Source organism: Hymenobacter sp. BRD128 (assembly GCF_013256625.1).
Lineage (GTDB): Bacteria > Bacteroidota > Bacteroidia > Cytophagales > Hymenobacteraceae > Hymenobacter.
In genome coordinates this window covers 3,991,335-4,047,669 of the sequence record NZ_CP053908.1, presented here as the reverse complement: position 1 = coordinate 4,047,669, position 56,335 = coordinate 3,991,335, and the positions used below count along the sequence as shown (strand labels likewise).

50 protein-coding genes and 1 pseudogene (2 of these 51 only partly in view) are annotated in these 56,335 nt (G+C 62.8%); 31 read left to right on the top strand and 20 right to left on the bottom strand.

What is annotated here, in order from left to right; genetic code table 11:
• The 3 genes in view from GKZ68_RS17970 to GKZ68_RS17960 are tightly spaced (each overlapping or abutting the next) and all read right to left on the bottom strand, a layout consistent with a single transcriptional unit that may run on beyond the window.
• Positions 1-402, bottom strand: the 5' end (the start) of a protein-coding gene (locus tag GKZ68_RS17970) for a hypothetical protein (protein ID WP_173117212.1). 1,446 nt of this gene lie to the left of the window's left edge; only the first 402 of its 1,848 coding nucleotides appear in the window; the start codon lies at positions 400-402; its stop codon lies off the left edge, out of view.
• Positions 386-2,128, bottom strand: coding sequence for a hypothetical protein (locus GKZ68_RS17965; RefSeq protein WP_173117210.1), 1,743 nt, complete (start codon positions 2,126-2,128; stop codon positions 386-388). Before GKZ68_RS17965 ends, GKZ68_RS17970 begins: the two co-directional genes overlap by 17 nt.
• On the bottom strand, positions 2,129-3,061 hold the full coding sequence (locus tag GKZ68_RS17960; RefSeq protein WP_173117208.1) for a glycosyltransferase family 2 protein: 933 nt from the start codon (positions 3,059-3,061) through the stop codon (positions 2,129-2,131).
• Between the two features lie 111 nt (positions 3,062-3,172).
• Between GKZ68_RS17960 and GKZ68_RS17955 the strand changes: the two genes are divergently transcribed.
• Positions 3,173-3,898: a bifunctional 2-polyprenyl-6-hydroxyphenol methylase/3-demethylubiquinol 3-O-methyltransferase UbiG gene (locus GKZ68_RS17955; protein ID WP_173117205.1), complete on the top strand. Its 726-nt coding sequence runs from the start codon at positions 3,173-3,175 to the stop codon at positions 3,896-3,898.
• A gap of 11 nt (positions 3,899-3,909) precedes the next feature.
• Here GKZ68_RS17955 and GKZ68_RS17950 read toward each other — a convergent pair whose 3' ends face one another.
• Entirely contained in the window at positions 3,910-4,635 is a 726-nt protein-coding gene (locus GKZ68_RS17950) for a glycosyltransferase family 2 protein (RefSeq protein WP_254244060.1), read from the bottom strand.
• A 118-nt stretch (positions 4,636-4,753) separates the two neighbouring features.
• Between GKZ68_RS17950 and GKZ68_RS17945 the strand changes: the two genes are divergently transcribed.
• Complete coding sequence (locus GKZ68_RS17945; protein WP_173117200.1) at positions 4,754-5,311, top strand: hypothetical protein; 558 nt, start codon at positions 4,754-4,756, stop codon at positions 5,309-5,311.
• Positions 5,312-5,350: 39 nt separating this feature from the next.
• Positions 5,351-7,219 (top strand): hypothetical protein, encoded by a 1,869-nt coding sequence (locus GKZ68_RS17940; RefSeq protein WP_173117199.1) that lies wholly within the window; start codon positions 5,351-5,353, stop codon positions 7,217-7,219.
• 71 nt (positions 7,220-7,290) lie between these two features.
• Here the strand turns inward: GKZ68_RS17940 and GKZ68_RS17935 are convergent, their stop codons facing one another.
• Positions 7,291-9,081, bottom strand: coding sequence for a hypothetical protein (locus GKZ68_RS17935; RefSeq protein WP_173117198.1), 1,791 nt, complete (start codon positions 9,079-9,081; stop codon positions 7,291-7,293).
• Positions 9,082-9,174: 93 nt separating this feature from the next.
• On the opposite strand from GKZ68_RS17935, the gene GKZ68_RS17930 reads away from it, so the two are divergent.
• Positions 9,175-9,702, top strand: a complete 528-nt coding sequence (locus tag GKZ68_RS17930; RefSeq protein WP_173117197.1) for a 3-hydroxyanthranilate 3,4-dioxygenase — start codon at positions 9,175-9,177, stop codon at positions 9,700-9,702.
• Positions 9,703-9,957: 255 nt separating this feature from the next.
• Here the strand turns inward: GKZ68_RS17930 and GKZ68_RS17925 are convergent, their stop codons facing one another.
• Positions 9,958-10,467 carry a DUF4468 domain-containing protein gene (locus GKZ68_RS17925; protein ID WP_173117196.1) on the bottom strand — a complete coding sequence of 170 codons (510 nt, stop codon included), beginning with the start codon at positions 10,465-10,467 and terminating at the stop codon, positions 9,958-9,960.
• 435 nt (positions 10,468-10,902) lie between these two features.
• Between GKZ68_RS17925 and pafA the strand changes: the two genes are divergently transcribed.
• The 5 genes from pafA to GKZ68_RS17900 all read left to right on the top strand — a co-directional run bounded on the left by pafA (position 10,903) and on the right by GKZ68_RS17900 (position 16,537).
• The gene (gene pafA, locus GKZ68_RS17920) at positions 10,903-12,603 is read left to right on the top strand and encodes an alkaline phosphatase PafA (protein WP_173117195.1); all 1,701 of its coding nucleotides are present in this window, start codon (positions 10,903-10,905) and stop codon (positions 12,601-12,603) included.
• Between the two features lie 74 nt (positions 12,604-12,677).
• Positions 12,678-13,226, top strand: a complete 549-nt coding sequence (locus GKZ68_RS17915) for an inorganic diphosphatase (protein WP_173117194.1) — start codon at positions 12,678-12,680, stop codon at positions 13,224-13,226.
• A 179-nt stretch (positions 13,227-13,405) separates the two neighbouring features.
• Complete coding sequence (locus GKZ68_RS17910) at positions 13,406-14,266, top strand: hypothetical protein (RefSeq protein WP_173117193.1); 861 nt, start codon at positions 13,406-13,408, stop codon at positions 14,264-14,266.
• A gap of 119 nt (positions 14,267-14,385) precedes the next feature.
• Positions 14,386-15,666 (top strand): lipopolysaccharide assembly protein LapB, encoded by a 1,281-nt coding sequence (locus GKZ68_RS17905; protein ID WP_254244059.1) that lies wholly within the window; start codon positions 14,386-14,388, stop codon positions 15,664-15,666.
• A gap of 205 nt (positions 15,667-15,871) precedes the next feature.
• Positions 15,872-16,537 carry a porin family protein gene (locus tag GKZ68_RS17900; protein ID WP_173117192.1) on the top strand — a complete coding sequence of 222 codons (666 nt, stop codon included), beginning with the start codon at positions 15,872-15,874 and terminating at the stop codon, positions 16,535-16,537.
• 6 nt (positions 16,538-16,543) lie between these two features.
• Here GKZ68_RS17900 and GKZ68_RS17895 read toward each other — a convergent pair whose 3' ends face one another.
• Entirely contained in the window at positions 16,544-18,088 is a 1,545-nt protein-coding gene (locus tag GKZ68_RS17895; RefSeq protein ID WP_173117190.1) for an NAD(P)H-hydrate dehydratase, read from the bottom strand.
• 45 nt (positions 18,089-18,133) lie between these two features.
• Here GKZ68_RS17895 and GKZ68_RS17890 point away from each other — a divergent pair, with 45 nt between their 5' ends.
• Entirely contained in the window at positions 18,134-18,673 is a 540-nt protein-coding gene (locus GKZ68_RS17890) for an alpha/beta hydrolase (RefSeq protein ID WP_173117188.1), read from the top strand.
• Positions 18,674-18,763: 90 nt separating this feature from the next.
• Here GKZ68_RS17890 and GKZ68_RS17885 read toward each other — a convergent pair whose 3' ends face one another.
• On the bottom strand, positions 18,764-19,876 hold the full coding sequence (locus GKZ68_RS17885) for an NADH:flavin oxidoreductase (RefSeq protein ID WP_173117185.1): 1,113 nt from the start codon (positions 19,874-19,876) through the stop codon (positions 18,764-18,766).
• 193 nt (positions 19,877-20,069) lie between these two features.
• Here GKZ68_RS17885 and GKZ68_RS17880 point away from each other — a divergent pair, with 193 nt between their 5' ends.
• From GKZ68_RS17880 to sdaAA, 3 genes are all read left to right on the top strand, one after another.
• Complete coding sequence (locus GKZ68_RS17880) at positions 20,070-20,426, top strand: helix-turn-helix domain-containing protein (RefSeq protein WP_173117183.1); 357 nt, start codon at positions 20,070-20,072, stop codon at positions 20,424-20,426.
• Between the two features lie 67 nt (positions 20,427-20,493).
• Positions 20,494-20,955, top strand: coding sequence for a peptide-methionine (R)-S-oxide reductase MsrB (msrB, locus tag GKZ68_RS17875; RefSeq protein ID WP_173117181.1), 462 nt, complete (start codon positions 20,494-20,496; stop codon positions 20,953-20,955).
• 174 nt (positions 20,956-21,129) lie between these two features.
• Positions 21,130-22,026, top strand: coding sequence for an L-serine ammonia-lyase, iron-sulfur-dependent, subunit alpha (sdaAA, locus tag GKZ68_RS17870; RefSeq protein WP_173117179.1), 897 nt, complete (start codon positions 21,130-21,132; stop codon positions 22,024-22,026).
• 36 nt (positions 22,027-22,062) lie between these two features.
• On the opposite strand, the gene GKZ68_RS17865 is transcribed toward sdaAA, so the two are convergent.
• From GKZ68_RS17865 to ispF, 4 genes are all read right to left on the bottom strand, one after another.
• Positions 22,063-23,124 carry a hypothetical protein gene (locus tag GKZ68_RS17865; protein WP_173117177.1) on the bottom strand — a complete coding sequence of 354 codons (1,062 nt, stop codon included), beginning with the start codon at positions 23,122-23,124 and terminating at the stop codon, positions 22,063-22,065.
• Between the two features lie 34 nt (positions 23,125-23,158).
• On the bottom strand, positions 23,159-24,535 hold the full coding sequence (locus GKZ68_RS17860; protein ID WP_173117175.1) for a lactate utilization protein B: 1,377 nt from the start codon (positions 24,533-24,535) through the stop codon (positions 23,159-23,161).
• A 75-nt stretch (positions 24,536-24,610) separates the two neighbouring features.
• On the bottom strand, positions 24,611-26,281 hold the full coding sequence (locus GKZ68_RS17855) for a M28 family peptidase (RefSeq protein ID WP_173117173.1): 1,671 nt from the start codon (positions 26,279-26,281) through the stop codon (positions 24,611-24,613).
• Between the two features lie 24 nt (positions 26,282-26,305).
• Positions 26,306-26,785 (bottom strand): 2-C-methyl-D-erythritol 2,4-cyclodiphosphate synthase, encoded by a 480-nt coding sequence (ispF, locus tag GKZ68_RS17850; RefSeq protein ID WP_173117171.1) that lies wholly within the window; start codon positions 26,783-26,785, stop codon positions 26,306-26,308.
• Positions 26,786-27,100: 315 nt separating this feature from the next.
• Between ispF and GKZ68_RS17845 the strand changes: the two genes are divergently transcribed.
• The 5 genes from GKZ68_RS17845 (at position 27,101) to GKZ68_RS17825 (ending at position 34,532) form a co-directional block, all read left to right on the top strand.
• Complete coding sequence (locus tag GKZ68_RS17845; RefSeq protein WP_173117169.1) at positions 27,101-27,715, top strand: TetR/AcrR family transcriptional regulator; 615 nt, start codon at positions 27,101-27,103, stop codon at positions 27,713-27,715.
• A gap of 44 nt (positions 27,716-27,759) precedes the next feature.
• Complete coding sequence (locus GKZ68_RS17840; protein ID WP_173117167.1) at positions 27,760-29,430, top strand: TolC family protein; 1,671 nt, start codon at positions 27,760-27,762, stop codon at positions 29,428-29,430.
• Positions 29,431-29,542: 112 nt separating this feature from the next.
• Positions 29,543-30,670 (top strand): efflux RND transporter periplasmic adaptor subunit, encoded by a 1,128-nt coding sequence (locus tag GKZ68_RS17835; RefSeq protein WP_254244058.1) that lies wholly within the window; start codon positions 29,543-29,545, stop codon positions 30,668-30,670.
• 45 nt (positions 30,671-30,715) lie between these two features.
• Complete coding sequence (locus tag GKZ68_RS17830; protein ID WP_173117163.1) at positions 30,716-34,156, top strand: efflux RND transporter permease subunit; 3,441 nt, start codon at positions 30,716-30,718, stop codon at positions 34,154-34,156.
• A gap of 115 nt (positions 34,157-34,271) precedes the next feature.
• On the top strand, positions 34,272-34,532 hold the full coding sequence (locus tag GKZ68_RS17825; protein ID WP_173117161.1) for an acyl carrier protein: 261 nt from the start codon (positions 34,272-34,274) through the stop codon (positions 34,530-34,532).
• A gap of 491 nt (positions 34,533-35,023) precedes the next feature.
• Here the strand turns inward: GKZ68_RS17825 and GKZ68_RS22435 are convergent.
• Positions 35,024-35,383: pseudogene (locus GKZ68_RS22435) on the bottom strand (YkvA family protein); the annotation flags it as partial.
• Between the two features lie 164 nt (positions 35,384-35,547).
• Positions 35,548-36,246 carry a C40 family peptidase gene (locus GKZ68_RS17815; protein WP_173117159.1) on the bottom strand — a complete coding sequence of 233 codons (699 nt, stop codon included), beginning with the start codon at positions 36,244-36,246 and terminating at the stop codon, positions 35,548-35,550.
• A 322-nt stretch (positions 36,247-36,568) separates the two neighbouring features.
• Between GKZ68_RS17815 and GKZ68_RS17810 the strand changes: the two genes are divergently transcribed.
• Positions 36,569-36,910 carry a DUF4157 domain-containing protein gene (locus tag GKZ68_RS17810; protein ID WP_173117157.1) on the top strand — a complete coding sequence of 114 codons (342 nt, stop codon included), beginning with the start codon at positions 36,569-36,571 and terminating at the stop codon, positions 36,908-36,910.
• 24 nt (positions 36,911-36,934) lie between these two features.
• On the opposite strand, the gene GKZ68_RS17805 is transcribed toward GKZ68_RS17810, so the two are convergent.
• Complete coding sequence (locus GKZ68_RS17805; protein WP_173117155.1) at positions 36,935-37,666, bottom strand: SDR family NAD(P)-dependent oxidoreductase; 732 nt, start codon at positions 37,664-37,666, stop codon at positions 36,935-36,937.
• Between the two features lie 581 nt (positions 37,667-38,247).
• Here GKZ68_RS17805 and GKZ68_RS17800 point away from each other — a divergent pair.
• Both GKZ68_RS17800 and GKZ68_RS17795 read left to right on the top strand, forming a co-directional pair.
• On the top strand, positions 38,248-39,081 hold the full coding sequence (locus GKZ68_RS17800; RefSeq protein WP_173117153.1) for a hypothetical protein: 834 nt from the start codon (positions 38,248-38,250) through the stop codon (positions 39,079-39,081).
• 77 nt (positions 39,082-39,158) lie between these two features.
• Complete coding sequence (locus GKZ68_RS17795) at positions 39,159-40,508, top strand: lysophospholipid acyltransferase family protein (protein ID WP_173117151.1); 1,350 nt, start codon at positions 39,159-39,161, stop codon at positions 40,506-40,508.
• Between the two features lie 31 nt (positions 40,509-40,539).
• On the opposite strand, the gene GKZ68_RS17790 is transcribed toward GKZ68_RS17795, so the two are convergent.
• Positions 40,540-42,198 carry an FAD-dependent oxidoreductase gene (locus GKZ68_RS17790; RefSeq protein WP_173117149.1) on the bottom strand — a complete coding sequence of 553 codons (1,659 nt, stop codon included), beginning with the start codon at positions 42,196-42,198 and terminating at the stop codon, positions 40,540-40,542.
• A 6-nt stretch (positions 42,199-42,204) separates the two neighbouring features.
• Complete coding sequence (locus GKZ68_RS17785; protein WP_173117147.1) at positions 42,205-43,602, bottom strand: sensor histidine kinase; 1,398 nt, start codon at positions 43,600-43,602, stop codon at positions 42,205-42,207.
• A gap of 113 nt (positions 43,603-43,715) precedes the next feature.
• On the opposite strand from GKZ68_RS17785, the gene GKZ68_RS17780 reads away from it, so the two are divergent.
• Positions 43,716-45,014 (top strand): McrB family protein, encoded by a 1,299-nt coding sequence (locus tag GKZ68_RS17780; RefSeq protein WP_173117145.1) that lies wholly within the window; start codon positions 43,716-43,718, stop codon positions 45,012-45,014.
• A 70-nt stretch (positions 45,015-45,084) separates the two neighbouring features.
• On the top strand, positions 45,085-46,113 hold the full coding sequence (locus tag GKZ68_RS17775) for a hypothetical protein (protein WP_173117143.1): 1,029 nt from the start codon (positions 45,085-45,087) through the stop codon (positions 46,111-46,113).
• 126 nt (positions 46,114-46,239) lie between these two features.
• Here the strand turns inward: GKZ68_RS17775 and GKZ68_RS17770 are convergent, their stop codons facing one another.
• Positions 46,240-46,482, bottom strand: coding sequence for a hypothetical protein (locus GKZ68_RS17770; protein ID WP_173117141.1), 243 nt, complete (start codon positions 46,480-46,482; stop codon positions 46,240-46,242).
• Positions 46,483-46,634: 152 nt separating this feature from the next.
• Between GKZ68_RS17770 and GKZ68_RS17765 the strand changes: the two genes are divergently transcribed.
• The 7 genes from GKZ68_RS17765 to GKZ68_RS17735 all read left to right on the top strand — a co-directional run bounded on the left by GKZ68_RS17765 (position 46,635) and on the right by GKZ68_RS17735 (position 53,403).
• Complete coding sequence (locus GKZ68_RS17765) at positions 46,635-47,225, top strand: RNA polymerase sigma factor (protein WP_173117139.1); 591 nt, start codon at positions 46,635-46,637, stop codon at positions 47,223-47,225.
• A 54-nt stretch (positions 47,226-47,279) separates the two neighbouring features.
• Complete coding sequence (locus GKZ68_RS17760; RefSeq protein WP_173117137.1) at positions 47,280-48,449, top strand: S1C family serine protease; 1,170 nt, start codon at positions 47,280-47,282, stop codon at positions 48,447-48,449.
• A gap of 180 nt (positions 48,450-48,629) precedes the next feature.
• Positions 48,630-49,508: a hypothetical protein gene (locus GKZ68_RS17755; protein WP_173117135.1), complete on the top strand. Its 879-nt coding sequence runs from the start codon at positions 48,630-48,632 to the stop codon at positions 49,506-49,508.
• 115 nt (positions 49,509-49,623) lie between these two features.
• On the top strand, positions 49,624-51,180 hold the full coding sequence (locus GKZ68_RS17750) for a DUF1800 family protein (RefSeq protein WP_173117133.1): 1,557 nt from the start codon (positions 49,624-49,626) through the stop codon (positions 51,178-51,180).
• Positions 51,147-51,350: a hypothetical protein gene (locus GKZ68_RS17745; RefSeq protein ID WP_173117131.1), complete on the top strand. Its 204-nt coding sequence runs from the start codon at positions 51,147-51,149 to the stop codon at positions 51,348-51,350. Before GKZ68_RS17750 ends, GKZ68_RS17745 begins: the two co-directional genes overlap by 34 nt.
• Before the next feature lie 127 nt (positions 51,351-51,477).
• The gene (locus GKZ68_RS17740) at positions 51,478-53,004 is read left to right on the top strand and encodes a DUF1501 domain-containing protein (protein ID WP_173117129.1); all 1,527 of its coding nucleotides are present in this window, start codon (positions 51,478-51,480) and stop codon (positions 53,002-53,004) included.
• Positions 53,005-53,166: 162 nt separating this feature from the next.
• Complete coding sequence (locus GKZ68_RS17735) at positions 53,167-53,403, top strand: hypothetical protein (protein ID WP_173117127.1); 237 nt, start codon at positions 53,167-53,169, stop codon at positions 53,401-53,403.
• A gap of 81 nt (positions 53,404-53,484) precedes the next feature.
• On the opposite strand, the gene GKZ68_RS17730 is transcribed toward GKZ68_RS17735, so the two are convergent.
• On the bottom strand, positions 53,485-54,393 hold the full coding sequence (locus GKZ68_RS17730; protein WP_254244291.1) for a septal ring lytic transglycosylase RlpA family protein: 909 nt from the start codon (positions 54,391-54,393) through the stop codon (positions 53,485-53,487).
• A 410-nt stretch (positions 54,394-54,803) separates the two neighbouring features.
• Here GKZ68_RS17730 and GKZ68_RS17725 point away from each other — a divergent pair, with 410 nt between their 5' ends.
• Entirely contained in the window at positions 54,804-55,712 is a 909-nt protein-coding gene (locus GKZ68_RS17725; RefSeq protein WP_173117125.1) for a DUF72 domain-containing protein, read from the top strand.
• A 32-nt stretch (positions 55,713-55,744) separates the two neighbouring features.
• Here the strand turns inward: GKZ68_RS17725 and GKZ68_RS17720 are convergent, their stop codons facing one another.
• On the bottom strand, positions 55,745-56,335 hold the 3' portion of the coding sequence (locus tag GKZ68_RS17720; RefSeq protein WP_173117123.1) for a DUF1345 domain-containing protein. It continues 99 nt past the right edge of the window; the window shows 591 of its 690 coding nt (coding positions 100-690); the start codon falls outside the window, past its right edge — the gene reads right to left on this strand; the stop codon is at positions 55,745-55,747.

The following is a 56,335-nucleotide window of genomic DNA, read 5'->3' as shown; positions in this document are numbered from 1 at the left end:
GGGTAGCTCCGACTGCGCCCAGTAGAAGGTGCGGGCCGCCACCAGCGCGTAGAGCAGCGGCACGGCCAGCGCCACCCGCTCGTTGCGCAGCCACCGGGCGCACAGCCCGAAGATGCCCGCGTAGTACACGGCAAATGACAGCGAATAGAGGCGCAGCAGCACGCCCACCGGCGCATGCAGCCAGGTACCCAATAGCGGCAAGATTTGCGTCAGCCCCGCTACAAAGCGCCGGTTCTGAATAAAAAAATCGCCGTAACGCATGAAGAAAAACAGCTGGTACGCCAGGTCGGCGTAGGCCACCCGCTCCCGCCGATACCAGTCGGCCAAGACGGCCAGCCCCAGCAACACAAACCACCCTAGCCACATCGGCCAGCGCTTCGAAAAATTACGCGCGAGTAACATCAGGCAAAGAGCACGCGGGATAAAGGGAGAAAGCAGCCAACTTAGCAGGGAGCCGGGCCGGCCAAAGATAGACGGGCCTAAACCCGATAGTCGGGGCGCCAGCCTTCGGGCGGCATGGCCTACTTTGCGAGGTCATACACCGCATGAACCTTGCGCCCATCGACCCACTGCTGATACACCTCAAAGTAGAAATAGCGGTCGCGAAAGGCGCGGTAGCCGGGAATGCGGAAGTTGGTGAGAAAGTAATCGGCCTGCTCGGGGGTATCGACGAAGTGCAGACGGTCGCGCTGCGCGGGGGCAGCAGCCACAGGTTTAGCGGAGCGCCGCTAGGGCCGGGCGCGAACACCTTGAGGCTCGGGCGCGCATCGTGAGCCGCCACAAATTCCAGGTCGCGCCGGTAGCCCAGGCCCCAGTAATCCATCTCAAACCGGTGCTCCACGTTGGGGCCAGCCAGTGCATTAAAGTACACGTTTTCAAGCGGATGGGCGCGCACCATCTCGACCGCGACAAACCCTAAGCTCAAGGCCGTGCCGACGTAGAGCAGCTGGCGCCAGCCAGCCCAGGGCGCCCGCCACCGGGCGGCGGCCACCCACCCACGCAGGGCTAGCAGCAGGAAGGCTGGGTAAATGAAATAGAGCTGCCGCCAGCCATCGTAGAGCACCGAGTGCAACAGAATAACGGCGAGCAGCGGGCCGGCAAAAAACCCCAGAAAAAAAACATCCTGCATCCCCTGCTCATCGGCCCACAGGCGCCAGTGCTGCCGCAGCAGCTGGTAGCCCGCTAGCCCCAGCCCCAGCAGCGCGGCGGCCAGGTAGAGCACGGGCGTGGTAATACCCAGCCACACCAGCGCATAGTGCCAGGGCAAATCGGTAGCGTGAATGTCGGCGCCGTTATAGAGTACCGTGCCCGTCCACCGGAACGTGCGCATGTTGTCGAATGCTTCCAGAAAATTTTGCAGCGGCGCCGGCCAGAGGTAGGGCCAGAGCAGCAGCACCAATCCAATAAGCAGGGCACTGTAAATTAATACATTAACGATTAATTGCTTCCAGTAGACCTCCCCGCGCAGCCCGCGCCAGGCTAGCAGCCCCAGCGTGTAGAGTGGCAGCAAAATGCCCATAATCCGCACATCGATGGCCAGCGCGCAGGCTAGCGCGTGCCAGGCCGCCCGCCCCGGCGTGGGGCGCAGCAGAAAGCGCACGCCCGTGTTCATGGCAATAGCAAACAAGGCCATGAACACCGCATCCTTGTCATTATAAAACGACTCGGCAAACAGCCTCGGCGACAGCAGCAGCCACAGCGCGGCCAGCAGCCCCAGGCGCCAATCGCGAAAGCGCCGCGCCGCCAGCTGATACACGGCCACTAGGCCCCCAAAACACACCAAAAAGGTGCACAGGTGCCGAAACAGGTACTTATCGCCCGCGTCGGTAATAGCGAATAGCTGCTCCAGTAAGCTCACCGGCGTCTCAAACACGACGCCGTAGTCGCGGTCCTTATACTCAGCCAGGGGAGTGGTGAAGGGCGCAAAATCGGGGTGGCTGGCTACCCAGTCCGGGGCTAGCGGCTCGGCCAGGTGCCGGAGCGTAACCATGCCGTTGTCGCGGCTTATCTGCTCATCAATGGAGATGCCATAATCGGTAAACAGCAGCAGGCCCAGGCCTAGCACCAGCGCGAAAAAGGCCGGCATCAGCCAGCGCCGGGCCGGCGAGGTTGCGGTCAGATTTATCATTTAATCCTGGTGGTAGTGCTGCACGAAATAGAGCGGGCGGTTTTGGTTTTCGCGGTAAATGCGGAAGACGTACTCGCCCATTATGCCCAAAAAAAGCAGCTGAATAGAGCCCAGAAAATACAAGCTCAGGCCCAGCGACGACCAGCCCAGCATAGCCACGCCGCGCAGCTTGCTGATTACCACGTACATGCCGGCTAGCATAAACACGATGATGCCGAGCAGTCCGGTGTAGAGGCAGATTTTAATGGGCAGGTCGGAGAAGGAAAACAGCGCATCGAGGGCCAGGGCAAACAGGCGCTGGTACGACATCTTGGGCAGGGTGCCATCGGGCCTGGCCTCGCGGGCGTAGGGCAGGCTCACCTGCCGAAAGCCGATGAAAGAGCGCAGGCCGGGCAGGTAGCGGTTTTTTTCCTGCAAGGACAGAAACGCCGTGAGCGCCCGGCGGTTCAGCATCGAGAAGTTGCCGACGTTATCGGCCTCCCGCAGCCGGGAAAAGTTGCGGAAGATGCCATGAAAGCTTTTAATGAGCAATTGGCGACCCCAGCCCTCGGCGCGGTCGGTGCGCTGGCCATATACCACGTCGCAGGTATCGTAGCGCAGCAACTCCCACATGCGCGGCAGCAGCTCGGGCGGGTCCTGGAGGTCGCCGTCCATCATGGCCACAAACTGGCCCTGGGCCGCGTGCAGGCCGGCCGTGTAGGCCGCCTGGTGCCCAAAGTTGCGCGAAAGGCACAGCACCTTAAGCCGGGGCTCGGCGGCGCGCAGGGCTAGCAGCCGGGCCAGGGTACGGTCGCGGCTGCCATCATCGACGCAGATAAGCTCAAAGTCTGGGGTCACCGCTGCCAGGGCCGCCAGGCACCGGGCCACCAGCGTATCAATCAAATCTTCCTCGTTATAGACCGGAATAACGACCGAAAGGAGCGGAACAGGCATAGCCGTAAAGGTATAGCCCCTGCGCTGGAACGCCCAAGCTAAGCTGCTGGCAATATATTTGCCGGCCCCACCGCCGCATTTTGCGGTCGGCCCCCGCTTCTTTCTCCGCTCATGTCAGCTCTTACCAACGACGCAACCCACTATATCGGCGACGAGCTGGCGCTCTTTGAGCACGCCACGCGCTGGAAAGCCTACTATGGCGCCCGCCTGCGGCCTTTTTTGAAAGGCCGGGTGCTGGAAGTTGGCGCCGGCATTGGGGGCACCACGCGCACCCTCTGCGATGGCAGCCAGGCCGACTGGCTGTGCCTGGAGCCCGACGCGGCCTTGGCGGGCCGCATCGCCGAGCTGCTGCGCGCCCACGAGCTGCCCGCCTGCTGCCGCCTGCACGTAGGCGTGCTCGACGACCTGCCCGCTAGCGAGGGCTTGTTCGACGCCATTCTGTATATTGATGTGATTGAGCACATTGAGGATGACGCGGCCGAGCTACGGCGGGCCTATGACCGTTTGGCACCCGGTGGGGCCATTCTCATCGTGGTGCCGGCCCACCAGTGGCTGTTCAGTCCATTCGACCAAGCTATTGGGCATTTTCGGCGCTACTCGCGGCCTATGCTGCGGCGGGTGTTGCCGGCCGGCAGCCGCATCCAGCAATTACTTTACCTCGATAGCGTGGGCCTACTGGCCTCGGCGGCTAATAAGCTACTGCTGCGCCAAACCTACCCCACGCTAGCCCAGATAAAATTTTGGGACAGCACGATAGTACCCGTGTCGCGCCTGGCCGACCGCGTGACGGGCTTTGCGCTAGGCAAGTCGGTGTTGGCCGTGGTGCAAAAACCCTGATTCCAAGCCTGCTAGCCGCCCAGCAGCCCGTACTTAAGAATGCAGAAAATGGCTCGAAAACCATCGCGCCAGCCTATTTTCTTGCCCTCGGCGTAGGTGCGGCCGTAGTAGCTGATGCCTACTTCGTAGATGCGCACATTGGGCACCCTGGCCACCTTGGCCGTCACCTCGGGCTCGAAGCCGAAACGCTTTTCTACCAGATTCATATTCTGAATAATATCGCGCCGGAAGAGTTTGTAGCAGGTTTCCATGTCGGTCAGGTTCAGGTCAGTGACCATGTTTGACAGGAAAGTGAGGATGGCGTTGCCGATGCTGTGCCAGAAAAACAGGATGCGATGCGGCTGCCCACCCATGAAGCGCGAGCCATAGACCACGTCGGCAAAGCCCTTGAGAATAGGCTTGAGCAACAGGTTATACTCCTCGGGGTCGTATTCGAGGTCGGCATCCTGAATGATGACGTAGTCGCCGGTAGCCGCCCGAATGCCGGTGTGCAATGCCGCCCCTTTGCCTTGATTTACCGCGTGTTCCATCAGTCGCAGGTTCAGCTCGGGATAGGTGGCCGCGTACTGCCGGATAACCTCGCCCGAGTTATCCGTCGAGCAGTCGTTGACCAGGATTATCTCCTTGGCAATATCTTGGGTAAGGCGCAGCCCGCGCAGCAAATCCAGAATCTGGTGGATGGTCCGCGCCTCGTTGTAAACGGGCACCACAATGGACAGGGTGTCGAATTTAACCAAAATCGTAAGCGGATTAAGCCGGCCAAAGATAGCCGCGCGCCAGCCATACGCACCCGCCAGCCCCCAAATCGGGCTTACATTTGGCGCAGTGTGCCCCATCGCTTTCCCAAGTTTAACCATGCGATTTTCTACTGCTTGCCGGCTGCTTTGCTTCCCGGCTTTTGGGCTGCTGAGTGCCTGCGGCGGCCCTGGCCCCACCGCGCCCGACGCGGCCGTGCTCATGGACAACGACTTTGAGCACAGCGCCGGCTGGGGCGGCGTGGCGCAGCCCTCGCTCACTACGGCCAAAGCCCACGGCGGGCGCGTGGCCGTGCTGGCTAGCCCCGAAGTGCCGTTCAGCTACACCTTTGCGCGCACCCTGGAGGAGCTTAGCCCTGGTAAGGTGCCGCAGCAGCTGGAGCTTACGGGCTGGGTGCTGCGCACGGCAGCCGGCAGCACGGCCCGCCTCGTGGTGCAGGTCGATGCCAGCCCGACCGACGAAACGCGGGTCTTTTACACCGCCTTGCCGGTGGCCGAGGCCGTGCCCAAGTTTGGCGAGTGGACGGCCGTGAAGCTGCCCTTTACCCTGCCCGCCACGGCCGCCGGCGCCAACCGCCTCAAGGTGTATTTGTGGAACGACGCCGGCACCTCGCCTACTTACCTCGACGACGTGGCGCTGCGGCGCGTGGGACCCTAGCGGCCGTTTTTCTTTCGCTTTTTTCGATTCGCTTTCGCTATGCCTGCTCGCTCGCTGGCTTCTCCCGCCGCGCGGGCCCCTTGGTCGCTGGGGGCGCTGCTGGTGCTGTTTATTCTGATGGTGCAGGTGCGCCTGTGGGTGCCCTATTGGGACACGCACAACGTGCTGGCCATCCTGAGCTGGGACTCGATGGGGTATTACCTCTACCTGCCGGCCCACTTTATTTACCACGACCTGGGGCACCAGGCCTTCGTGGCCGACATCATGCGCGAGTACGGGCCCAGCAGCTCGTTTTACCAGGCCTTTCAGGTGCCGGGCGCGCCCGCCGGGCAGCTCGTGATGAAGTACACGATGGGCCTGGCCGTGCTCGAAACGCCGTTTTTCTGGCTGGGGCACTGGGCGGCGGGCTGGCTAGGCTATCCGCAGGATGGCTTTTCGGCGCCCTACCAGGTGGCCATTGCCTTCGGCGGCATGCTCTACGCGCTGCTGGGCATGGGGCTGCTGCGCCGGGTGCTGCTGCGCTACTATCCCGATGCGGTGGTGGCCCTGGTGCTCGTGACGCTGCTGCTGGGCTCCAATTTTCTGGAGTACGCGGTGTTCGACGTGGCCATGACCCACAACTACCTCTTTGCCGGCTACGCGCTGCTGCTGTGGCTTACGGTGCGCTGGCACGAGCGGCCGAGCCGGGCGGGTGCCTTCGCCATCGGGCTCACGCTGGGGCTGCTGGTGCTCATCCGGCCCTCCGAGGCGGTGGCGGCGGTGGTGCCGGTGCTGTGGGGCGTGGGTAGCCTGGCCGCCGCCCGCCAGAAGCTGGCGCTGCTGCGCCAGCGCTGGCCCGATGTGGCGCTGCTGGCCCTGGGCGGCCTGCTGGGCGCGCTACCACAGGCGCTGTACTGGCACTGGGCCACGGGGCACTGGCTGTTTTACAGCTACGGCGACCAGCACTTTAGCTTTCTGAAGCCGCATTTACTGAAAGTGCTGTTCAGCTTCCGCAAGGGCTGGCTGGTGTATTCGCCGTTGTTAATTTTAGTGCTGGCGGGCTTCGGGCCGCTGTGGCGGCGGCACCGGGGGCTGGCCGTGCCGGCGCTAGCCTATTTCCTGCTGAATCTGTGGGTGGTGTCGGCCTGGGACATCTGGTGGTATGGCGGCAGCCTGGGGCAGCGGGCGCTGGTGCAGAGCTACGCCGTGCTGGGCCTGCCCTGGGCGGCGGCCGTGGCCTGGGTGCTGGCGCCCGGCCGGGCGCGGCTGTGGCAGGCCACGGCGGCCGTGGCAACCGTGCTGCTCATCGACCTCAACCTCTTGCAACACTGGCAAATACAAAACGCCATTATCGACGCCGAGGACATGAACCGGCGCTATTACTTCGCCATCTTTGGCAAAATATCGCCCACTCAGGCCGACTATGCGCAGCTCGACGTGCCGGCTAGCCTGCCCCGCGCCGAGCGCCACTACCGGCCCCGCTCGCTGGGCAAGCTCGACTTCGACCAGCTGCCCGCCGATGCTGCCACCGGCATCAGCGCCGGGCAGGGCTACTACAGCCGGCAGTCGTTTCACGCCGACGGGAGCCACGCCTATAGTCCGGCTTTCACGGTGGCACTGGGGGCCGCCGGCTTGCACGGCGGCGAGTACGTGCGCGCCGCCTGCCGGGTATTCTCCGACTACGGTGCCTGGGGCAACAAGCTGGTAATGAGCGTAGAGCGCAACGGCCAGAACCTGGCCTGGTACGGCGCCCGCCTCCAGAACCCCGGCTGCCGGAACCTTACCTGGAACCACATCTACTTCGACGCGCCCCTGCCCGCCGACGTGCTGCCCACCGACGTGCTCAAGGTGTACACCCTCAACGAAAACGGCGCCGGCTGCTTCGTCGATGACGTGGAAGCCACGGCGATGGAGGAAAAATCAGAGTGAGTAGTGAGCTATAAAACCCGGCTGTCATTGCGAGCCGGCGAAATAATGATAGCCAAGTTGCTACTCACCAGCTATTTCCCCGGCTTCAGCACCACGTAATCGCCAACGTAATCGGGCACCACCTGCTCGACGTAGCCGGCCGGCAGCAGCCAGCGTTGCAGCAGCTGATGCGCCGGCTGGCCTTTTTGCGCGGGGTACACCACGAATATCGCCGCCGGGTAGCGCTGCCGGAACGCCCGCACCTCGGCCGGCGTGGGCGCGGGCCGGAGGGCCAATGAATCGGGGTGCTCCTGGGCTAGCAGCAGCGTGCGCAGCACTGGCTCGTGGGCAAAGGCCGCAAACGTGGCAGCCGGCACCCGCGAGAGGTAGCCGCCGCGCAGCGCTTTGCCGTGCACAGTCTGGTAAAACAGCTCCTGCGCATCCATGTGGCCCACTTGCCGGTAGCCGTCGAGCAGTCCCAGCGGAATGGGAAATACGACCGGGCTGGCGCTGGCAGCCACCACGCGGTAAGCCGTGGGCACGTCGGCCGCCCGGATGAGCGGGTAGGCCGTGGGCTGAAACTCGACCAGCACGCCCAGCAGCAGCGCCCCGGCCACCACCCAGCGGCCGGCCGCCGGCCAGCGCCGCAGCCAACCATCGAGGCCAATGCTGGCCGCCAGCGGCAGCAGCAGCGAAGCCAGCATGACGTAGCGCACGGGGCAGCGAATGTTGTTGATAAACGGCACAAAGTGCACGATGCTCGTGGGCATCCGCAGCAGGTCTTTACCCTGCCAGCGCAGCTCGGGCATGGTGAGCAGCACAAACAGCGCCAGCAAAAACCAGAACGGCCGGGTTTCGGCGGGCGGGCGGGGCGCGGCGGCGGGGCGCCGCCACGCCGCTACTGCCAGCCCCAGCGCCAGCAGCGGCAGCAGATAACCCAAAAACGACACATTCTCGGTAGAAGCCGGATTATGGAAGCGCGGGCTTTGCCAGAGAGCCCGCGTGGCGGGGGTGGCTAGCCAGCGGCTGCCATTGGGCGGCACCACGTAGCCGGCCAGGTCGCCGCCCCACCACACGCCCGCCTTATCGTCGAGCCCAACCAGCGCCAGGCCCCGCGAAATGAAGTGCCCTAGCACGAAAATCGCCACCAGCGCCGCCCAGGGCTGCCAGCGCCGCCAGCTGATAGCGCCCAGCCGCCAGGCCCACCACGCGGCGTAGCCCGCCGAAAACCACAGCAGGCCCGCTAGGGTGTAATAATCACTCAGCAAGGTTATTAGCAATAAAAAAATGGCCCACGCCACCTGCTGCCGGCTGCGCACGCGCGGCACCCAGCGGCCCGGCTCAAAAGTCAGCCCGTCCAGAAACGCCATGATATAGAAAGGCACGGTGGCCGTAAGCAGCACGTGGTAGTGCTCGGGCCAATGCGCCAGCTTGAAGGGCGAAAACGCGAACGCGAACCCCACCAGCCCACACAGCAGCGGCTGCCGCACCCAGCGCCCAGCCAGCCGCGCTGCCCCTACGCCGCTCAGCACGAAGCTCAGCAGCAGGCCCAGGTTCACGGCCCAGAACTCCTGGTGCAGCGCCAGGTTGAGCACCCCCAGCACCGGCGTGTAGGTGTGCAGCCACAGGCTGGTGCCCTGCGGGTAGAGCAGCAGCGGCGTATAAAATGGATTGTGGCCGGCCGCCGCCTGGCGCTGAAAATTCCAGACGTTCCAGATGTACTGGTTGGCGTCGCTGTGCGGATTGCCCACGAAGGCCGTGCTCCACTCGCGCCCCAGCGGCCACGAAAACCAGCCATACAGCGCCGCGTAGGCTAGCCCGGCCAGCAGCAGGCCGCGCCCGCGCAGGGTGTTAGTGGGGCTGGCAGAAGGGAAATTTGGCATTCCAGAAAGGGGCTAGCCACCCGGCCCGGCCCCAACAAAAGTAGCCGTAGCGCGGTAGCTAGCTTTGCGCTTATCTCCTTTTCGCCGTTAGCCATGCCCGTCGCCCGTCCCTTCAATTTTCAGCAGTGGATTGCTGAGCACCGCCATTTGCTGAAGCCGCCCGTGGGCAACCAGCAGGTTTTCAAGGATAACAAAGACTTTATCGTGATGGTGGTGGGCGGCCCCAACGCCCGCAAGGACTACCACGTGGATGAGGGCGAGGAGCTATTCTGGCAGCTCGAAGGTGAGATGACCGTCAAGATTATCGAGGATGGCCGGCCGGTAGACATCATTATCGGCCCCGGCGATATGTTTCTGCTGCCGCCCGGTGTGCCGCACTCGCCGCGCCGCCCGGCCGGCACCGTGGGCCTGGTGCTGGAGCGCTACCGCACGGCCGGCGAGCTCGACGGCTTCCAGTGGTACTGCGAAAACTGCGGCCACAAGCTTTACGAGGAATACGCCGAGATTACCGACATCGTGGCCCAGCTGCCGCCCATTATGGACCGCTTCTGGGCCAACGATGACCTGCGCACCTGCAAGGTATGCGGCACGTACATGGAGGCCCCGGCTAAGGTGGGGTAAGAATCCAGAAAAAATCGCCTCACATAACAAGTCTTGTGAGGCAGCAGCTATATCTCAACTGCTTCTTGAGCAGTCGAAAAGCGTGGCAGTTTTCCACCACAAGTAGTTGATTGACTATTACTTCTGACGCCTACCAGGTCGCTGGTGGCGCCACCTCTACTTGGTGCAGGCTCCTCAATAAGTCGCCTACCGCCCGCTCGATGGCCTCTTTTACCATCGTCGCGGTACGCGCGCTGCTGTCTTCCATCGTCGTGGTCAGACTTTGTCCCGGCTCGCTATGGCGCGTACTGGCGGTGCGGGTAGCGTAGCTGTTGCGCAGCCAGAACGCAATGCCTTCCGCGGCATATTGCCCCCCTGAAAGCCGCGCACCGCCCCAAAGTCGGTAAATTCCACGCGGTAGCGGCCGGGCCGCGCTTCAATGCGGAAGCGGAACCACAGGGGCACCGTGCTTTTAACTGTTCCGTTTGGGCGCCGCCCCTGGGCCTGCGTGTAGCCGCTGCCGAGCAGCAGATGGCGCGAAGCGTCTTCCAATTGCAGTACCTGGTGGGTATCCTCGAAGGTGAGGGCGACCCATTCGCGGGCGCGGGCGTACAGCTCGTCGGCCGAGGCCCCCGCTACGACCTCCACCCGTTGGTAGCGCAGGGCCTGCACCAAACTATCGGCCCTGGCCGGAGGAGCAGTAGCGAAGACGGCGGGCGCTTCCTGCGCCCAACTGGCAACTGGCACCAGCCAGCCCAGAAGCAGAAGTAACCAATAGCTTTTCATAAGCCCTAAAATACAGGTGATACCCAGCCTAGCTGATGAAGTCCTGTGCTCCTAGCTTAGAGAGGCCTGGCTATTTCCTGGCGATAGCGCTTGACGCTGGCGCGGCTGATGCCAGTCAGGGTAACAATCTCCGCGACCGATACCCCCTTAGCCAGCCCCTTCACCACCTTAGCGGCCTTCTCCGTGTCATGCCTAGCCGGCCCAGGTACTCGCCCTGCTGCTTGGCCAGGGCAATACCCGCCAAACTCTTCTGCTGGTTATTCTCGCGCCCATGCTGATTGAAGGACGAGAACACCCCCAATAACCATCTTGCCGGCTGGCGTGCGCGAGTTGCTGCCCAGTTCGAGAGCGCGGAAGTGCACCCCGCGAGAGAAATGTGAACCGCGGCGCGGCGGCCGGCTGGTATCTTTGCGGGCCGCTTTTATGGGCTTTCGCATGAAAAAACTTGGATTGCTGCTGTTGCTGGCTTTGCCAGCGCTGGCGCAGAAAAAAGGGCCGTCCCTGGCGCGGCCCAAGCTGGTGGTGGGCATCGTAGTAGACCAGATGCGCTACGACTACCTCTACCGCTACTGGGATAAGCTGGGCAGCGGGGGCTTTAAGCGTTTGTTAGGCGAAGGATTTAGCTACGAGAGCTGCCACTACAACTACGTGCCTACCTACACCGGGCCGGGCCACACGAGCGTGTTTACGGGCACCACGCCGGCCACCCACGGCATTGTGGGCAATAACTGGTTTGAGCGCGAAACGGGCAAAGTCACTTACGTCACCGACGACAAAACTGTGCAGGCCGTGGGCGGCACCGCAGCGGCCGGCCAGATGTCGCCGCGCCACAACCTGTCGACCACCATCACCGACGAGCTACGGCTAGCCACCAATTTTCAGAGCAAGGTGATTGGGGTGTGCATTAAAGACCGGGGCAGCATCCTGCCCGCCGGCCACGCCGCCAACGCCGCCTACTGGTACGATGGCACCAATGGCGGCTTTATTACGAGCACTTTCTACACTCCGGCCCTGCCCGAGTGGGTCGCTAAGTTTAACGCCGCCGGCCACGCCGCCGAGTACCTGGCCCAGCCTTGGAACACGCTGCTGCCCATTGCCGAGTACACCGAAAGCACGCCCGACGACGTGCCCTGGGAATCCGCCTTTAAGGGCGAGGCCAAGCCGGTTTTTCCGCACGACCTGCCTAGCCTGAGCGCCGTGCCCCCGGCCGCCGTCAAGGCCACCGAAAAGGCCTCGGGCGAGAAACAGCCAGCCGCGCCCACGCGCAACCTCGACCTCATTCGCTCGACGCCCTTCGGCAACTCGCTCACCGCTGACTTTGCCCTCGAAGCCTTGCGCCAGGAGCAGTTGGGCCAGCGCGGCTTCACCGATTTTCTGACCCTGAGCTTTAGCAGCACCGACTACGTGGGCCACCAGTTTGGCACCACGGCCATCGAAACCGAGGACACGTACCTGCGCCTCGACCGCGACCTGGCCAGGGTGCTCGATGCCTTCGACCGGCAGGTGGGCAAGGGCCAGGCGCTCGTGTTTCTGACCGCCGACCATGCCGCCGACCAGGCCGCCGGCTTTCTGGAAGCGCACCACCTGCCGGGCGGCGGCCTGAGCATGGCGGCGCTGCGCGACTCGGTGCAGCGCGCCCTGGTGCACGCCCACGGCCCCGGCCAGTGGATACTCGACTTTGAAAACCAACAGGTTTACCTCAACCGCGACCTGCTGGCCCAGAAAAAGCTGGAAATGGCCAAGGTGCAAAACGAGGTAGCCGAAATCCTGCGCCAGCAGCCGCACATTGCGCAGGCCATCTCGGCCACCGACTTGCAGCGCAACGCCTGGCCGGTGGGCCTGAGCATGTACCAGGCCAACGGCTTCTACGCGCCGCGCTCGGGCGACGTGCTGTTTGTGATGTCACCAGGCTGGCTCGAAGCCTACAGCTACCCCATTATTAAGGGCACCACGCACGGCGTATCCTGGGCCTACGATACCCACGTGCCGCTGCTGTGGTGGGGCTGGCACGTGCCCCACGGCGAGTCGAGCGCCGACGTTAAAATCGTGGACATCGCGCCCACGGTTGCCCGTTATTTGCACATTCAGGAGCCTAGCGGGTGCAGCGGTGCGCCGCTTCAGGAGCTGTTGAAATAGTTATTTCGGCGCTCGCGGACTTTTTTACGTTATTCTGTTTTCCAACTCTCATTCATTCCCCTCCCCTACTTACAGTGGCCCAATTTAACCCCTGGCACGACGTATCGCGCGGCGACAGCCTGCCCCAGACCGTTACCGGCGTCATCGAAATCCCGAAAGGCAGCAAAGGCAAGTACGAGCTCGACAAAGAAAGCGGCCTGCTTAAGCTCGACCGCGTGCTGTTTTCGGCCGTGCACTACCCGGCGGCCTATGGCTTCATTCCCCAAACGTATTGCGACGACAAAGACCCGCTCGACATCCTGGTGCTGTGCTCGGTGGATATTCCGCACATGTGCCTCGTTGAGGCCAAGGTTATTGGCGTGATGCAGATGCTCGACCAGGACGAGGAAGACGACAAAATCATTGCCGTGGCTGCCCACGACGTGAGCGTGAACCACTACAACGAGCTGGCCGACCTGCCGCCCTACATGATGCTCGAAATGCAGCGCTTTTTTGAGGATTATAAAGCCTTGGAAAAAAAGCACGTAGAGGTAAAGCAGTTTTTGGGCCGCGAGGAAGCCTACCGCATCATCAACGACAGCATCAAGCTCTACGAAGAGACGTTTGGCGGCGACAAGAAATAGCCGTAGGCTAGCTCGGCTTTTTACAAAAAGAACGTCATGCTGAGCCCCGCGAAGCATCGCGCTCGCCTCGTTAGTGGTAGCAACCCTAGCGGCGCGGACGCGATGCTTCGCGGGGCTCAGCATGACGTTCTTTAGTTTAACAAGTCGTTTCTGACTTCTTCGTTTCGCGCTCCTAGCTCATGCCCGCCGCCCGCCGCACCCTGCCCCTGCGCCTGCTCGATGCCCTGCTGTTCAGCAGTGTGTGGCTAGCCGCCGCCGCTGCCGCCCAAACGGCGGCTACCCTGCGGCTGTGGCCGGCCCTGGCAGGCAGCGCGGCCGGGCTGCACGTGGTGGTGCTGGTATTTGCGGCCACGCTGCTCACCTATAACCTCGATGCCGCGCTGCCCTTTAAGTACCGGCAGCCGGCTGGCACGTCGGGGCGCAAGGCCTGGCAGCAGCGCCACCGCCCGGCGCTGCTGGCGCTGGCCGGCGCGGCGGCGCTATCGGGTGCTTACCTGCTACTGGCCGATGGCTGGGTGCGTTTTTTGCCGGTGCTGCTGCCGCTGACGGCGCTGGCCATCGGCTACTCGTGGCCGGTGCTGCCGTGGCGGGGCCGCTGGCGGGCCGTGCGCGAGGTGCCACTGCTCAAAGTGTTCCTCATTGCCGGGGTGTGGACGGCCGTGACGGTGGGCCTGCCGGCGCTGGCGCTGCACCAGCCCCTGGCCGCGGTGCCTGGGCTGGCGGGGCAGCGGTTTTGCCTGGTCACGTCCCTGGCCATTGTGTTCGACATCCGCGATTATAGCCGCGACCGTGCCATGGGGTTGCGCACATTTCCGGTGCTGCTGGGCGTGGGCGGGGCCCGGGCCGTATCGCTGGTATTTCTGGCTGGGGCGGTGGTGCTGGGCCTGGCCCGCGAGGCGAGCATGCTGGCGGTGCTGCTGCCGGCCGGGCTCGCCGCTGCCGTAGTGCTGACTGCCAACGAAAGCCGGGGCGACTATTTTTTTGCCCTCGTCACGGATGGGATATTACTGGTGCAGGCGGCGGCCTATTTTGTATTGTAAAGATTTTTCGCCACCAGCACCCTAGCGGCACCGCTAACTTGGCCTGGGCCAGCAACTATCTAAAGCAAAATAGAGTAGCTTTAATAGCAGCCCCACCCCAGCCTCTTGCCGGTTCGCTCATGAACAGCCCTTCTTTTCTGTGCCGCTGCCTGACGGGCAGCTTGCTAGTCCTTGGCTTACTTATCGGCAGCCGGCCGGCCTGTGCCCAACCCCAAAAGCCGGTTGCCCCGCCCGTGCCACCGATGCGCGAGATTGCGCTCGACAGCGTGCGCGCCGTGCCGCAGGCGCTCGACATCACGGGCTGGCTGCTGCTCGACAAGGACATTCAGCTGGAGCTGGGCGGCGCGGTGCAGAATTTGTACAACTTCAAGTTTGACAAAGCCGATAAGCAGTTTCACTCGTTGCAGCGGCGCTACCCGCAGCACCCGATGGCTTATTTTCTGCTGGGCCTGAGCACCTGGTGGCGCATGATGCCCAGCAGCGCCACCGATACCCACTACGACCAGCGCTTTCTGGCTTACCTCGACACGGCCCAGACCCGCGCCGCAGCCCTCTACAAGGCCGATGTGCACAACTACGAGGCCTGTTTTTTTCTATCGGCCGCCTACGGCATGGAGGCCCGCCTGCACGCCGAGCGCCACAACTGGCGCAAAGCCACCGTGGCTAGCCGCCGCGCCCTCATCTACCTCGAAAAAAGTAAGGAAGCCAACAGCTTAAGCAGCGAGTTTCTTTTCGGCGAAGGGTTATTTAACTACTACGCCGTGTGGATAGCCGAGGAGTACAAGTGGCTGCGGCCAGTACTGTTTTTCTTCCCGAAGGGCGACCGTGAGCGTGGGCTGGCCCAGCTGCGGGAAGTGGGCCGCACGGCGTTCTACACCGGTACGGAGGCTAATTTTTTTCTGGTCACTATCCTCAGTAGCAACCGCGAAAAGCAGCTGCCGGCCGCCTACGAGCTGGCCCGGCAGCTCGCCACGCAGTTTCCCGACAACTCCCGCTTTCAGCTCGACTATGCCAAGCTGTGCTTTAAGCTCGGCAAGTTTGAGGAAAGCGAGGCGGCCAGCCTTTCGGTGCTGCACAAGTACGCGGCTGGCCAGGTAGGCTACGAAGCCTACGCGGGCCGGGCGGCCACCTACATTATGGGCTACCTGATGCAATACAAATACCACGACCTGCCCCAGGCCAAAGACTACTACCAGCGCTGCATGGCCTACTCCGAGCAGGCCGGCATGGCCAAGCAAGGCTACTATATTTTTGCCGAAGCCGGGCTGGCCCGGCTGGCCCTGCAAAGCAGCGACCCCGCCTCGGCCCGCCGCTACTACCGCGCCGTGCTTGAGCAAAGCGACACCGGCGAGGCAGAATACCTCGAAGCCCGCGACTGGCTCCGCGAGCATCCGCAATAAGCCAAGTCAACCTTTTATAGCAAGCAAGTATTTTGCGCGTAGCTGGTGCTGCGGCTGCGCGAGCCCAGTGGAGCGGCACCAAGCGTGTGCCTTCACGACCACTGGTAAGGGACCTAAGCATTGCGTGGGTAAGCTGGCACCTTGCAACCTATCGGCCCTTATTTATATCCTTGTGTCATAAGAAGTTATTTTTTAGTAACACAGTATGAAAACAGTTAGCTTATTTGCACTTGGGCTGCTGGCGGCCCCGGTGCTGAGCCAGGCCCAAACGGGCCAGCCGGTCCGCTTTGGCCTCAAGGCTGGCGCTACGCTTTCCACCATTGTCGGCCCCGGCACCAGCGGCGACCCTAAGGTTTCGCCGTTGGTGGGCGGCATGGGCGGGGTGTTTGCCACGGTGCCGCTCGGCGCGGCGCAGCGCTGGTTTTTGCAGCCCGAGCTGCTGTACAGCCAGCAAGGCTACCGGCTAAGCCATCCCGCAACGGAGTATGACGCTAGGTTTCGCTCCGACTATCTCAAGCTGCCGCTGCTGCTGGGCATCGCGCGTGGCGGCTTCTTTGCCGCCGTGGGGCCGCAGGCCGGTTACCTGGTGCAGGTGCGCAATACGTATCATTCTCAGCAGGTTTCGCCAGCGGGCGTGCCGCTCGGCCCTACCGAAACTATTAATACCGACCTGCGCTACTACCGGCGCTGGGAGTTTTCGGCGGTGGCGGCCGTGGGCTACCGCTGGCACTGCGGCGCCGGCCTCGAATTGCGTTACAGCGACACCTTTTTCAGCCAGTCGCACGATGGCCTGTCCAGCAACTACGGCTACCCAAATGCCCACAGCCTGAGCGGGCAAATACAGGCCAGCTACCTTCTGCCCTGGCACTAGGCAAGGCTAGCGGGTGAGCGCCGCCAGCGCCGGGCCCAGGTGCTGCACCAGGTCGCCGGCCACCAGCCCGGCCTCACCGGTTTCGCGGGCGGCGAGGTCGCCGGCGTGGCCGTGGGCCAGCACGGCCAGGCGGGCAGCCAGCACCGGGCCGAGGCGCTGGTCGGCGCGCAGGGCCAGCACCAGGCCCGTGAGCACGTCGCCGCTGCCGCCGGTGCCCATGCCAGGGTTGCCGGTGCTGTTGAAGTACACCCGGCCATCGGGCGCGCCCACGGCCGTGTAGGCCCCTTTCAGGATGACTACGCACTGATGCTGCCGAGTAAACTCGCGCAGCAGCTCCAGGCGGTGGTAGTCGTCGCGGGCGGTTGAGGTGAGGCGCGTAAACTCGCCGATGTGGGGCGTGAGCACCGTGTTTTTGGGCAGCAGGGCTAGCAGCTCGCGGTGCTCGCCGAGCAGGTTGAGCGCGTCGGCGTCAATGACGAGCGGCACCCTGGCTTCGCGCAGCAGCTTTTCGAGCACGGCGCGGCTAGCCTCCTGCTGGCCCAGGCCGGAGCCGATACCCACTGCCTGGTACGATTTCAAGTCCGGCAATAGGCTGATAAAATCGGCCTGCGGGTCGGGCAGGCACATGGCCTCGGGCCGGGTGGTTTGGATGATGTCGTAGCCGCAGCCCGGCACCGCTACCGTGAGCAGGCCCACGCCGCCGCGCAGGCAGGCCCCGCCAGCCAGCACGGCCGCGCCCACCTTGCCCCGGCTGCCCGCCAGCAGCAGGGCATGACCGAAGGTGTTTTTGTAGGCAAATTTACCGCGCCGGGGCAGCGCCACATCGGGCTGCTGGGCGGCCAGGGCCGCATCGAAGCCGCCGGTGCCCGGCATCCGCGTAAAGTGCCAGGGCGTGTCGGCTTGCGCAATAAAATCGGGACTCAGGCCAATGTCCACCACGTGCCATTCGCCCACGTAACCAGCATTTTGCGGCAACAAAAAAGCCAGCTTAGGTAGCCCGAAGCTGATGGTATGGCTAGCCTGCACCACGGGCGCCTGGGGGTCGGGCTGGGGCGCGTCGGCCAGCAGGCCGCTGGGCAGGTCGATGGCCACCACGCGGGCCTGGCTGTCGTTGAGGTGCTGCACCACGGCGGCGGCCACGCCCGCGAGCGGGCGGCTGAGGCCGGTGCCGAACAGGGCATCAATCACCAGCGTGCCGGGCTGAATCTCGGGCAGCTTGTCGGCGCTGAGCTCTTGAATGGCAATGACTTTGGGCAGCACGTGGTGGTTGTACTCGTAGTCGTCGGAGTAGGTGGCGGCGGGCAGCAGGCCTAGCCGCACGGCGTAGCCGGCCAAGTACAGCAGGCGCGCCAGGGCCAGGCCGTCGCCGCCGTTGTTGCCGGGGCCGCACAGGAGCAGGATTTCGCCCGCCTCGGCCGGGGTGTAGTGCTGGTAGAGCCAGCCGGCCAGCGCGTTGGCCGCGCGCTCCATAAGGGCCGTGGAAGTGGTGCGCTGCTCGCGGATGGTAGCCTGGTCAAGCTCACGGATTTGGGCGGCGGAGAGGAGTTTCATAGGGCAGATTTTACGCAGGAAGCGGCCCAGAGGCTATTTTCGGCCATGCAAAAAACCACCCGCTTTTTTATTGTGCCCGGCCTGGGCAGCTCCGGCCCCGCCCATTGGCAGACCTATTTTGAGCGCCAAAACCCGGATTTCACCCGCATTCAACAGCGCGAGTGGGACTTTCCCGACCGCGCCGAGTGGGTCGAAACCCTGGAGCAGGCCCTGGCCGGCGAAGACCTCAGCCAGGTGGTGCTCATCGCGCACAGCCTGGGCTGCATCACGGTGGCGCACTGGGCCGCTACCTACGGCCACCGCATCAAAGGCGCGCTGCTGGTGGCGCCCGTTGACGTAGAAACGGCGAGCTTCGCTACGCTTCCGCCCACCGGCTTCGGCCCCATGCCGTTGCAGCGGCTACCCTTCCCGAGCAAAGTGGTGGCTAGCACTACCGACGAATGGGCGACGCTGAACCGCGCCCGGCAGTTTGCCGAGGCCTGGGGCAGCGAGCTGGTGACTATTGGCGATGCCGGCCACATCAACGCGGCCAGCGGCCACGGCGACTGGCCGGCGGGGCTGGCGCTGCTGCAAGCGTGGGCCTAGCCACCGAGTGACCCCGGCACACGTTGGGCCGGTGGGCAGGCAGCTTTGCCCTTCCCTACCAGCCCAATTTCTCTTTTGCTTACGCTGAGCTTAATAAAGGGTGCCTAGCGCAGCGGCGCTGAAGCCTTGCAATTCACCGGCGTGGCCCGCACGGATTTTCTCGGCCCAGTCGGGGTCGGCCAGCAGGGGGCGGCCCACGGCCACCAGGTCAAACTCCTGGCGGTCGAGGCGGCGCAGCAGCTCATCGAGCGAGGAGGGGGCCGACGACTGCCCGGCAAAGGCGCCCATAAAGTCGCTGCTGAGGCCCACCGAGCCCACCGTGATGGTAGCCTGGCCGGTGAGCTTCTTGGCCCAGCCGGCAAAGTTGAGGTCGGAGCCGGCAAATTCCGGCTCCCAGAACCGGCGCTGCGAGCAGTGAAAAATATCGACGCCCGCCTCGGCCAGCGGGGCTAGCCAAGCCTCCATTTCGTGGGGCGTGGCGGCCAGCTTCGCGGTGTAGTCTTGCTGCTTCCACTGCGAGAGGCGCAGGATGATGGCAAAATCGGAGCCCACGCGGCGGCGCACCTCGCGCACCAGCTCCCCGGCCAGCCGGCTGCGCTCGGGCAGGCTGGGGCCGCCGTAGCGGTCAGTGCGCTCGTTCACGCCGGCCCAGAAAAACTGGTCGATGAGGTAGCCATGCGCCCCGTGCAGCTCCAGGCAGTCGAAGCCCAGGCGCTGGGCATCGGCGGCGGCCTGGCCAAAGGCGGCTATCGTGTCGGCAATGTCGGCCTCGGTCATGGCGCGGCCGGGGGCCGGGGTGCCGGGCTTTAGCAAGCCCGAAGGGCCCTCCTGCTGGTCGGCCTTCCAGCCGGGAAACTGCCCCGACATATGGTTGCCAATCAGGCCCATGTGCCAGAGTTGCGGCCCCATGTGGCCGCCCGCCTGGTGCACTTCGTCGATAACGTGCTGCCAGCCGGCCAGGGCCCGCTCGCCGTAGAAATGCGGCACGTTGGGGGTATTGGAGGAGGCCGGGCGCTCCACTACGGTGCCTTCCGACAAAATCAGGCCTACCTGGCCCTCGGCGCGGCGGCGGTAGTAGGCAGCCACTTCGGGGCCGGGCACGCCCGCGGGCGAAAACTCCCGCGTCATCGGGGCCATCACAATCCGGTTGGGCAGCTGAAGCGACTTCAACCGGAAGCCGGTAAACAAAGCATTCGATTCCATAAACATGCATTAGAGCGGCGGGGCCCGCACCCGGGCCAGCCGCCAGATAAGTAATAACTGCGGGCGCCAGCTGGCCGCAGCCAGGCTGGTTGAGGCTGCAAAGGTGGGCGGCCTACCGTACTTTTGTCAAGTAGGCACCTTTTTGTAAGGCTACCACTTTTTGGAAACTATTGTTGTTAATCAATATTTTAACATGGAAAATAAAGTAGCCCAGCTGTACGGCTGCGCCATCGGGGCCAGCGTAAGCATGGTAGGCGGCAAGTGGAAAACCAGTATTCTGCTGCACCTGCGCGACCAGACGCTGCGCTTCGGCGCCCTGCAGCGGCTGGTGGGCTGCTCGCAGAAAGTGCTGACCCAGCAGCTTAAAGAGCTGGAGCAGGACGGCATTGTGCAGCGCCAGGTGTATGCCGAGGTGCCGCCCCGCGTCGAGTATTGCCTCAGCACCTACGGGCGCACGCTGCAGCCCGTGCTCGACGCCCTGTATGCCTGGGGCCGCACGCACTACCTGCGCAGCCAGCAGGCCGAGGTGCCGGCCACTGCCGCAGTATAGCGGGGCGGCATTCAACTTTCGCGGGCCAGCATGCGTTTCTAGAGGCAGCTTACCCAACCAACCCGATATGCAAACCTGGAACGACGTTATCCGCCTGGCCAACCACGGCGCCCCCACTCCGCCCCACCGCGTGGAGAAAACGCCCGCCGAGTGGCGCGCCCAGCTCACCCCCGAGCAGTACCACGTAACCCGCGAGCACGGCACCGAGCGCGCCTTTACGGGCGAGTACTGCGAGGCCCACGAGGCCGGCCTGTACGCCTGCGTGTGCTGCGGCACCCCGCTCTACGACTCGCGCACCAAGTTTGAGAGCGGCACCGGCTGGCCCAGCTTCACGCAGCCCGTGGACGAGGCCGCCATCAAGTACAAGAAAGACACCAGCTACGGCATGACCCGCGTGGAAGTGCTCTGCAATGTGTGCGACGCCCACCAGGGCCACGTTTTCCCCGACGGCCCGCCGCCCAGCGGCCTGCGCCTGTGCATCAACTCGGCCAGCATCAAGCTGGTGACGGCCAAGGAGCCGGCCGCCTAGCACAGGCCAGCCACCGGGCTTTACGCCCCCAAGAACGTCATGCTGAGCCTGTCGAAGCATCTCTCCCGCACGACACCCTAGCGGCACGGAGGGACGCTTCGACAGGCTCAGCATGACGTTCTTTTTTATCTTTAATTCTGCTATTTTTTTTCCTGCCCTATCCCACCCCCTTTTATGTCCTTGCTCTTCACCGACTTTGCTTCCTGGCAGGCGCACTGCGCCGCCACCGGCGAGCCGCTCTTTCAGCCCGTGCTGGCTTACGAAATTGACCAGAAGGGTGCGACCGAAGCCGCCATCTGGCCCACCCTGCAGCGGGCTTATGATGTGATGCGCGCCGCCGTGCACGAGGGCCAGACCGGCAACATGACCTCGCGCTCGGGCATGATAAACAACGGGGCCAAGAAGATTGCCGCCTCGCCCGTCACGGTGCTTTCGCCTGAGTTCAAGCAATTGATTGTGAGTGCGCTAGGGGCTAAGGAAGTGAATTCGTGCATGGGCCGCGTGGTGGCCGCGCCCACGGCGGGCGCCTCGGGCATTTTGCCGGGCGTGCTCACTACGATTCAAAAAATCCACCACCTCAACGACCGCAAAATCCTGGAGGGCCTGCTGGTGGCGGCCGGCATCGCGCTCATCATCGAGCAGAATGCCTCGCTGGCCGGCGCCGTGGGCGGCTGCCAGGCCGAAACCGGCTCGGCCGCCGCGATGGGCGCCGGGGCTATTGTGTACTGCCTGGGCGGCTCGGTCGAGGAGACGTTTGCGGCCGTGGCCATTACCATTCAGTGCATGCTCGGGCTGGTGTGCGACCCCGTGGCGGGGCTAGTGGAAGTGCCGTGCGTGGTGCGCAACGCCTCGGCGGCGGCCATCGCGTTTTCGTCGGCCCAGATTGCCATCGCGGGCGTCGACCCGGTTATCCCGGTCGACCAGTGCGTGGCGGCCCTCGGCGAGGTGGGCCAGAGCATGGAAACCCGCTACAAGGAAACCGCCCTGGGCGGGCTGGCCAACACCCGGCGCGGCCGCGAAATCGAGAAAATGGTGCTGGTGCAGGACGTGAACATCCTGCCCGACGAGTAAGCCCCCACCACAGTCGCTGCGCGGCGCTGGCCAGGCTTATTTACTGGCCGGGTTGGGTGCCATCAACAGCTTTTCCAGAAAATCGAGCGCTTCGGCGTAGCGCTGACGGCGCTCGGTGTAGTGCCGCCAGGCTTCCTCTTCGCTGGGGCGCAGGGGCAGGCCAGCGGCGCGCAGGTCTTGCCAGGCCAGGGCAAATTTACGGCGGTCGGGCGTGGCGTTTTCCTGCTCGATTTCGGAGCGCAGCTCGGCGGGCTCGGTGCCCGATTTTTCATCGAAAAAGCGGTGAATGCGGTTGAGCGCCAGGCAGCCGGCCACGAAGGTAAGCTCGACCTGGCGCGAGCGTGGCACATCGAGCGCCGAAAACAGCAGGTTGGCCGCGTCGAGGATGAGGCCGGCGGCCGTGACCCAGGAGCGCCCGGCCTGGGGCGAGCGAAAAAACGCCAGCACCGGCAGCGAGGTGTGGCTTTCGTCAATCTCGACAAACCACTTTTCCCAAGTCAGCCACTGCGCATCGTCGTTCTCAAAGCTCTGGTCGTGCCCTAGCCAGCGCAGCAGCCCGCAGGCCGAGGTGGGAATACCAGCCCGCAGCTCCAGCTGGGCCACTATTATTTCGCGCCGCGAAAACGCCTGGTAAATAGTGGGCAAATACGAGATGAGCAGCGTGAGCAGCAGCAAGCCCAGCGTGGCCTCGGAGTAGCTGAACACGTTGATAACAAAGCCATTTTGCTTAGCAGTACCCAGCGTGAGCAAGGAGCTGCCACTCAGCTCGTAGCTTTTGGTAAAATCCTCGACACCCAGGGCCCAGTAGATGCCGGTGTAGCCCAGCCCCACCAGCGCCAGCCAGCCGATGGGCAGTGCCACCAGCCCCACCGGTGCGTAGTGCGACATGATGCGGTCGCGGCGGGCATAGTTGCTGGCCCGCCGCGCCGCAAAATCAAACAAGGCCCGCACTCCACTGAAAACGAACACATTGAGCCGTACCGACTCATTGCGCGGCAGCACAAACGAACGAATGGCCCCCGACACGGTGGTAATAACGAGCCAGCCGCCGGCTAGCCCCGCCAGCAGGCGCAACCCATACTCCACAAGTGATGACATGGCCCGTTGTACGAACTAGCCCCGCAAAACGCTGCTAGTGGCTAGCCTGCCACAACTGCCGAAACGACTTATCGGCTACCTTGAGGCTTTCGCGGCGGCGGCGCCAGCCGGCCTGGTCGAGCAGGTAGCCGAGGCTGAAATCTTTGAGGCGGCCGGGCAGCACGTCGAGCGCCCAGCGGTGGCGCATGCTCCAGCGCCAGAGGCCGATGGCCGTTTTTTCGAGCGCTGTATTGTGGCCCTCGGCCACGCTCTGCTGGCGGTTGAGCAGCAGGAGGTTATGCAAATTTATGCGCACCGGGCACACGCTGGTGCACGCCCCGCACAGGCTGCTGGCAAAGCTCAGGTGCTGGTGCTCTTTCAGCCCGCTCAAGTGGGGGCTGATGACCGAGCCGATGGGGCCCGAATAAGTCGTTTCGTAGGTGTGGCCGCCGATATTTTTGTACACCGGGCATACGTTGAGGCAGGCCCCGCAGCGGATGCAGCGCAGCGCCTCGCGGCGGTCGGGCCGGGCTAGCAGGTTGGTGCGGCCGTTGTCGAGCAGGATAACGACCATTTCCTCCGGCCCGTCGGGCTCGCCGGGCTGGCGCGGACCGAAGTATACGGTATTATACACCGTGACTTGCTGGCCGGTACCGCTGGTGCTGAGCAAGGGCCAAAACAGGTCGAGGTCAGTAAGCTGCGGAATAATTTTCTCGATGCCCACCACCGCGATGTGCAGGCCCGGAAACGTCGCCGAGAGGCGCGCATTGCCCTCGTTCTCGGTCACGGCCACGCCGCCTTCCTTGGCAATCAAGAAGTTGCCACCCGTAATGCCCACCTCGGCCGAAGTGTATTTATCGCGGAGCAGGTGCCGAGCGGTGAGTACGAGCTGCTGGGCATCGTCGGTGTGCGCGATGCCGAGGTGCTTGACGAAGATGTTGGCAATGTCGGCCTTGCTCAGGTGCATGGCCGGCGTCACGATGTGGTAGGGCCGCTCACCGTTGAGCTGCACGATATACTCGCCCAGGTCAGTTTCTACCGATTCTACGCCCCGGCCCTGTAAATACTTGTTGACGTGAATTTCCTCGGTGGTCATACTCTTGGCTTTCACCACGGTGCGCGCGCCCCGCGCCGCGGTGAGGCGGCCGATTTCGGCCAGGGCTTCCTCGGCCGTGTTGGCCCACACCACGCGGCCACCCCTAGCGGTGAAGTTTTTCTCAAACTCCAGCAGGTACTCATCCAGCTTTTCGAGCACCTGCGCCTTGAGGTAGGCGGCGCGGGCGCGGGCCAGCTCGTGGTCGGTATAGTGCTGCATACCAACACTCACGGCCGCGTCGTACTTGCCGATGTTGAACCGGATTTTACGGCGGTGCTCGAGGTCGAAGGCTTTGGCTTCGGCGTCGGTCTGGAAGGCAGTGGCTTTGGTTAACATGGCGCGCAACGGGGCAAAAAAGAAAGCGCGGCCAAGAGCTGCGTAGTGCCTATCCTGCCCGCGCTTCGCTTAAAGTTACGGCTTATTCGAATCTACCACCGGCCGCGCATCACGATTCACTAGATCCCAGGCCAGGAAAAATACCAGCCGCGCCCGCGCCTCCAGCTTGTCAAACTCAATCTTGGCAATCTCGTCGCTAGCCTCGTGGTAGTCGGCGTGCACGCCGCTGAAGAAAAACGCCACCGGAATACCCTTTTTGGCGAAGTTGTAGTGGTCGGAGCGGTAGTAAAACCGGTTGGGGTCGGCCGGGTCGTTGAAGCGAAAGTCGAGGTCGAGGTTGCCGTGCTGACGGTTGGCCGTTTGCAAGGCTTCGTGCAATTGCGACGACAGCTTATCCGAGCCAATCACGTACACGTAATTCGGCTTGCCCTCGTGGGCCGCGTCGGTGCGGCCTATCATGTCGATGTTCAAGTCCGTCACCGTGTTAGCCAGCGGAAATACTGAGTGGTCGGTGTAGTATTCCGACCCTAGCAGGCCTTTCTCCTCGCCCGTGTTAGCCAGAAATAAAATGCTGCGGCGCGGTGCGTGCCCACTGCGGCTAGCCTTGGCAAAGGCCTGCGCGATGCTGAGCATGCCCACCGTGCCTGAGCCGTCGTCGTCGGCGCCGTTGTACACCTGCCCGCCGATGATGCCCAGGTGGTCGTAGTGCGCCGATATCACCACGATTTCGTCCTTCAAATTGGTGCCCGGCAAAAAGCCCAGCACGTTTTCTGTCGTCACGGCCGAGCGCTGCTGCGGCGCGCTGATGCTGAACTTCACGGGCTTAAGTTTGCTAGCCCCCGGCTGCCGGGCGGCGGCCGTAGCGGTGGCGTATTGCTGCAAGGCGGCGGCGTTAGTGCCCAGCACTTTCAGCCCCAATGCGGGCGAGAGGAAGAACGCCGGCGCCCGGCCGTTGCCGGTTTCGGCAGCCGCGATGGTGGGCTGCATCACGCGGGGGGCTAGCCGGGCGGTTGCTTTCTCAAACCGGTCGGCCGGCTCCTGAGTCACGAAGAAAATGCTGCGGGCGCCCTTTTGCGCGGCCAGCGCCGCCTTGGCCCGGAAATCGACGCCCCACTTGGTGGCGCTGCCATCCGGGCTGAGTACCGACTTACCCTCGGCCGTGCGCGGCTCGCCTAGCAGCACGATAACGTCCTGGCCCTTCACATCGCGGCCTTTGTAATCGGAATAATCGCCTTGCTCGATGCCGTAGCCCACAAACACCGGCTGCACGGCCGTGGCCTGCTCGAAGGGCGAGCGGCCGAAGGCGTAAAAATCCTTCAGCCATTCGTAGGCCTTGCCGCCTACCGTGAGCGTGCCGCCCGGCTGCCAGGCGCTGCGCTCCAGGCTGAAGGGCTGGAGGTAAGGGTTGGCGGCATTGGCCGCCACGGGTGCTTGCAGGCTGTCGTCTTTAAACTGCTGACTGATGTAGGCGGCGGCCATTTTCTGGCCCTTGGTGCCGGTTTCACGGCCCTCATACTCGTCGGAAGCCAGCACCGAGAGGTCGCGGCGCAGGTGCTCCTGCGTAATGTAGCGGTCGGCGTAGGGTACGGCATAGTCGGCGGGCGGCGCCGGCAGGGGCGCGTGGGGCCGCACGCCGGGGCTGGCGACCGGGCTGCCTGGCTTGAGCTTGGCTTTAACCTTGGTGGGCGTTTGGGCGAGCAGCGACGCGGGCAAGGCTAGCGCGGCGGCGAGGGCGAGGTATTTCATAAAAACGGAAAGGCAGCAATTGAGTTATTCCTTCGTAATCAGCACGGTAGCGTAGGCGGCCACGCCCTCCTGCCGGCCCACAAAGCCCAGCTTTTCGGTGGTAGTGGCCTTGATAGAAATATCGTCTTCAGGCACGCCCATTACCTCGGCCAGGGCCGCGCGCATGGCCGGGATATGCGGGTTCACCTTGGGCTTTTCGAGGCAGATGGTCGAGTCTACGTTGCCAAGCTCGTAGCCCTGCTCGCGCAGCAGGCGCATGGTGTGGGCCAGCAGCTTCTTGCTGTCGATGCCCTTGTACTGCGGGTCGGTATCGGGAAAGTGGAAGCCGATGTCGCGCAGGTTGGCGGCCCCGAGCAGCGCATCGCAAATGACGTGAATGAGCACGTCGGCATCGGAGTGGCCGAGGGCGCCGTGGGTGTGCGGCACCGCTATGCCCCCTAGCCAGAACGGCAGGCCAGGCTGCAATTGGTGAACGTCGTAGCCGAAGCCAACGCGGATTTTCATGGGCATACAGAATGAGCAGGATTAACTGCAAAGGTATTTACCCCGGCGCGGGGCTAGCCACCAAACAATTACTGCTAAAAAAATTGGCGGAAAATGTGTGGCTAATTTGACTAAAATTATTAGCTTTACGTAATCGAATCACTTCACAGCAAACGCGCTATGAATTCGCCAAAATTTTATGCCGACGGCTAAAGTATTCGAGCGGCTACCGCGTCAATAAGCTGGCTAGCGAATAGCGGTAGCGGAAACAACCAAAGAAACTTTGGAAACCCCGAACTCACTTAAAGTTTCCGTTGTATCTTTGCCATGTCAAACATGGAAACTAAAGACCGAATTCTGACCCGCGCCGCCGCGCTGTTTATGCGCAACGGCATTAAGAGCGTGAGCATGGACGACATCGCCACCGACCTCGGCATGTCGAAGAAAACTCTTTACAAAACCTTCACCAATAAGGATGAAATCGTGCTGGGCGTGATGACCACCCACCTCTGTAATGCTCAGGGCGAATGCGCCCGGGTGGCTAGCCACGCCGCCGACGCGGTGCAGGAGATGCTCACCATCTCGGCCTGGGCCGACCAGCAGTTCAGCAACATTCACCCGAGTATTTTCCATGACCTGCGCAAGTATTACCCGGCGGCCTGGAAGCTCCTTTCGGAGCACAAGGGCACGTTTATCCTCGACCAGATAAGCAAAAACCTGCGCCGCGGCATTGCCGAAGGGCTATTTCGGGCCGACCTCGACGTGGAGGTGCTGGCCCGCCTCAACCTGGCCCAGATTGAGCTGGCCTTCGACCCCGACCTCTACCCACCCGCCCAGTTTGCCCCCGTGCGGGTCAATAAAGTGTTTGACGAGCATTTTCTGCTGGGGGTCGCCACGCTTAAGGGCCACCGGCTCTTTAATAAATACCAACACATTACGGAAGAGGAATAGACTGGCCACTAGCCGTTTCGACAAGCTCTTTCTTTCACATACCCATGAAAAATAGTACCCTAGGGGGATGGCTGGCGGCTTCGGCGCTAGCCCTGGCAGCGCTGGCTCCGGCTTCGGCGCAGGCCCCGGCGGCCTTGCCCGCGCCGCCCACATCCGGCCCGCTGGCGCTGAGCCTGCAACAGGCTGTGCGCTTTGCCGTGGCCAACAAGCCTAGCCTGCTGAGCACCCGCCTGGCCGAGCAAACCGCCGCCGCCCGCGTGGGCGAAATCAAGAGCCAGGGCCTGCCGCAGCTGAGCATCGGCGCCAACGTAGCCGACAACTTCAAGCTGCAAAAGAGCCTGGTTGACTTTGGGGCTTTTGCCGGGCCGGTGCTGCAAGGCACTACCTTGAGCCAGAGCGACTTGGCCAAGGCGCAGGCCGGTCAAAGCGTGACGCTAGCCCCGGCTTACGGCTCACCGCCTGCCAGCAGCCCGCAGCCGCTGGCCTTCGGCCTGCAATACGCGGGCAATACGTCGGCTTCTTTTTCGCAGCAGCTTTTTGACGGCTCATATCTCATTGGCCTAAAGGCCGCTAAGGTGTATACCGACTTGGCCAGGAAGCAGACCCAGCAGGCCGAAATCGACGTGGTAGAGCAGGTGAGCAAGGCGTATTACAGCACCCTGGTGGCCCGCGCCCGGCTAGCCCTGCTGGCCCGCAACGTGCAGCGCCTCGACACGGTGCTTTACCAAACCAACCAGACCTTTAAGGCTGGCTTTGCCGAAAAGCTTGACGTGGACCGCCTGCGCGTGCAGCGCAACAACCTGGTGGTGGAGCAGCAGAAAGCCCAGCGCCTCACCGAGCTCAGCGTGGCCCTGCTCAAGTTTCAGATGGGCCTGCCCCAGGTGCAGCCCGTGACGCTCACCGACTCGCTCGGTGCCGCCGTAGTCGATGCCGGCACCCTGCGCCGCAACCTCGGCGCGGCCAACTTTGGCACCGGTGGCGGGGCCGATGGCCTTGGTAATGTGCCCGGTGCGCCCGCTTCGCTGGGCCAGAATAGCCCTGGCGGCCCACCCACGCCGGGCATCAACAACGGCCAGCCGGTGCAGGCGCAGGCGGCGTTCAACTATAACAACCGCATCGAGTTTTCGACCTTGCAGACCCAGCAGGCCCTGGCGGGCCTCGACCTGCGCAGCCGGCAGGCGGGCGCCTACCCGCGCCTGGCGCTCACGGCGGCCTACGGCTTCACGGGCTCGGCCAAATCGGTGAGCGACTTGTTTGCTTTCCGGGGGCCCGACTCGCGCAACTCGGCCGGCTTTATCAACCAGAACTGGTTTGGTTTCGGCAACGTGGGGCTAGCCCTCAACATTCCGGTCTTCGACGGCTTCCGGCGCAAGTACCAGGTGCAGCAGGCGCGCATTGCGCAGCAAACCCTGGAAAAGGGCTTTGAAACCCTGCGCCAGAGCATTGATTTGCAAGATGCCCAGAGCCGTACTACGCTCATCAACGCGCTCGATGTGCTCGATAATCAGAAGGCTAACCTTGACCTGGCCGCCGACGTGGCCCGCGTCACGCGCATCAAGTTCAACGCCGGCGTGGGCTCTAACCTCGAAGTAATTACGGCCGAAACCTCGCTGCGCGAGGCCCAGACCAATTACTACGCCGCCATTTACGACGTGCTGGTGGCCAAGGTAGACCGCGACAAGGCCACTGGCGAGCTGTACACCCAGGCCAAGTAACGAGCTATCATCCTGGGTGAAGCGAAGGACCTTATCACGTCCGCCCACCTCAGAGAACTAAAGCCGACGTGATAAGATGCTTCGCAAGCTCAGCATGACAATGATTTTTAACATGAACCGAAATACCCTTTTTCTTTCCGCCACGTTTGCCGTTGCGCTAGCCTCCTGCGGCGGCACCAAAGACCCCAAGGCCGAACTGGCCAAGCTCAAGGCCGACCAGGCCGCCACGCAAGCCAAGATAGCCGACCTCGAAGCCAAAACCGGCGCCGGCAAGGCCGACTCGGCCACTAGTGCGGTGCCGGTATCGGTGCTGAAAGTAGCACCCCAGAACTTTGCCGGCTACCTCGACGTGCAGGGCCGGGTCGATTTTGACCAGAACTCGACCGTCAGCTCGCGGGCGGCCGGCACGCTCACCAGCGTGCGCGTGCAGCGCGGCGACCAGGTGCGCAAAGGCCAGGTGCTGGCCACCGTCGATGCCAGCATCCTGGATGCCAATCTGGCCGAGCTGCGCACCCGCCTGGACCTGGCCCGCGTGGTGTATGAGAAGCAGGCCAGCCTCTGGAAGCAGCAGATTGGCACCGAAATTCAGTACCTGCAGGCGAAGAATGCCTACGAAGGCTTGCAGCGCAACCTGGCTACCCTCAACCAGCAGCGGGCAATGTATAACGTGGTGGCGCCCTACAGCGGCGTGGTCGATAACGTGCTGCCCAAGCTGGGCGAAACCGTGGCGCCCGGCGCGCCGGTGGTGCAGCTCAACAGCGGCCAGGGCGGCAAGGTACTCGCCGATGTATCAGAAGCTTACGCCGGTAGCATCAAGGCGGGCGACAAAGCGCTGGTGACACTGCCCGACCTCGGCACCGAGGAAATTCCGAGCACGGTGCGTACCGTGAGCCGTAGCATCTCGGCCACCAGCCGCACCTTCACCGTGGAGCTGCGCCTGCCCGCCGACAAAGCCAACCGCCTGCGGCCCAACATGGTAGCCACCGTGCGCATCCAGAACTACGGCCAGGCCAACGCCACGGTGCTGCCCGTCGACCTTATTCAGCACGACGAGGAAAACGCTTACGTGCTGGTGGTGAGCCGCACGGGTGGCAAGGCGGTGGCGGCCAAGCGCGTCATCAAAACAGGCCAGACTTACAACGGTAAGCAGGAGGTAACCAGCGGCCTCAAGCCCGGCGACGAGGTTATCTCGGCCGGCTATCAGAACCTGAACGAAGGTCAGATTGTCAAAATCAGCTAGCAGTTGATTTTGAAGTAGTTGTCCACGCTCATACAGCTTACGAATATGCAGGACATAGAAAAAGAATTCGGCCCTACCAGCTGGTCGATTAATAACAAGACCAGCATCTACATCATCACCTTGCTGCTTTCAATAGCGGGCATTTTTGCCTACATCAAGCTCGGCAAGGAGAAGTTTCCGGACATCGTGATTCCGCGCATTATCGTGGCCACGGTATATCCCGGCACCTCGCCCACTGATATCGAGAACTTGGTGACGCGCCAGCTTGAAAAGGAAATAAAGAGCGTGAACGGGGTGAAGAAGATTAACTCGACCTCGAACCAGGACTACTGCATTGTGGACGTGGAGTTTAACTCCGGCGTGGACGTGCAGGCCGCCAAGCAGCTCATCAAGGATGCCGTGGACAAGGCCAGCACCGAGCTGCCCAACGACCTGCCCAGCGCCCCGCTGGTGAAGGAAGTGAATATCTCGGAGCAGCCGATTATGTACGTCAACCTGAGCGGCAACCTGCCCGCCGCCCAGCTCAAGAAGCTAGCCGACGATTTTCAGGACAAGATTGAGGCGCTGCCCGAAATCACCCGCGTCGACATCGTGGGGGCGCTGGAGCAGCAGGTAAACGTGGACGTGGACCTGTACAAGCTGCAAGCCTCGCAGCTCAGCTTCACGGACATTGAGAATGCCATTGCCCGCGAAAACATCACGGTATCAGGTGGCTCTATCGACGTGGGCGCGCAGAAGCGGGCCGTGCGCGTGGCCGGCCAATACGTGAACGCCGCCGACATTGCCGACATTCAGGTGAAGAACCTGCGCGGCTCGCCGGTGCGGCTCGGCGACATTGCCACCGTGCAGGATGGCTTTAAGGACCGCGAAAGCTACGCCCGCCTCGATGGCCAGCCCACCGTGACGCTGAACGTGGTGAAGCGCCAGGGCGAAAACCTGCTCGATGCCTCCGACAAGATTCACCAGCTGGTGAAAGACTCGGAAGCCAGCATGCCCAAGGGCCTGAAAATCACCATCACCGGCGACTCGTCGAATGAAACCCGCAATACGCTCAACGACCTGATTAACACCATCATCATCGGCTTCTTGCTGGTGACGTTGATTCTGATGTTCTTCATGGGTACTACCAACGCCCTGTTCGTAGGCTTGTCGGTGCCGCTGAGTATGTTCTTAGCATTTATCATGCTGCCCATGTTCGGCTTCTCGCTGAACATGATTGTGCTTTTCGCCTTTTTGCTGGCCCTCGGTATTGTGGTCGATGACGCCATTGTGGTAATCGAAAACACGCACCGCCTGCTGCACGAGCACCCGAATTTGAGCACGGCCCAAGCCGCCAAATATGCGGCCGGCGAAGTATTTGTGCCGGTGCTGGCGGGCACCCTGACTACGGTGGCGCCATTCGTGCCGCTCATGTTCTGGCCGGGCATTGTGGGCTCGTTCATGTTCTTCCTGCCGGTTACGCTTATCCTCACGCTGGGCGCGTCGCTGGTGGTGGCCTTCATCATGAACCCGGTGTTTGCCGTGAGCTTCATGAACCGTAACGAGCACCTCGACCACGTGGAAACGCCCAAGCTCACGCGCGGCTTCCTCATCGGCATGGGCGGGCTGCTGCTGGTAGCTATTGGCGGCTACGCGGCCGGCTCAAAGTTTTTGGGCAACCTGATGGTGACGCTCATCGTGCTCTGCTTCCTCGATAAGTACGTGTTTGTGTACATGATAGCCGGGTTCCAGCGCAGCATTCTGCCGCGCTTCCAGAACGGCTACGCCCGGCTGGTAGAGCTAGCCGTGGGCGGCAAGGTGTGGCGTCAGCTTGGTATTGTGGGTGGCCTGCTGGTGCTGGGTGTGATTAGCATCATGGCCGTGGGCGCCCGCAAGCCCAAAGTGGACTTCTTCCCGAAAGGCGACCCCAAGTTCATCTACACCTACCTGCGCATGCCGGTGGGAACCCGCGTGGAGGTCACGGACTCGATTACCCGCATTCTCGAAGAACGGGTGTATAAAGTGATTGGCCGCCACAACCCCGATGTGGAATCGGTGATTACCAACGTGGCCATTGGTGCCGGCGACCCCACCGAAGCTACCGCCGCCGGCACGTCACAGTCGCACCTGGGCAAGGTGGGGGTGGCCTTCAAGGAGCTAGCCGACCGCAAGGGCCAGGCTACCCACATCTACATGGATGACATTCGCGAAGCCGTGAAAGGCATTCCCGGCGCCGAGGTGTCGGTAGACCAGGAGGCTAGCGGCCCGCCGCAGGGCAAGCCGGTGGCCATCGAGGTGTCGGGCGACGACTATCCGAAGCTAGCCGCACTCTCAAAAAAAGTGGAACGCTACGTCGACTCGCTCAAAATCGGGGGTATTGAAGACCTGCGCTCGGATTTGCAGGACCGCAATCCCGAAATCGGCGTGCGCATCAACCGCACCCGCGCCAACCGCGAAGGCATCAGCACCGGCCAGATTGGCTCGGAGGTGCGCACGGCCATCTACGGTTTCGAAGCCAGCAAATTCAAGACTCCGGATGATGAGTACCCCATCCAGGTGCGCTACGCCAAGCCCTACCGCGACAACGTAAACGCCATCGTGAACGCGCCGCTGACTTTCCGCGACGCCACCGGCGCGGTGCGCCAAGTGCCCATCTCGGCCATTGCCGACGTAAACTACGGCACTACCTACGGCGGCATCAAGCGCAAGGACACGCACCGCCTCATCACCATTAGCTCGAACGTGCTCAACGGCTTTACCGGCCCCGACGTGGTAGCCAACGTGACGCGCGCCCTCAAGAGCTTCCCCGTGCCGCCGGGCTACACCGTGAAAATGGGCGGCGCCCAGGAAGACCAAAAGGAAACCAGCGACTTCCTCGGCGTGGCTGCCGTGGGCGCCATTGCCCTCATCTTTTTGGTGCTCGTCACGCAGTTCAACTCCGTGAGCAAGCCGCTCATCATCCTGACTGAGATTATCTTCTCGATTATCGGCGTGATGCTGGGGCTAGCCATTTCGGGCATGAACATCAGTATTGTAATGACGGGTGTAGGGGTAATTGCCCTGGCGGGTATCGTAGTAAAGAACGGCATTCTGCTGGTCGAATTCACCGATATGCTCCGCGCCCAAGGCATGAACCTCCACGATGCCCTCGTCACGGCGGGCCGCACCCGCCTCAACCCCGTTATCCTCACGGCCACGGCCGCCACGCTGGGCCTCATCCCGCTGGCTGTGGGCCTGAACATCGACTTCTACGAGCTCTTCAACTCGGGCCACCCGCACTTCTTCCTGGGTGGCGAGTCGGTGGTATTCTGGGGCCCGCTAGCCTGGACTATAATTTTCGGGTTGACGTTTGCAACCCTTATTACCCTGCTCGTAGTCCCGGTCATGTATCTTCTTAACGAGAAGCTACGGGCCCGCATTACCGGCCGCGACTACAACAGCCCGCCGCCCCCGGCCGAGGTAGACCACGAGGAAGTGGAAGCCGCCACGCCGGCCGTACTGGCCTAGCCAAGCCGCGCATTCGTCGGTTTCTTCGGCTGAATCAGCCACTAGCCGCAAGAAACCGACGAGGTGCCCCGTTACTTCGCCCCCAGTTCAGCTCATCTATTTTTCGCAAAAAGTTATGTTTACCGTCCTCTCTACCACCGCTCCCACCAAAAGCATCGAGCAGCAAGTGCTGCGCATCATCAGCAAGCGCAAGGCCATTAAGACCGTGCGCCTGCGCCGCACCGCCAGCCTGAGCCGCGACCTGCGCTTCGACACCGTAGACCTCGTGGATATTATCCTGGAGCTGGAGCGCAACTTCCACATTACTGTGCCCGATGAAGTGCCGTTCAACACGGTCGGTGACTTTGTGCGCTACGTAACGGCCCACGCCGCGTAAGACCTTCATAAGAAACGAGTTAAAAATTAAAACCCCGGCCTCTTACTGAAGTCGGGGTTTTGATTTTAACTCGTCTTTTTTCGCTACCGCACGTTGCCGCCGGTAGCTACGCGGCCGTCGTTGCCATCGCGGGTACCTTCGGTGGTATTGTCAGCTACGTCGCTCCCCAAGGCGGCATCGCGCTTTATGTCGGCGCCGGCCTCATGCACCGGGCTAGCCGTGGAGCTGCTCGGCGACCCTAGCCCCGCATCGGTAGCCGACTGATGGGCACCAGCCGGGGCCGTGGGCAGGTTGGTAGTGCCGGCGCTTTTGGCCGATTGGTTGGTGGTGGTACCTAGCGAGCGGGCACCGGCCGTGGCCGGCTGGCTGGCCGTGGGCGCTGCGCCCCGGCTAGCGTGCAGCTCGTCGTCCGACACGATAGTGGATGCCCTGGTGGCTTCCCACTCGTGGAACTTATCTAACTCGTGCTTGATAGATGTCGAAAACCAAGCTACTAGCGCCATATCATCCAGCAAGCCTACTACCGGAATGAAGTCCGGAATCAGGTCAATGGGCGAAAGAAAATAAAGCAGCACGGCCACGGCGGCCACTACCGTAGTAGTGGGCACGCCCGTGTACTCACCCGCTGCGCTGAGCTTGATGAGGCGAAACAGACTTTGCAGTGTTTCCCAAACCTCGTGGGCGATGGTGCCGATTTCTTTTTTCTCACGAGCCTTATGAAAGGCATCGAGCAGCAGCTTTTTGAGGCGCGTGGGCTGCTTGATATAGCTTTCGGCCGAAGCCAGAAATTTCTTAAAAATGGCCGAGGCGGCGATATTGTCGCCGGTGGGCGGGATGCTGGTAGTAGCCATGCCGAAAAAAGGGAGAAAAGAAGGGCAGCCAGGCCGCCGCAGTTCATGATAAGTCTGTGTACTGCAATCGTTGCATTCAAGTTATGCGGGCACAAAAAAACGGCTCCCGGCGCAATTGCCGGAAGCCGCCCTTCACGAAACTAAAAAACCGTCTGCCCTTTTGCCTACTCGGGGCGGGCATTGGCCGCCTGGGCCAGTAGGCCCACTACATCGGCGACTGAGGCATCGGGCGAAACCGCCTCGGTGCCGGCTACGCGGCCGGCCGAGTAAAAATTGTGGTGGTAGTACGGCTGGTTGAGCGAGCTTACCATAACGCCGCCGTTGCAGGCCGCGTGGGCAAACTTACCGTCTTTCAAGTAGATACCTACGTGGTAGATGGCGCCCTTACCGTGACGGAAGAACACCAGGTCGCCGGCTTTCATGTCCGATTTGGCCACGCGCTGCACTGTCGAGAACATCGAGCGCGAACTGCGCTTGAGCGTGATGCCGTATACTTTCTTAAATACCTGCGTTACGAAGCCCGAGCAGTCGGTGCCCCGGCGCGAATTGCTGCCGTAGCTGTAAGGCGTGCCTAGCCAGTCGGTTACCGTTTGCAAGAGGCTCTTGTTTTCGGTGTGGGCCAAGTGCACGCCCAGCGTCTGGTTGTAGTAGCCGTAGGCCAGCGAGTCGCGCGTGGCCGTCACGGCGGGCGGTTCTACGGTAGCGGCCCCGCCCTCGGAGCCGAGGAGGCCCGAAAGCAAGGATGCCTCGGCAGCAGCCGGCGCCGAGGCACCAGCCGAGGCCGGGGCATCGGGCATTTTTTCGAAGCAGAAGGAGAGCGCCAGGGAAGCAGCGGCGAGGCAACACAGCAGGGTATTCTTCATTGTCCGTCGTTGGGGTGGGCACCGGCCAGCGCCCGTAAGCTGGCTGACCGGGGATGCAGAAAAAGGAGTAGACTGTTGCGCTAGGCAGAGCTGCTAAGCAGCCAGAATTAAGGGTGAATGAATGCGTGACAACTACCTTTTTTCCTAAATCGTAGGGGGTAGTGGCCGGCCAAAGCTAAGCAGTAAATTTTGAAATTACCTAGCATTTTCTCAAAAAAAGACAGTTATTATTTGAAAAATGCCATAAAAAAGAAGATAGTTAGCATTCGCACATGCAACCATCATCAATCATCCCTCGTAGCTACGCCCGAATTTTATACAAATGAGCCAACCCCGCACTCTCGTCAACTCGCCCCTGGCCCGCATTGCGCGGCTGGTGCTGGGCCGCGCCCCGCGCGTGGCCATGGTGCTGGGCCAAACCGTGCATTTGAGCGGCGCCACCCGCGAAGAATTTCTGGCCGATGCCGAATGGGTGGCGCACGAGCAAGTGCACCTGCGCCAGGTACGCGACCTAGGTCGCGTGCGCTTTTTATGGGAATATTTGCTCGAGTCGGCGCGGGTGGGCTACTATCAGAATAAGTTTGAGGTGGAGGCGCGCGAAGGTGCCCGGCACCACATGCTGGCGCGGGCTGGTAGCGGGGCTAGCCAGTCAACACAAATTTAATAACCTATTAGCTAGCGCACTAGCTTACAATTGCGCTAGCCGGCCACCGTCCACGGCCAGGGTGCTGCCGTTGATAAAGCTCGCCTCGTCGGAAGCCAGGAAGCAGATGGCGGCGGCCAACTCGTCGGGCGTTCCAATCTGGCCGGTTATTTTCTCGGTACCATTCACCACGTTGGGGTTGCTGCGCAGCATGGGTGTTTCGACGGCGCCGGGCGCCACGGCGTTGATGCGGGCCTGTGTGTAGGGAATTTCGAGGCTAAGGCCGCGCACAAACGCTTCGAGGCCGCCCTTGCTGGTGGCGTAGGGCGCCACATTGGGGGTGCTCTGGAAGGCGTGCACCGAGCTCACGGCTACCACGGCGCCGCCTTTCATGTGGGGCACGCAGAGCTGGCAGAGGCGGAAAAGCGCCCGTAGGTTCACGTTCATCACCTGGTCCCAATCGGCGGGGTCCAGCTCCAGAATGGGTGTAAACGTCATCATGGCCGCGTCATTCACCAAAATATCAATGCGCTGGAAGCGGGCCAGGGTCTGCTCCACGGCGTGCACCAGGTCGGCATCGCGGCCCACGTCGGTTTTGATGAATAGTGCCTCGCTGCCGCCGGCTTTTATCTCGGCCTCCACCGCGTGGCCCGCCTTCACCTCGCGGCCCAGGCACACCACGGTGGCCCCTTCGCGACCCAGGCGCACGGCCGTGGCCCGGCCAATGCCGGAAGTAGCGCCCGTAACGAGGCAAATTTTATTCTGAAACCGAAACATGGGCTAGCGCACTAAAGAGGAGGTTGCGTTAGGGAAACGGCTAGCTCAATGGGTTGTTCGCGTGAAAGATGAAGATGCCCTATTGGTTACCGTTTCTTTACATGAGCAGTCAATGAAGCCTGCGGTCCGTATCAGCAAAGAGGACAATTACTTGCCTAGCACCGCTAGCCGCCGGCACTACGCCGTTGGCCTGGCAGCGCCTGCTAATTTTCGAGCCAAGCCCTGGCTAGCCACGTCTGGGAAATTGTGGGGCGCATCACGGGCAAGCGCGGCGCGCGGCAGTTGTCGCTGTTTGGGCTGCCGGTGCTCGGGGCGGCGGCTGGCAATGCCACCTTTTACCACGACGTGCCCAGGCTCCTGCTGCCAGCCTCACGGCGCCGGAATTATTTAGGCAATTGCATCAGTACTAGGTCGAGCACCTGGGCCAGGCCACTTGGCTAGGAGGTACTGTAGAGGTTAGAACTGCCTCGGACCTGCGGTGTGAAACAGGCTTCGCAACCTATGGGCTTGAACTTACGAATACAAGAGGAGTGGTCCTCATTGCAAGGGCTTTTCTATCCTTTTCTCTTTACTCTTCGCTCATGGAACCTACCCCCACCCAGCCGAACAACGGCTATCCTGGCTCAACTACCCCTTCTTATTCAGGCTCTTCCAACGCCGCTACTTCGGGCACGGACGGGCAGTTTTCGACCACGGCGGCCCACGCCACCGGCACCGGCAAATACCCGACCGATTATACTACGCCTGCTAGCCAGCCCTCGGCGGGTGGGGTGCAGGGTACGCTACATAATGCCTTAGCCAGCGGCAAAAAATGGCTGGATGACTCCGGCATCAGTGATAAGGCGCAGCAGCTCCCTCAGTCGGCCAAAGACCTGGGCAATAAAGCCTTAACTAGCGTAAACGGCCTGACTACCACGCAAAAAGCAGTAGGTGTGGGCTTGCTGGCAGCCGGCATTGCTTTCTTGGCTACGCGGGGCGGCAAGCATAAGAAACATAAGGATGAGGATGGTGAATATCGCCACAAGGCCCGCCGCTCGCCCTTCGACCACCAGCCCCATCCTAAGGATGGCGATTATGCCTACGACCGCAAAGGCCAGCGCCCCTGGGGTGCCTCGCGCTACGGCTCGCCCACGGGCCAGCAGGGCCAGCCGCAACCCGGCCGCAACCGTGTTACTTCGGGTAGCGGCTACACTTCGGCGCCTTCACACAGCAATGATTTTGGCAGCAGCCGCCAGTCGAGCAACCGCAGTACCAGCGTGGGCAGCTCGTTTGGCTATGGCCAGCATGAGGAGCATGCACAGCCCGGCAGCGCCCAGCGCCGTGACCAGGGCCCGGCAGCTGGTACTCGCTACGACGCCAACACCTCGGGCAGCCAGAACCCGAATAACCTCGACCAGCTGAGCAGCGCCTACTAGGCCCGCCAGCTTGCGCCAAGCCTGAAAAGGGCCGGCTGCCAAGGCAGCCGGCCCTTTTTGCGTAAACTTGCCCGCCTATGCTCTTCTACACCGTTATGAAGCCCTTGGTGCGCGTGGGGCTACGCGTGTTTTTCCGCCGCCTCGAGGTGCGCCACCGCGAGCGCCTGCGCCAGCCCGGCCCGCTTCTGCTGTGCAGCAACCACCCCAACACGCTCATGGACCCGCTCGTGACGGCCGTGCAGCGCCACCAACCCATCGCGTTTCTGGCCAAAAGCACGTTTTTCAAAAACCCCATTCTCGGGGCTATTATGCGCTCGGGCAACTGCATTCCCATCTACCGGCGGCAGGATGCGGAAGGCGCCGACGCCCCTAGCCCGCAGCAGCTGACGGCCAGCAACGAGGCCAGCTTTGGCCGCTGCTACGACTACCTGGAGCGCGGCGGCACGGTCATGATTTTTCCGGAAGGCACCAGCGTAAGCGAGCGCCGCCTGCGCCCGCTCAAAACCGGCGCCGCCCGCATTGCGCTGGGCACCGAGGCCCGGCACGACTTCAAGCTGGGCCTCACTATTGTGTGCGTGGGCACCAACTACTTCGACCCCACGCGCTTTCGCTCCGATGTGCTGCTGAACGTGGCCCCGCCCATCGTGGTGGCCGACTACGCCGCCAGCTACCGCCGCGACCCCGAAACCGCCGCCGACGAGCTGACCGAGGAAATTCGCCAGCGCCTCACGCGCCGGCTTATCATCAGCCGCGATGCGCAGGATGACCAACTAGCCCAGCAGGTCGAGCGCACATTTGGTGACCATCTCAACCCCGACGACGACCCAAGCACGCTCTACGACAACTTCCAGCTCAGCCGCACCCTGCTCGATGCCGTGGCCTGGTTTGAGCAGCACGACGCCGGCCGGCTGGCCGCCCTGCGCGCCGCCCTCGGCACCTACCTGGCTAGCCTGGAAACCCACAAAATTGATGACGCCGCCCTCGACCAAAGCCAGCGCCCCGGCACCCGGCTAGCCGACTACCTGAACCTGATTTTGGGTTTCCCGGTATGGTTATACGGCTTCCTAAGCAATTATTTACCTTACAAATTACCCGCCGAAATAGCCTACCGCGCCACCAAGGATACGGCGTTCATCGCAGCCATTATGCTGAGCGTGGGCATGGTCACTTTCCCGCTAGCCTACGCCCTGGAGACCGCCGCCGTGCAGCACTGGCTCACGCACGACTGGCGTCTTACCTTATTGTTTAGCATAAGCTTACCCCCAGCTGGCTTCTACGCGCTCGGCTACTGGCAAACGCTGCGCGCCCGCCTCGAGCGCCTGCAAGTGCGGCAGCTGCCAGCCACCGCGCTCGCTAGCCTGCAAAGCCAGCGCGCTGCCGTGCTAAGCCTGCTAGACGAGGCACGGGCCGCTTACCTGAGCAAGTAGCGCATGAGTAGCGCGAAGCGCCGGCTTTGCGCTACTCATCTAAATATTGGTGCACAAACTTGATGGCCATGCTGCCCTCGCCCACGGCCGAGGCGACGCGGGCCATCGCGCCGGCCCGGCCATCGCCGGCCGCAAACATGCCGGGCACGCAAGTCTCGAGCAAATAAGGCTCCCGGCCTTTTTTCCAGGACGCTTTGTAGCGCGGGTCGGCCACCAGGTCGCGGCCGGTGAGCAGGTAGCCCTTGGGGTCGCACAGGGCCAGGTGGCACACCCACTCGGTGCTGGGCTTGGCCCCGATGAAGATAAACAGCGCCCGCGCCGGCCGCTTCTCCGGCTCGTGGCCTTCCTGCTGAATCACCACGGCTTCGAGCGACTGCTGGCCACAGGCCTCACGCACCTGGGTGCAGGGCAAAATCTCGATGTTTGGCGTCTGGGCAATCTGCTCAATAAGGTAGGCCGACATGCTGGCAGCCAGGCTTTCCCCACGAATCACGATGAATACCCGCGAGGCATACGTAGACAAATACATGGCCGCCTGCCCCGCCGAATTGCCCCCGCCGATGATGTACACCGGCTGCGCGCTGCAGCTGCGGGCCTCGGTGCGCGCCGCCCCGTAGTACACGCCCGCGCCGCTAAGACGGTCGAGGCCCGGCGCATTCAGCACGCGGTAGCTCACGCCGGTAGTCAGCACCACCGCGCGCGCTTTTATTTCTTTTTTATCACTCAGCGTCAGCACCTTGTACCCATCCTGAATGCACATACTCACCACTTCCTGCGGGGCCATAAACTCGGCCCCGAGGCGCGTAGCCTGGCTCCAGGCGCGGTGGGCCAGCTCGGCCCCGCTCAGGCCGGTGGGGAAGCCCAGGTAGTTTTCGATGCGCGACGACGAGCCGGCCTGCCCACCGGGCGTTTGGCGCTCGATAATGAGCGTTTTCAGCCCTTCGGAGGCGCCGTACACGGCAGCGGCCAGCCCCGCCGGCCCGGCACCCACCACTACCACGTCATACAATTCTTGCTGCGCATCGACCAGCAAGCCCAGGTGCCTAGCCAGGTCGAGCTTGTCGGGCTTAGCCACGGCCTTGCTATCGGGGCAGATAACGACCGGCAGGTCTTCGGCCTTGAAGCCATTGGCTTCGAGCAGCACCTTGGCTTCGGCATCTTTCTCGTAATCAAGCCATTGATAGCCCACCATGTAGCCGCTCAAAAAATCCTTGAGTTCGTGCGAAAGCGGCGACCACTGGAAGCCAATGAGCCGCAGGCCGGCGAAGGCCGGCCGGTAGCTAGCCTGCCAGCTAGCCAGCAAGTCGTGCAGCGTGGGATAGAGCAGCTGCTCGGGCGGGTCCCAGGGCTTGAGCAAATAGTAGTCGAGCTGCGCCGAATTGATGGCCTTGATGGCCGCCGTGGTGTCGGCGTAGGCCGTGAGCAGCACGCGCTTGGCTTCGGGAAACAGCTCGCGGGCGCGGGTGAGCACCTCCACGCCTTCGACCTCGGGCATGCGCTGGTCGGCCAGTACTAAGGCCAGTGGCTCGTCGGCGCGGGCGCGCAGCTCGGTGAGGGTCGCCAGGGCTTCGGCCCCGGAGCCCACGCTCAGGATGCGGTAGTCTGAGCGAAACTCCTGGCGCAGGTCGCGCGTGATGGCCGCCAGCACCTGGGCATCGTCGTCGGCGGTGAGGATAATTGGTTTTTTCATAAGGAGTTAGCTAGCCACGGGCAGCCATACGGAAAACTCAGTGCGGCCGGGCACCGACTGCGCCGCTAGCCGGCCGCCGTGCTCCTGCACAATGCGCCGGGCAATGTCGAGGCCCAGGCCGCTGCCCTCCCCGGCCGGCTTGGTGGTGTAGAAGGGCTCAAACATATGCGCCAGCACCTCGGGCGAGATGCCGCTGCCATTGTCAATGATACTAACGCACACGCCACCCGGTTGCTTTACAGTTTGCACCGCCAGGGTACCGCCCGCGGCGGGCAAGGCATCAATGGCATTGTCTATCAGGTTGGTCCACACCTGGTTGAGCTGGCCGGCTTCGGCCAGCACCGGCGGCACATCGGGCGCGTAGGCGCGCGTGAGCTGCACGTTTTTCTGGCGCAGGGCATGGTCAAAGATATTAAGGGTGCTGTCGAGGCCGGCCGTCACGGCCAGCGGCTCGCGGCCCCCGGCGCGGTCCATGTGCGAGTACGCTTTCACATTGCCCACCAGCGTACTGATGCGCTGGCTAGCCTCGTGAATGTCGCGGCTCAGCCGCACCACGGCCAGGTGGCCTTCGAGCCAGGCCAGGGCCGGCGGCCGGGCCGGGGCGGGCAGCGGCGCCACCAGGGGCGCCAGCGTGGCGGCGGTATGGCCGGCATCGAGCAGGCTGGGGGCCAGCGCGTAGCCATCTTCGCAGCCCTGGGTTTCGAGCCAGTCGGCCAGCTCGTCTTCGCAGTCGGCGCGGGCCAGGGCCGAGCGGAGCGGCGCCGCTGCTTCGGGAATACCGGCGCTCAGCAGCGCCGCCACGGCCTCGGCGGGCGGGCAGGCCAGCAGCAGGTTTTTTAATAATACCGGCTTGTTTTTGAGCATAATCCCCAGCGTGTCGGCGGCGCGGGCAATGGCAGCGGCGGGATTATTGAGCTCGTGGGCCAGGCCGGCCGAAAGCTTGCCCAGCGCCCGCAGCTTGTCGTCGCGCTCCTGGGCGCGCACTTCGTCGCGGGCCCGGTCGCTCATAATACCCACCAGCCGCTGCACCAGCTCGGGGCTCACCTGCTCCAGGGCCGGAAACTCGGTGCGCGGCAGCAGGTAGAGTATGGTTTCGCCCACGGCCAGGCCCTGGCCTTTAGATATTTGCAGCCTGGAATAGGGCAAAACGCCCGTTACGCGCCCCGCCTCCACCCGAAATACCGGCTCGTTGCGGCCGTTGTCGGGGCGGTAATACTGCATGCCCCCGGCCACCACGGCTAGCATCCGGCTGGCGGGCTCGCCGGCTTGCACGATGGTTTCGCCGTCGGCGTAGCGGCACAGCTCGCCGTGCTCGCTGAGCCAGGTCAGCACATCGGCCGGCAGGTTTTGGAAAGCAGTAATGCTACTGAGCGCGGCGGGGTCGGAGGGAAGTTGCTGAGCCATAGTTAGCATAACAACCAGCGGCTGGCTAGGTTAGCGGGGCCGCAGCGGGTGGCGGCCCCGCTGCGGCCCCGGCAACCGGCACCACTCCTTGCCAGTACGTGTTCTTTTGCACCGTGACGACCACCGCCGCTTCTCTCCCGCCTGCCGCCCCCCTCACCCGCGAACAAGTACTGCGCGCCCTGCGCCTGGTAGAGCGCGAAGGCCGCCGCCTGCCGCCCAGCACCGTGTACGAGCTGCTGTACCGGGGCCGCCGCTACCCGCCCCGCGCCGTGGCCGAGCTGGCTTATCGGCTAGCCCACTCCGACCCGCAGGCGCGCTGGCCCCACGGCGCCGGCCAGCCCACCAACGCCCTGCTCGAAGCCCTCGACTTCACCATCGTGGCCAAGCGCCCGGTGCTGGCCGCCGGCTCGGCCCAAGACCAGGGCCAGGCCGCCGAGCAGCAAGCCGAAGAACTGTATACCGGCTCCGAAACCTCGCTGCTCAGCTCGGCCGCGCTGGCCGCCGAGCCCGGCACCACCTATGCCACTAGCCCGCTAGCTTATTCCCGCACCGATGCGCTAGCCGAACTGTTTATCACTGATAATGACCTAGAAGCCAGTCTTGCGGGCCTGCGTCGGCGCCGGGCGCTGCTGCTGCAAGGCCCCCCCGGCACCGGCAAAACCTACCTGGCCCGCCGCCTGGCCTGGCTGCTGCTCGGTGCCCAGGACGAGCGCCGCATCGAGCTCATCCAGTTTCACCCCAGCTACGGCTACGAAGATTTTATGCTCGGCTTTCGGCCCGGCACCAAGGGGCAGTTTCAGCTGGTGCCGGGGGTGCTGCCGCTGCTGTGCCAGCGCGCCGCCCAGGACCCTAGCCAGCCGTATTTTTTGCTGATTGACGAGTTGAACCGCGGCAACGTGGCCCGCATTTTTGGCGAATTATTGCTGCTGCTGGAGCCCGACAAGCGCGGCCCGGCCCACGCCCTGCGCCTGCCCTACGCGCCGCCCGGCGCGCCGCGCTTCTTCGTGCCGGATAATCTGTACTTCATCGGCACACTCAACCTGGCCGACCGCTCGCTGGCCCCGCTCGACTATGCCCTGCGGCGGCGCTTCGCCTTCGTGGCCATGACGCCGCAGTTTGGTGCGCCACTCCGGAAGTTGCTGCAAGCCAGCCAGGTGCCCAAGCCACTCATCGATTTGTTGACCGAGCGCATGCGGACGCTAAATGAAATTATCGCCGCCGACCCCGAATTAGGGCCCGATTTTGAAATTGGCCACAGCTATTTCTGCGCACCACCCGCCCAGCCGGCCGAGGCTAGCGCGTGGCTGCGCCTGGTTTTCGAGCAGGAAATCGGCCCGCTGCTGGCCGACTACTGGCGCGAACAGCCCGACAAAGCTGCCGCGCAGCTGCGGCAGCTCCGCGAAGGGCTTTGATATAAAGAAGAATTTCCCATCATCTCAGGTAACTATTTGATATATAGCACTTAAATAACAAATTTTTCACTTGATTCCGCTCGCCACGCTCTACTACCTGCTATGCTACGCCTGGCAGCGCCTGCCCGAGCCGGCCGTGCTGCAAGCCACCGAGGCGGCGCCCTTCCACCGCCCGCTCGAGCTGCTGACCCAGATGCTGCTGCACGCCGCCGGCCAACTGCTACGCACCGGCCTGCCGCTAGCCTTTATCCATAATGAGCAGGAAACCAACCAGCTGCGCGGCCGCATCGCGCTAACCCCTACCCTAGCCCGCGGCCTGCTGCCCCAGGGCCGGGCCGTGTGCAGCTTCGACGAGCTAAGCCCCGACCAGCCGCTGCACCAGCTGCTGGCCGGCACCCTGGCCGCCCTGGCCCCGCACCCCGGTCTGCCGCTAGCCCTGCGCCGCCAGGTGGGCCAGCTGCGCCGCCGGCTGCCCGCCAGCGTGCAGCCGCTAGCCCCGGCCGCGCTGGCTTTTGCCACCTTGCGCCGCCAGCGGCTAGCCTCGGCCGAGGCTTTTCTGCTGCACATCTGCGAGCTGATTTATGAAACGTCGCTGCCCGCGCCGGCCGAGGGCAGCCGGGGGCGCTTCGCCGATTTCCGGCGCGATGAGGGACTGATGGCGCGGCTCTTTGAGCAGGCGGTGCGCAATTTTTACCGCCGCGAGCAGCGCCAGTACCGCGTATTTACCGAAACCATTGCCTGGCAGGCCGAGGCCCCGCACGCGCCCGACCTGGCCCTGCTGCCGACTATGCTCACCGACACTACGCTGGAAAGCCCTCGCCGCAAAATTATTCTCGATACCAAGTACTACGCCGCCGCGCTGCGCCCGCGCTACGACCAGCAGCGGCTCATCGCGCCGCACCTTTATCAGCTCTACGCCTACCTCCAAAACCTACGGCCGGCGCCCGGCCAGGCGCTCGAAGGCATTTTGCTCTACCCCGCCGCCACGGCCGCGGTAGATGTGCGCTACGCGCTGGGCGGCCACCCGGTGCGCATCGTCACGCTCGACTTACACCAGCCCTGGCCGGGCATTGCGGCGGCTTTACTTTCCTTTATTTAGACTGAGGAACGAAGAATAACCACAGCGATGCTGCTTCATTGTAAATTCCTGCTTATAAAAAAAGGCCCGCACATTGCTGCGCGGGCCTTTTTAGCAGAAACTACGCTGGGCCAGGCCCAGCCGTAATTACTTCTTAACTTCTTCAGTCGTAGTGGTGGTGGTGCCAGTCGTGGCAGCGCCAGCAGCCGGAGCAGCAGTAGCATCAGCTGCAGGAGCCGTGGTGGTAGCCGTCGAGTCCGTGCTAGTGGTAGCAGTGGTCGACTCGGTGGTAGCGGGCGTAGTGGTGGTCGACTCAGTGGTCGATTTCGACTCGCACGAAGCCAGGCCAACAGCCAGGAACAGGGCAGATACTTTCAGCAGGTTGTTCATCTTGGGGTAAATTTGGAAAGGGATTAGCGAAAAAGCTGCCCTTAATGCCGCCGCTACGGAGAGGTAACCCGCCGGTTGCAAAAAAATTTTAAAAAGTTTTTCATGGGTTACTAATGCCCGTTAGCCAGCATTAAGACCCGAAGCGAATGAACATGGATAGCACAACGGCGCTGGCAGCCGATGCCCAACTCATCAAAGCCATTCACGGTGGCGACGAGCGGGCCCTGAGCCAGCTCTACCGCTTGCACTGGCCGATGGTATCGCACTTCGTGCTGCAAAACAGCGGCTCGGAAGACGATGCCCGCGACGTGTACCAGGAGGGCGTGATGGTGTTTTACGAAAAGGTGCGCGAAGGCTCGCTGGAGCTTAGCTGCCAGATTAAAACCTACCTCTACGCCGTGTGCCGCCGCCTGTGGCTCAAGCGCCTCACCACCAAAAGCCGGCTGCACGGGGTGCGCCTGCTCGATGAGGAAGAGTACGGCCCCTACCTCAACACGGGGGCCGAGGATGACTTGCAGGAAGCCGAGGAGCGCGACCGGCGCTTTGCCACCATGAGCGAGGCGCTCACCCACCTGGGCGAGCCTTGCCGCTCGCTGCTCGAAGGCTTTTACCTGCTCGACAAATCGATGCTCGACCTCACGGCGGAGCACGGCTACACCAACGCCGACACCGCCAAAACCCAGAAATACAAGTGCTTAACGCGCCTAAAGAAGTTGTTTTTTGCTAGTTATAAAGAAGTTTAACCCGTTCTCTTTATCTGCCTTGCGAAGCGCGACAGACGGGAGGACAAAATCAAGATGCAAACCGAAGCCGACTACTACGCCTTATTTGAAACTTACCAGCGCGGTGAGCTGGCGGCCGGCGCGCGGGCTAGCCTCGAAGCCCGGCTCAGCGCCGAGCCCCGGTTGCAGCAGCTCTACACGGAGTTTCTGGACCTCACGGGCACGCTGCACGCCTACGGCGAGCGCCGCCGCACGCGCCACAAAATCAGCGCCCTGCACGAGGCCATGCTGACCGCTGAGGCTACCCCGGTAGTCGAAACGGCGGCCGGCCTCACGCAACCCGTGCACCCCATCCTGCGCATTTCGCGCACCGAGCGCCGGCTGCGCGAGTTCTGGAGCGGGCACCGCGCCACGGTGGGCGTGGCCGCCTCGGTGGCCGTGCTGGCGGTGTTCTGCACGCTGCTAGGGCTCGATTTATGGCGCTCGGCCCAAACCGGGCACTCGATGGCTGGCTACACCATGCTGGTGCGCGAAATCGACCGCCTCAAGCAGGGCCAACGCGCTATTAAAAAGCAGATTGACGGGCAGGCTAGCGGGGAAATAGCGCTTCCAGTACGCGACAGCAAGTTCAGCGGCACGGGCTTCGCCCTCACCGCTGACGGCTACTTAGTGACCAGCGCCCACGTTATTAAAGGCGCTGATTCTTTGCTAATTGAGAGCCGCGACCATCAGCGCTACCACGCCGAAACGGTATACTCCGACGTGAAGCACGACCTCGCTATTCTGCGCATCAAAGACCGGAAGTTTACCAACTTCGGCCGCTTACCCTACACCTTTAAGGGGGGGCAGGCTGACCTCGGCGAGCGGGTATACACGCTTGGCTACCCGCGCGAAGACATAGTGTACGGCGAAGGCGCGTTGAGCGCTCGCTCAGGCTTTAACGGTGATACGGCGTTCTACCAAGTGAGCATTCCGGTGAACCCCGGCAACTCGGGTGGGCCCATCCTCGATGGCCAGGGCAACCTCATTGGCGTGCTCAGCGGCCGCCAGGACGATGTACAGAGCGCAGCTTTCGCTACGAAGTCGTCTTACCTGGTGCGCCTCGTCGATTCGCTAAGAAACAAGCAAAACAGCCAGCCCTACCACATGCCGCGCGCCAACCAGCTAGCCGGCGCGGGCCGTGCCCAGCAAGTGAAGCGCCTGCAAGACTTCGTCTTTGTAGTTAAAGTGTACGAACAAGACTAACCTGCCTGCTGCGAAAAGCTCGAAAAGCCCTGCCGTTTGGCGGGGCTTTTTTTGTGGTGAGCGGCGCGGATTTTTCATCCGCGAAGATGCCGGGCACCTCATTCGCGGGCTGAAAGCCCGCGCTACTGGCTGAAACCGCGCCAGGGCGCGGGTGGGTTTTCGCCCCGACCTTTGCCGGGCATGGGCAATTACCTTATCTACCAGGCCTACGGCAGCGCCGACATTCTCAACGAGGCACTGCTGAGCATTCTTTCCTACCTGCGGCAACCAGTCGGCGCCACCGTGCTGGTGTATACCGATAACCCAGCGCACTTCCAGGCCGTGCTGGGCGAAGTGGCTGGCGTCGCCTACGTGTTTATCGAGCCGATGCAATGGCGGGCCTGGCGCGGCGAAATTGACTTCGTGCACCGGGTTAAAATCAAGGTATTGCAGCACGCGGCGGCGCACTACGCGGGCCAGCTGCTGTACGTCGATACCGATACTATTTTCACGCAGTCGCCGGCCGCCATTTTTGCCGCGCTGGCCCAGGGCGAGCGCTTCATGCACGTGGCGGAAGGCCGCCTGGGCGATGGCAACCCCTTGAATCGCAAGATAAACCGGGCCTTGCAGCAGGCCAGCGGCGGGCCGGCGCTGGCGCGCGGCACCATCGGCCCCGACACCCGCATGTATAATGCCGGCGTGCTGGGCCTGCGCAGCCCCGATGCGCCGCTGCTGGCCGAGGTGCTGGCCCTCACCGAGCAGCTTTACCGTCTCTACCCCAAGCACGTGATGGAGCAGCTAGCCTTCAGCGTGGTGTGGGCGCGCGCGGGGCCGGTGCGCGAGGCGGCACCGTGGGTATACCACTATTGGAATTTAAAGGAAATCAGACCGGTGCTAGCCCGGCTTTTTGCGCCGCAGCCAAGCCTAACCCTAGCCGGGTGGCAGGCCCGCGCCGCCCGCCTCGACGTGCCCGCGCTGGCCGAGGGCAAGGCTCAGTTTCGGGCGCTGCCGGGGTGGCAGCGGGCGGTATGGCGCTGGCTAGGACGCGGCTGGCAGCTCCCGGCTAGCCTTCCAAGCTAGTGCCATAGCCCCCAAAAAAATGACGAATAGATGAGGGGGTAAAAAATTGTCTGTCAGTCATTAAACTTTGTAGAAAAGACGACATCTTTACGAGGCAATCGTCTTGCTGCCGACTATGAACCGCCGAGCTTTACTCCAGCCCAAGACTTTTTCTGGCCGAGCCCTAGGGAGGGCCCCCGCGGCGCTAGCCCCCGCCAGCGGCCCCGGCGACCCACCTGAGAAGGTTAGTCCCTTTGCCAACAAAGTGCTGCCGATGCGCCTCAGCGCCACGGCCTCGACGCTGGCGCCCTACACCGGGCCCTGGGGCACGGCGCAGGCGGCCCACCTGCTGCGGCGCAGCTTGTTTGGCCCCACGCGCGGCGAGATTCAGGCGGCGGCTGGCTCCTCACTCGCGGTGGTGCTCGATGAGTTGCTGACTGCCCCCGCCGCACCCAGCCCACCCGTGAACGTGAGCACGGCCGACCCGACCGTGCCCATCGGCCAGCCCTGGGTGGGCCAGGCGTTCGACCAGACGCTGGAAGGCGCGCGCCGCACCTCGCTGCGCGACTGGTGGCTAGGGCAGCAGCTGGGGCAGGGCGTATCGCTGAGTGAGAAAATGACGCTGTTCTGGCACAACCACTTCGTGGTGGAGTTTAGTACCATCAACAGCGCGCAGTATGGCTACGAATACGTGCGGCTGCTGCGCCAGTACGCGCTCGGTAATGTGCGGCAGCTGGCGAAGGACATGACCATAAACCCGGCTATGCTGCGCTACCTCAATGGCAATGCCAGCACGGCCAGCGCGCCCAATGAGAATTACGGCCGCGAGCTGCTGGAACTGTTTACGCTGGGCAAGGGGCCGCTCGTCGGGGCCGGCAACTACACCACCTACACCGAGGCCGACGTGCAGGCCGCCGCCAAGGTGCTAACCGGCTGGCGCGACGACCCGGCCACGGTGGCGGGCTACTTCACGGCCAGCCGCCACGACACCAGCCCCAAGCAGTTTTCGGCCGCCTTCGGCAACGCCAAGCTTGCCCCCAACGGGGCTAGCGAGTACCAGGATTTGCTGGACCTGATTTTCCGGCAGTCGGCTACGGCGGCGTTTCTGGTGCGCAAGCTCTACCGCTGGTTTGTGTACTACGTGATTGATGCCCAAATTGAAAGCGACATTATTCAGCCCCTGGCTAGCCTGCTGGTGAGCAGCAACTTTGAGGTGGCGCCGGTGCTGCGGGCGCTGCTGGGTTCGGAGCACTTTTTTGACGCGGCCAACGTGGGCTGCCTGATTAAAAGCCCGCTGGATTTTACCATCGGCGTGTGCCGGCAGTTTGAGCTGGCCTTGCCACCGGCTAGCTCGCCGGTGGCGGAGTATGGTATGTGGGACTACCTCTACTCGCTGGCCTACGTGCAGCAGCAAACCCTCGGCGACCCGCCCAACGTGGCCGGCTGGGCAGCCTACTACCAGACGCCGCAATACCACGAGCTGTGGATAAATGCCGTGACACTGCCCCGCCGCAACCAGACTACCGACCTCTTTCTGGGCCTCACCGGGTACGCCCGCAACGGCTTCACGCTCAAGGCCGACCTGGTGGCTTGGGTGCAGGCCCTGCCCCCGCTACGGCCCAGGACCCCAACCTCGTCATTGCCGAGTTTGCGCAGCTTATGGTGCCCATTGACCTTACGGCCAACCAGCTAGCATTCCTCAAAAATGCGCTCATCCCCGGCCTGCCCGACTTTGAGTGGACGGCCGAGTGGAACCAGTTTCAGGCCACGCCCTCTGTCGTGGCCAAGCGCAACGCAGTGGCTACCAAGCTTTCGGCGATGGCCCGCGCGCTGGCGGGGCTAGCCGAGTACCAGCTGAGCTAGTCCGCGCTGGCCTGTCATTGCGAGCGCAGCGAAGCAATCGCACCCCAACGATACCCGAACGACTCGTTCTAGTGCGATTGCTTCGCTGCGCTCGCATATGACAACTTCTTATTTGTCAGCTTCCCTTATGAAACGCCGCGCCTTTCTCCAGACTTCCGCCGCCGCCACTACGGGCGTGGCCCTGCTCAGTGGCTTTCCCATCGGGGCCTACGGCTACTCGCCCGAGCTGGCGGCGCTCACCAACGCGGCCACGGCTACCGATAAAGTATTAGTCATCGTGCAGCTACAAGGTGGTAATGACGGGCTTAATATGATTATTCCCGTGGACCAGTACGCCGCCCTGGCGGCGGCGCGGCCCAACATCATGCTGCCCCAAAGCCAGGTGCTGCCCCTCACCACGGCTACCGGCATGCACCCGGCCATGGCCACGGCCCAGCAGCTATTCCAGAACGGCCAGCTAGGGGTGGTGCAGAGCGTAGGCTATCCTAACCCCAACTTTTCGCACTTTCGGGCCACCGATATCTGGACGTCCGGCTCCAGCTCCGACGTGGTGTGGACGACCGGCTGGGGTGGGCGCTACCTCGACGGCGAGTTTCCGGGCTACCCCACCGGCTACCCCAGCGCCGCCAATCCCGACCCGCTGGCCGTGAGCATCGGGTCGGTGGTGAGCAACTGCGTTCAGGGACCGGTAGTAAACATGGGCATGGCCATTTCCAGTACCTCCAGCTTTTATCAGCTGCTGAGCGGCGGGGTAGATGCCGCGCCGGCCACTCAGGCCGGGCACGAGCTCACGTTCATCCGGCAGGTGGTGAGCCAGACGCAGGTATACACCACGGCCATTCAAACGGCGGCCGGCAAGGCCAAGAATCTGTCGCCCCTCTACCCCCCCGCCGGCCAGAACGCCTTGGCCGACCAGCTCAAAATAGTGGCTCAGCTCGTGGCCGGTGGCCTGCAAACGCGCATCTACGTGTGTCAGCTCGGCGGCTTCGACCTGCACTCCAACCAAGTGCCTACTACGGGCGGCACCACCACCGGCGCCCACGCCACGCTGCTGGGCAAGCTGGCCAATGGCATCAATGCCTTTCAGGACGACCTGCGGCGGCTAGGGGTGCAGGACCGGGTGATTGGGATGACGTTCTCGGAATTTGGCCGGCGCATCAAGGCCAATTCGGGCTACGGCACCGACCACGGCGCGGCGGCCCCACTGCTGGTATTCGGGTCGCAGGCCAACCCGCTGGTGCATGGCCCCAACCCCAAGCTGCCCGCTAATGCCAGCGTGAACGACAACGTGACCATGCAGGTTGACTTCCGCAGCGTGTACACGAGCATTCTTAAAGACTGGTTTCAGGTGCCACAAGCTACGCTTAATCAGCTTTTTGGCCAAGCTTTTCCCTACGTGCCCGTTATCAAGCAAACGGCCCTGGCCACCGTGCCCGGCGCCGCGCCGGTGCCGGGCTTCAGTCTCTATCCCAATCCGGCCAGCACGCTGGCCACGGCGCTGTTTGAGAGTCAGGGCGCGGCCGTGCAGGTCAGCCTCTTCGACGGGCTGGGGCGCGAGGTGAGCCGGCCCGTCGATGGGCGCTGGCTGGGCACCGGCGTGCAGCGCGTGCCGCTGGTGGTGGCTGGGCTAGCCCCGGCGCCTACCACTGCGTAGTGCGCGAGGGCGACCGCAGCAGCTCGCTGGTGCTGGTGGTGGCCGAATAAAAGCCGCCCGAAAGTAAGCTGCGCAGGAACGCTAGCCAGGCTTTTGCGTAGAAGCTCCCCGAAGGCCGGCTCGCTAGCCTTCGCTGCCAATTCACCCCAACCTGCTTTTCTCATGGCTGACCAGCTTCAACAAATCGAAAAAATAATGCCCGAAGACATTGCCCGCACGTTCGAGGCGGCCGTAAATGTGTTTCAGGGCAAAACTGAGCACATGGACGACCTGCTCAAAAACGGCGGCACGCTGCTGCGCAAGGCCTCTAAAAATTTCTCTTCTACGCAGCTGGTGCTGAGCGTGGCTGCCCTGGCCATCGTAGCCATTGTGGTTATCAAGCGCGCTGCGGACGAATAGTTAAGTACGCTCACACCAACAAAAGCGGCGCCTCTTCGCAGAGGCGCCGCTTTTGTTGGTGAGTAGAGTGAGGCAGGCTAGCTATTTGAGCGTCTCCGCCACGGCCAGGGCCGGTTTTTCAGCACTGGCTAGCGCCTGGCTGGCGGGAAGCTGAGTTACCAGCCCCGCGATGCCCCATAGCTGCAGGTTTCGGCGCACGGTTTCGGCGGCTAGCCAGCTCTCAAGCTGGCTCACCACTACGCGATTGAGCACGCGGCCTTCTACCATCACAGTCACAACGTCGGCGGCCAGGGCCGGGTCGATGGTCAGGATGCGGGCCTGCATCGCCTGGGCGTGCTGCGCATCGATAAACGTGCCGGCCTGCACTACGAAGCGCGGGGCAGCGGCCTTCTCGGTAGCGGCCGGGCTGGGCGGCGCAGTGGCTAGGGCTGCGCTGGCCGCGGGCACCTCGGGCAGCAGGTAGGCCGTAAAGGGGGCCTCCGGGTTGGGGTCGCTGGCACGAAGAACAGCCAGATTTTCGGGAGTAGCAGCCAGGCCGAGCGGTGTGCTGCTGTCTACTACCTCGGCCACTACGGTGGCAGCGCCGGCCTCGACGATGCCCAGCGGGCGGGCGGCTACCTCGGCTAGGTCAATAATACGCTGGTGGCGAAATGGGCCGCGGTCGGTGACGCGCACTACCACCGTAGCGCCGGTAGTTAGGTTCGTAACCCGCAGGCGGGTGCCGAAGGGCAGCGTCTTGTGGGCGCAGGTAAACTCGTGGCGGTTGAAGCGCTCACCGCTGGTAGTGCGGCGGCCCTGAAAGCGGCGCCCATACCACGAAGCACGGCCACGCAGCACCGTAGTGTAGCCCTCGCGGGCCGTCGGGATGATAGTCGGCAGCATCCGGGAAATGTGGATGCGGCGCCGTAAGTGCCTGTGGTGCAGCTTGTGCACCCGGTTAACGCGGGTGGGACGGGCGGCGGCCGGCGATACCAGCCCTAGCCCCATCACTAGCCCCAAAAGGCAGTAAAGCAGAAAAGCGGTGAGAAAAGAAGGTAGTCGCGTAAGCGGCATGCGCTTTAGTGGATGGTGAACTAGCCGAATGTAGGCCGAACCTTGCTAAAACCGACATTTCACTTTTACTAAAAGCACTGCCCCGAACATAAATTTGCATTTTACTTATAAATCTTGCATTTAACTAGTGCATTGCCGGCCGCTATAAGTAGCAATTGTGTTTAGTTAAGGCAGCTTATGGGAAGTTTTTGTACTTTCATAATACAAGGCAGAAAATACGATTATCCGACGGGTGTAAAATTTTGGCTTAAAGCTTTAGTTTAACCCCGGAGTGAGTTTGCATCATTACTAATTCTATTGTAGCTTCCCGCGCCTGTGAGCCGCCCCCAAAGCCGTACCTTTGCCGCATGGATTTTGGCCGCCTGCCCGACCTGCGCTACGTTGATTTTCGCCTGCCCCCCGACCACCCGGCTACCAGCCAGGTGCTTAGCCGCGCCCAGCCCCCGGCTTCGCCTGGTTTGTTCGTGGGCTGCCCCATCTGGACCAATAAAGAGTGGCTGGGCTCGTACTTCCCGCTGGGGGCCAAGGAGCCGGACTTTCTGAAATACTACGCCCAGCAGTTCAACTCCATCGAGCTAAATACCACCCACTACCGCATTCCCGACGCGCCCACCGGGCGGCGCTGGCGCGAGGCCGTGGGGCCGGGCTTCAAGTTTTGTCCCAAGCTGCCGCGCAGCATCAGCCACGAGCGCGAGCTGTACAATACCGACGCGCTCGCGCTCAGCTTTACCCGCGCCGTGCAGGAGTTGGGCGACAACCTGGGCACCTGCTTTTTGCAGCTGCCGCCGCACTTCGGCCCCGAGCTGCTGCTGCGGCTAGAGCGCTTTCTGCTCGACTGGCCCGCCGCAGTGCCGCTGGCGGTGGAGTTGCGCCACCCGCGCTGGTTTTCAGATAAGGGGCTAGCCGACACCATTTTCGCTACGCTCGAAGCGCTGAATAAGACGTTGGTAATCACGGACGTGGCGGGTCGGCGCGACGTGCTGGCCCAGCGCCTCACTACTCCCACGGCCTTTATCCGCCTCAACGGCCACGGCCTGGTGCCCAGCGACTACGCCCGCGCCGACGCCTGGGCCGAGCGCCTGGCCGGGTGGTACGCGCAGGGCCTGCACACGGCGTATGTCTTTATTCACCAGAAGGATGTGCGTCACGCACCCATCTGGGCACAGCATTTTTTAACCCGGATGCAGGAATTGACCGGCATTGTGGTGGCGCCGCCGCGGCTCGTTCCGCAACAGGTGCAGGGCAGCCTGTTTTAAGCTGGTGAGCCTCTCCCCACTGCTAACAAACCTTAAAGTACACCGCCTACTCCGCTGATAACCAAGGCTATCAGGGCCGTATTGAAGCCAAACGAAATCAGACCGTGCAGCAGCGCCAGCCGGCGTATCTCCCGGCCACTAATGCTGATGTCAGCGGTTTGGGCAGTCATGCCGACTACGAACGAAAAGTAGGCCATGTCGAGGTAGTCGGGCTCCAGCTGGTCATTGCCCGGAAATACCAGCCCCCCCACGTCGGAGCCGTCGGGGTTGGCATCGTAGTAAATGTGCGCGTAGCGCAGCGTAAACACGGTGTGCACCAGCAGCCAAGCCGTCCCTACCGCCAGGATGCTTAAGGCAATATGCCTAGCCATTGCGGCAGGACCCAGGCCGTGGCTGGTACTCAGCAACACGACTACCGCCAGCAAGCTGGCACTGGCAGCTACCAGCACAAAGACGAAGCTCACGGCGCGGCTCAGGTCCTCGGCCGCCGCAACGGCCCGGATGCGGTCGGCATCGGCCGTGTACATCCCAATCCAGATGAGTGCCAGCGAAATGAGACCGAACGAATCCCAGCCAATCAGCAGGCGAGCCAGTGGCTGGTAGTGCAGGGGCGTCAACCACCA

What these genes read in the sequence shown, in the direction of transcription:
- GKZ68_RS17890 (WP_173117188.1), top strand. Translation starts at nt 18,134, where the DNA reads ATGCAAAAAACCACCCGCTTTTTTATTGTGCCCGGCCTGGGCAGCTCC.
- GKZ68_RS17935 (WP_173117198.1), bottom strand. Translation starts at nt 9,081, where the DNA reads ATGCCAAATTTCCCTTCTGCCAGCCCCACTAACACCCTGCGCGGGCGC.
- GKZ68_RS17960 (WP_173117208.1), bottom strand. Translation starts at nt 3,061, where the DNA reads ATGCCTGTTCCGCTCCTTTCGGTCGTTATTCCGGTCTATAACGAGGAA.
- GKZ68_RS17940 (WP_173117199.1), top strand. Translation starts at nt 5,351, where the DNA reads ATGCCTGCTCGCTCGCTGGCTTCTCCCGCCGCGCGGGCCCCTTGGTCG.
- GKZ68_RS17905 (WP_254244059.1), top strand. Translation starts at nt 14,386, where the DNA reads ATGAACAGCCCTTCTTTTCTGTGCCGCTGCCTGACGGGCAGCTTGCTA.
- GKZ68_RS17790 (WP_173117149.1), bottom strand. Translation starts at nt 42,198, where the DNA reads ATGAAAAAACCAATTATCCTCACCGCCGACGACGATGCCCAGGTGCTG.
- GKZ68_RS17845 (WP_173117169.1), top strand. Translation starts at nt 27,101, where the DNA reads ATGGAAACTAAAGACCGAATTCTGACCCGCGCCGCCGCGCTGTTTATG.
- GKZ68_RS17815 (WP_173117159.1), bottom strand. Translation starts at nt 36,246, where the DNA reads ATGAAGAATACCCTGCTGTGTTGCCTCGCCGCTGCTTCCCTGGCGCTC.
- GKZ68_RS17880 (WP_173117183.1), top strand. Translation starts at nt 20,070, where the DNA reads ATGGAAAATAAAGTAGCCCAGCTGTACGGCTGCGCCATCGGGGCCAGC.
- GKZ68_RS17955 (WP_173117205.1), top strand. Translation starts at nt 3,173, where the DNA reads ATGTCAGCTCTTACCAACGACGCAACCCACTATATCGGCGACGAGCTG.
- GKZ68_RS17855 (WP_173117173.1), bottom strand. Translation starts at nt 26,281, where the DNA reads ATGAAATACCTCGCCCTCGCCGCCGCGCTAGCCTTGCCCGCGTCGCTG.
- GKZ68_RS17745 (WP_173117131.1), top strand. Translation starts at nt 51,147, where the DNA reads ATGGTGCCCATTGACCTTACGGCCAACCAGCTAGCATTCCTCAAAAAT.
- GKZ68_RS17925 (WP_173117196.1), bottom strand. Translation starts at nt 10,467, where the DNA reads ATGAAAAGCTATTGGTTACTTCTGCTTCTGGGCTGGCTGGTGCCAGTT.
- GKZ68_RS17900 (WP_173117192.1), top strand. Translation starts at nt 15,872, where the DNA reads ATGAAAACAGTTAGCTTATTTGCACTTGGGCTGCTGGCGGCCCCGGTG.
- GKZ68_RS17770 (WP_173117141.1), bottom strand. Translation starts at nt 46,482, where the DNA reads ATGAACAACCTGCTGAAAGTATCTGCCCTGTTCCTGGCTGTTGGCCTG.
- GKZ68_RS17840 (WP_173117167.1), top strand. Translation starts at nt 27,760, where the DNA reads ATGAAAAATAGTACCCTAGGGGGATGGCTGGCGGCTTCGGCGCTAGCC.
- GKZ68_RS17755 (WP_173117135.1), top strand. Translation starts at nt 48,630, where the DNA reads ATGGGCAATTACCTTATCTACCAGGCCTACGGCAGCGCCGACATTCTC.
- GKZ68_RS17825 (WP_173117161.1), top strand. Translation starts at nt 34,272, where the DNA reads ATGTTTACCGTCCTCTCTACCACCGCTCCCACCAAAAGCATCGAGCAG.
- GKZ68_RS17725 (WP_173117125.1), top strand. Translation starts at nt 54,804, where the DNA reads ATGGATTTTGGCCGCCTGCCCGACCTGCGCTACGTTGATTTTCGCCTG.
- GKZ68_RS17795 (WP_173117151.1), top strand. Translation starts at nt 39,159, where the DNA reads ATGCTCTTCTACACCGTTATGAAGCCCTTGGTGCGCGTGGGGCTACGC.
- sdaAA (WP_173117179.1), top strand. Translation starts at nt 21,130, where the DNA reads ATGTCCTTGCTCTTCACCGACTTTGCTTCCTGGCAGGCGCACTGCGCC.
- GKZ68_RS17760 (WP_173117137.1), top strand. Translation starts at nt 47,280, where the DNA reads ATGCAAACCGAAGCCGACTACTACGCCTTATTTGAAACTTACCAGCGC.
- GKZ68_RS17785 (WP_173117147.1), bottom strand. Translation starts at nt 43,602, where the DNA reads ATGGCTCAGCAACTTCCCTCCGACCCCGCCGCGCTCAGTAGCATTACT.
- GKZ68_RS17910 (WP_173117193.1), top strand. Translation starts at nt 13,406, where the DNA reads ATGCCCGCCGCCCGCCGCACCCTGCCCCTGCGCCTGCTCGATGCCCTG.
- GKZ68_RS17965 (WP_173117210.1), bottom strand. Translation starts at nt 2,128, where the DNA reads ATGATAAATCTGACCGCAACCTCGCCGGCCCGGCGCTGGCTGATGCCG.
- msrB (WP_173117181.1), top strand. Translation starts at nt 20,494, where the DNA reads ATGCAAACCTGGAACGACGTTATCCGCCTGGCCAACCACGGCGCCCCC.
- GKZ68_RS17830 (WP_173117163.1), top strand. Translation starts at nt 30,716, where the DNA reads ATGCAGGACATAGAAAAAGAATTCGGCCCTACCAGCTGGTCGATTAAT.
- GKZ68_RS17810 (WP_173117157.1), top strand. Translation starts at nt 36,569, where the DNA reads ATGAGCCAACCCCGCACTCTCGTCAACTCGCCCCTGGCCCGCATTGCG.
- GKZ68_RS17735 (WP_173117127.1), top strand. Translation starts at nt 53,167, where the DNA reads ATGGCTGACCAGCTTCAACAAATCGAAAAAATAATGCCCGAAGACATT.
- pafA (WP_173117195.1), top strand. Translation starts at nt 10,903, where the DNA reads ATGAAAAAACTTGGATTGCTGCTGTTGCTGGCTTTGCCAGCGCTGGCG.
- GKZ68_RS17800 (WP_173117153.1), top strand. Translation starts at nt 38,248, where the DNA reads ATGGAACCTACCCCCACCCAGCCGAACAACGGCTATCCTGGCTCAACT.
- GKZ68_RS17805 (WP_173117155.1), bottom strand. Translation starts at nt 37,666, where the DNA reads ATGTTTCGGTTTCAGAATAAAATTTGCCTCGTTACGGGCGCTACTTCC.
- GKZ68_RS17945 (WP_173117200.1), top strand. Translation starts at nt 4,754, where the DNA reads ATGCGATTTTCTACTGCTTGCCGGCTGCTTTGCTTCCCGGCTTTTGGG.
- GKZ68_RS17930 (WP_173117197.1), top strand. Translation starts at nt 9,175, where the DNA reads ATGCCCGTCGCCCGTCCCTTCAATTTTCAGCAGTGGATTGCTGAGCAC.
- GKZ68_RS17750 (WP_173117133.1), top strand. Translation starts at nt 49,624, where the DNA reads ATGAACCGCCGAGCTTTACTCCAGCCCAAGACTTTTTCTGGCCGAGCC.
- GKZ68_RS17740 (WP_173117129.1), top strand. Translation starts at nt 51,478, where the DNA reads ATGAAACGCCGCGCCTTTCTCCAGACTTCCGCCGCCGCCACTACGGGC.
- GKZ68_RS17835 (WP_254244058.1), top strand. Translation starts at nt 29,543, where the DNA reads ATGAACCGAAATACCCTTTTTCTTTCCGCCACGTTTGCCGTTGCGCTA.
- GKZ68_RS17865 (WP_173117177.1), bottom strand. Translation starts at nt 23,124, where the DNA reads ATGTCATCACTTGTGGAGTATGGGTTGCGCCTGCTGGCGGGGCTAGCC.
- GKZ68_RS17765 (WP_173117139.1), top strand. Translation starts at nt 46,635, where the DNA reads ATGGATAGCACAACGGCGCTGGCAGCCGATGCCCAACTCATCAAAGCC.
- GKZ68_RS17885 (WP_173117185.1), bottom strand. Translation starts at nt 19,876, where the DNA reads ATGGAATCGAATGCTTTGTTTACCGGCTTCCGGTTGAAGTCGCTTCAG.
- ispF (WP_173117171.1), bottom strand. Translation starts at nt 26,785, where the DNA reads ATGAAAATCCGCGTTGGCTTCGGCTACGACGTTCACCAATTGCAGCCT.
- GKZ68_RS17895 (WP_173117190.1), bottom strand. Translation starts at nt 18,088, where the DNA reads ATGAAACTCCTCTCCGCCGCCCAAATCCGTGAGCTTGACCAGGCTACC.
- GKZ68_RS17860 (WP_173117175.1), bottom strand. Translation starts at nt 24,535, where the DNA reads ATGTTAACCAAAGCCACTGCCTTCCAGACCGACGCCGAAGCCAAAGCC.